The following is a 51986-nucleotide window of genomic DNA, read 5'->3' on the forward strand; positions in this document are numbered from 1 at the left end:
AGCTACCTCAACCGCGTCGGTTGGCGGGAAGACCAGGGCATGATGTACATCCAGTCCAAGCATTGACGCCGGTCGCGCGGCCGCGCGTTCCATCGATGGCGTCGATTCTTATGTTGCGGAATTCGCGATGACCGGCGCGCCGGCACTGCTGTTACAATGCCGGCTCCTTTCTACTGTCTGACTTTCAGGAGTTTCCGGTGTCCGTCGTGTTCGTCGCCGTCTCCAAACTGCCCACTCCCTTCGGCGAGTTCAACATGCATGGCTTCCTCGACGAGGAGACCGGCAAGGAACATGTCGCCCTGACCATGGGCGAGATCGACGACGGTCAACCGGTACTCGGCCGCCTGCATTCCGAATGCCTGACCGGCGACGCGCTGTTCAGCCTGCGCTGCGACTGCGGCTTCCAGCTGGAAGGCGCGCTCTCGGCCATCGCCCGCGAAGGCCGTGGCGTGCTGCTCTACCTGCGCCAGGAAGGTCGTGGCATTGGCCTGCTGAACAAGATCCGCGCCTACGCCCTGCAGGACGAAGGTGCGGACACCGTGGAAGCCAACCTCAAGCTCGGCTTCGGCGCCGACCAGCGCGACTACGCGATGTGCCTGCCGATGCTGAAGCACCTGGGCGTCTGCTCGCTGAAGCTGATGACCAACAACCCGCGCAAGGTGAAGGCGCTGGAAGGCTACGGCATCACCGTCGCCGAGCGCGTCCCCCTGCAGAAGGGCCTCAACCCGCACAACAAGCGCTACCTGGCGACCAAGGCCGGCAAGCTCGGGCACATGCTCGGCGAGCTGCACCAGGGCGAGGCGGAGATCGAGGCGCAGTGAATCGCGCCGCCGAGCACGGCCGCCTGGCCGGGCGCTGGTGGTTGCATCTGCTGTTGGCGCTCGGCCCGCTCTTCGCGCTGCTGACCTGGGGTCGCGAGTTCGACGAACTGGCCGTCCTCGCCACGCCGCTCTACATCGCCGCACTGGTCTCGATGTATTTCACCCTGCCGCTGTTCCGCCGCTACAAGCTGGCGCTGATAGCCGCCGGCAAGGCCCGCGATGCCGACGATGAGCCGGAGCGCTGGAGCGAATTGGCCCGCACCTGGCGCAACGGCGTGCTCGGTGCAAGCCTGCCGGCCTGGATTGGCGCGCTGGCCTGCTTCACCGACCTATCCGGTGTCGCGCTCATTCTCCTCGGCCTGACCAGCCTGCTGATCTTCTGGCTCTACCGCATCCCGCGCCTGATCGTCTGATGCGCCGGGCCGCCGCTGTCCTGCTGTTGCTCCTGGGTCTGCCGGCGCTGGCCGCGCAAAGAGTGATCAGCCTCGCTCCTTCGATGACTGACAGCGTGCTCGAATTGGGCGCGGAAGATCGTCTGGTCGCGGTGCTCGATGGCGACGTCCGCCCACCGCAGTTGGCCGCGCTGCCCTCGGTGGGTCGCTACGGCCAGCTCGACATGGAGCGCCTGCTGAGCCTGCGTCCGGACCTGCTGCTGGTCTGGCCCGGCAGCATTCCCGAAGCCCAGCTGGCGCGCCTGCGGGAGTTCGGCATTCCCCTCTACATCGCCGAGCCGCATCGGCTCGACGACGTGCCACAGCAACTGGAAGACCTGGCCGCGCGCCTGGGCGCGGAGCAAAAGGGCAAGGCACTGGCCGACGACTTCCGCCGACGCATCGCCGACCTGCGCCAGCGCTATGCGCGGCCGCGACCGCTGCGGTTGTTCTATCAGGTCTGGAACCAGCCGCTGTACACCCTTGGCGGGCGTCAGGTGGTCAGCGATGCGCTGGAAGTCTGCGGCGCGCGCAACCTGTTTGCCGACCTGACGCTGCCGGCGCCGCAGGTGGGAATGGAGTCGGTATTGGCGCGCGATCCGGAAGTGATCCTGGCGCCCAACGCCGAGCAGCTCGCCGAATGGCGCAACATGCCGCAGCTCAGCGCCACGCGCCTCGGGCAGCTCTGGGTATTGCCCGACCGCAACCTGGAGCGGCCGAGCTACGCGATGCTCGCGGCGACCGAGAAGCTCTGCAGCCTGCTCGCCGGGGCGAAGCCGGCGGCGCCGTGATCTTCGCGGATAAGATCCGCTCCTACACAGGACACCCCCTGTAGGAGCGGCCCACGGCCGCGATTCGCGGGCATGGCCCGCTCCTACGGCGAACCCCCGTTGGCTCAGAACCCTTCCAGCACGATCTTGCCCTTGGCCGTACCGCTCTCCAGCAGCGCATGGGCACGACGCAGGTTGGCGGCGTCGATGCGGCCGAAATGCTCGCCCAGGGTGGTGCGCAGCACGCCTTCGTCGATGAGGTTCGAGACGCGGTTCAGCAGCTTGTGCTGCTCGATCATGTCGTCTGTCTGGAACATCGAGCGGGTGTACATGAACTCCCAGTGCAGCGACAGGCTCTTCTGCTTGAGCAGGCCGACGTTGAGGCTCGCCGGGTCGTCGATCAGTGCGAGGCGGCCCTGGGGACGCAGGCTGGCGACGATCTGTTCGAGGTGTGCGTCGGTGTGGGTCAGGCTGGCGACGTGCGTGACCTCACCGATGCCGATGCGCTTGAGCTCCTCGCTCAGCGGCTTGCTGTGATCGATCACGTGATGGGCGCCGAGGTTGCGCACCCATTCCTGGGTATCCGCGCGCGAGGCGGTGCCGATCACGGTTGCGCTGGTCAGGCAGCGCGCCAGCTGGGTGAGGATCGAGCCGACGCCGCCGGCGGCGCCAACGATCAGCAGGCTCTGCCCGGCGCTGGCTGCGCCCTCGGCGATCTGCAGACGCTCGAACAGCAGCTCCCAGGCGGTGATGCTGGTCAGCGGCAGGGCTGCGGCCTGGGCGAAGTCGAGGCTCTGCGGCATGGCGCCGACGATGCGCTCGTCGACCACCTGCAGCTCGGCATTGCTGCCTGCGCGGGTCAGGTCGCCGGCGTAGAACACCTTGTCGCCAGGGCGGAACAGGCTGACTTCGCTACCCACCGCGCGGACCACGCCGGCGGCGTCCCAGCCGAGCACCTTGTACTCGCCGGCTGGCGGCTCGGCGCGCTGGCGCACCTTGGTGTCCACCGGGTTGACCGAAATGGCGCGGACTTCCACCAGCAGGTCGCGCGGGCCCGGCACGGGCTCCGGCAACTGGATGTCGAGCAGGGCGTCGGCGGCGTCGATAGGGCGGCTGTGGCTGTAGCCGATGGCTTTCATGGCGGGCTCCTTCAGTCGATGCGGTTCATCAGGCGGATGTCGAGTTCGGCCAGGTCCGCCTGGGTCGCCTTGACGAAGGCCTGGAAGTGCTCGCTGGCCTCGTGTTCGGCGAGGGCTGCCTCGTCGCGCCATTGCTCGACCATGTAGATCAGGTCCGGGTCCTTGCGGTCGCGGTGCATGTCGTACTGGATGCAGCCGGCTTCGGCGCGCGAGGGAACGCGCAGTTCGGCCAACTGCGCCTGCAGGGCGTCGGCGCGTCCGGGTTTGGCGCGGATGATGGCGATCAGGGTCAAGGGAGTGCTCATGGGGCTCGGTCCTTGCGGGGTGAACGATGGGCGCATGCTCCACTCTTTCTTGGCGAAGAAAAACCGGGTAGGAAGAAAGTCTCTTTCAAAGGAAATTTGAAAATGCTGCGTCTCGATGACCTGCAGGTATTCGTTCGCACGGCCGAGCGCGGCAGTCTGTCCGCCGCCGCCCGCGAGCTGGACGTCTCGCCGGCCGTGGCCAGTGCTGCGCTCAAGCGCCTGGAGGCGGCGCTGCAAACGCGGCTGTTCGCCCGCTCCACACGCAGCTTGCGGCTGACCGCAGAGGGCGAGCTGTTCCTGGCCCACGCTCGCGCCTCGTTGCAGAGCCTGGAGGACGGTCGCCAACTGCTGGCCGGTGGACGCAGCGAGATCGCCGGAGTACTGCAGGTTTCGGCGCCTTCCGATCTGGGGCGCAACGTGTTGCTGCCTTGGTTCGACGAGTTCCAGGCGCAGCATCCGCGTCTACAGCTGCGCCTGCTCATCAGCGACCGCCAGGCCGATCTCTACCGCCAGCCAGTGGACGTGGCTATCCGCCTTGGCCAGCCGCCGGACTCCAGCCTCGTTGCGTTGCCGCTGGCTGCCGACAACCGTCGCGTGCTCTGCGGCGCGCCGGCCTACTTCGCGCGCCATGGGCGGCCGCAGCAGCCGGACGACCTGTTGCGCCACAACTGCCTGCTGTACATGCTCGCCGGCCGCGCGCACGAGCGCTGGAGCTTCGCCGACGGCAAGCGCAGCCAGGTGGTAACGGTGAGCGGCGACCGCATTTGCGACGACGCCGACGTGGTGCGGCGCTGGGCGGTGGCGGGGCGGGGGCTGGTCTACAAGTCCTGGCTGGATGTGGCGGCCGACGTACGCGCCGGGCGCCTGGAGGTGGTGCTGGCGGACTACCAGGGCGAGCCGGCACCGCTGAACCTGTTCTGCACCCACCGCGCGCAACTGAGTCGGCCGGTGACCCTGCTACGCGAGTTCATCCAGCAGCGATGCGCCGAGTTGCAGCGCGAGCGCCCCTGGCGTTAGAGCGGTCGGTAGCGCGCCACGGCGAGGTTCAGGTCCCAGCCGACGGACAGGCCTAACACCAGCAGCAACGCCGGCACGATCCACCACCAGACCCGCTTCGGCAGCGCCGGCAGCGGCTGATGCCACTGCGCCAGGCCGAGCGCGGCGGCGCAGACGCCAGCGGCCAGCAGCGCGCCGGCGATCACGTCGCTCGGCCAGTGCGCGCCCAGGTAGATGCGCGACCCGGCGATCCAGGTGGCCGGCAGCATCGCCAGCAATAGCCAGGTCAGGCGCACCCGCGGCGAGCTCTCGCGGCTGGCCAGCACGCCGAGCACGAGGAAGCAGGCGAAGGACGCCGAAGCGTGGCCGCTGGGCATGCTGAAGGCGCTCAACGGATCGGCGATCACCTCCGGGCGGGCGCGGGCGAACAGGTGCTTGAGCCCGCCGTTGGCCAGTGCCGTTGCCAGCAGGGCTCCACCAGCGAAAAACGCCTGGCGCCACTGGCGGAAGACCAGCAGCAGGGCGCTGAGCAGTACGCCGACGATGAGCTGGGTGCGGAAGTCGCCAAGGCGGGTCACTGCCACCATCACCTGGTCGAGCAGCGGATGGCGCTCTTCCTGCACCAGCGTCATCAGGCCGTGGTCGAGGGCATCCAGGTGCGGCCAGCCGATCAGCAGCGCCAGCAGCAGCGCGAGGCTGAGCCCGGCGGCGATCGGCGTGGTGTGCCGATGGCCCTTGAGATTGGCGTGGATCAGCGGGCCGCCTAGCAGCGCCAGGCCGCCGGCGATCACCGCCAGTTCCGGCCAGAAACCTTCCGGCAGGGGCAGGCGCAGGGCCGCACCGGTGGTCCAGCCGGGCAGCAGGTACGCCACCGACCAGCCGGCGGCGGCCAGGATCGATACGGCCAGGAAGCGTCCGAAGGGCATGTCGAGCATGCCGGCGACCAGCGGCAGGAATGGCCGCAAGGCGCCGATGAAGCGTCCGACCAGCAGGCTCGCGACGCCATAGCGGGAGACGAAGCCCTCGGCGCCGGCCAGCCATTCCGGGTGATGGCGCAGCAACGGCAGGCGGCGGATGTCCTGGTGGAAGCGCCGGCCCAGCCAGTACGAAGACAGGTCGCCAAGCATGCCGCCGGCGAACGCCAGCAGCAGCGTCTCGCCCAGCCCCAACGCCCCGCCACCGGCAAGCACGGCCAGGGCGAAGAGCATCACCACGCCGGGCAGCACCAGGCCGACTACGGCCGCGCACTCGAGGAAGGCCACGAGGAAAACGGTCAGACCGAGCCACTGCGGGTGGCTGGCGATCCACTGGTTGAAGACTTCCAGGTTCATGGGCGATGGGCTTCCGAGCTGTCCAGCAGATAGTAGTCACGGCCTTCGACCTGACCGCGGCGCAAGGGGTTTCGTGTGCAGAAGGGCGCGAAGGCGGCGTCGACGAAGCGGTACATCAGGTGCTCGTCGCGGCCGTGGGGAATGCCCAGGCGGGTGGCCTGGATGACTTGAGCCGGCGTTTCGCCGAGGTCGTCGACGAACAGCCGCTGGGTATCGAAACGCTGCGCGTCCCAGTCCGGCACCTTCAGGCCCATGGCCTTGCACAGCAGGGTCTGGCCGGCGCAGAGCTTGCCCAGCGGGCGCTCGCTGCCGTCGGCGGCGGGGTTGAGCTGGCGCATGCGAGCGATGGCTTCGTCGCCGCTGACGCGGTCCATCCACGGATGGCCGGACTTGATCAGCACGGCATTGCCGGCGCCGCCGGCGCTGAAGTTCAGCGAGTCGCCGCCGCGCGCGTAGTACATGTAGATGTGCCCGCCGTCGAGGAACAGCGCCTTGCGCTTCTCGGTGTAGCCGAGCGAGGCATGGCTGCCTTTCTCGGCCAGGTAATAGGCCTCGGTCTCGATGATCCGTGCCGACAGCCAGAGGTCGCCGAGGCGGTGACGGATGACCTTGCCGAGCAGTTCGCGGGCTACGGTCTGGGCGTCGCGGTCGAAGAAAGTGTCGGGCAGCGGGCGGGCATCGGCCCAGGGCAAACCAAGGATGGGATCGGCGGGCATGGGATTGTCGTGGTCGCAGGGCGCTCTTAGGCTGGCGGATGATAACAACAAGAGACTGAATCATGACTGAACGCGTCCGTGCCGACAGCGCGCACATCACCCCCAGTGCGCACTACACCGGTTATGTCTGGTTCCGTCACCAGCTCGCCGAGCCGGCCTTCGCCACCGCCTTCGGGCGCTGGGTGCACGGCTGCGTGACGCCGATCAACTGGGGCGCGCGCCTGGGCTTCGGTCTCGACATCGAGGACTTCCTGCTGCAGCGCCATCTGTTGATAGATGCACAACTGCGCCAGGCCATCGAACAGCGCGGCGCGACCCAGGTAGTCGAGATCGCCTGCGGCCTGTCTCCTCGCGGAAGACGCTTCCGCCAGCGTTATCCGCAGCTCGATTACCTTGAGGCCGACCTGCCGCCAATGGCTGCGCGCAAGGCGGCGTTGCTCGACGGCCAAGGCTGGCTCGACGAACGCCACCGCGTGCGCAGCGTGGACATTCTTGCCGAGGACGGGCCGCAGAGCCTCTCCGCACTCTTTGCCAATCTCGACCGCAAGCGCCCCTTGGTGGTTATCACCGAGGGCCTGGTGAACTACTTCCAGCGCCCGCTGATCGAGGATTTCTGGACGCGCCTGGCACGGGTATTGGCCGACTTCCCGCAAGCTACCTACCTCACCGAGCTTTACCCCGACCTGCGCGAGCACCCGCGCTACCGGCAGATCCGCTGGGGCGTCGGGCTGATCGGCCGGCTGACCCGCGGCGGTTATCCACTGCATTACCGCAGCGAGGCGGAGATCGCCGAAGCCTTCCGCCGCTGCGGATTTGCCGCCGTGGATGTGCTCAACCCGCAGGAGCACAGTGCCGAGCTGGGCCTTGCGCAGGGGCGTATGCCAAGCCTGGTGCGGGTGATCGAGGCGAGGACGTAGGGCGTACAACCGTTCGCGGTTGTACACCGTTACTCCAACGCATTACGCGGCGCGGGCGCCTTGTTGCATCGGCACCACGACTGCCGCGAGCGTGGCGCTGGCCTGCGGTTCGCCGTGGGGGAAGATGAAGGCAAAGCCGTCTGCCGTGCGGCGCAGCGGCAATACGTCCAGTTCGGCCATGCCGCTGGCTGCCAAGCGCCAGCCGCGTTGGGGGATATCCCGTGGCAGTTCGGCGCGGACCAGACCGCCGAAGTACCCCAGCTCCGCCAACTCGCACGGCCATTCGCCGCCATCGGCGTGGCGCAGCAGGGCGCGCGGCTGCGCCGGCGGCAGGCGCGGCTCGAAGCGGCGCTCCAGGTGCAACAACTGCTGGCGCTGGAAGCGCGTGCTGCCGGCAGCGTTCGGCGGTAGTGCCCGGCCATCCAGGAAAGGCGTGTAGAGCCGGGCGCAGGCGCCGCGCCGCTCGAACTGCGCCAGGTGGTCGGCATCGTGGATCAGGGCGAATTCGGCGTCGGCGCAGGCGTGGGCGAACTCGGCGTGTTCCCAGGGCTGGGTGAAGTGGTCGTATTCGCCGGCCAGCACCAGGGTCGGGCACTGCGGATGGCGCTCGAAGCCGCCGAAGGCGAGCAGCCTGCGGCTGTTCTGCCGGTAGCGCTCGACTTCTGCCGGAGTGAGGCGCTGCAACTGGCGCAGCAGGGCCTTGCGGAAGACCGGGGAAACGCCGGTGTCGGCCAGCCGCAGCGGGTTGACCAGGCCGGTCAGCACGCCGTTGGCGAAGGGCTCGTGCTGGCCCAGGTCGAGGCGGGCGAGGGCCTCTTCCAGCAGGGCGCGGGCGCCGGGGCGGCCGAAGGCGGTGATGCCGGCCAGCAGCAGGCGCGCGCAGCGCCGCGGATGACGGGCGGCGAACAGGGCAGCCAGCGCCGAGCCGTAGGACAGGCCGATCGGCATCAGCGGTGGCAGTTGCAGCTCCTCGGCGAAGGCGGCGATCAGGTCGGCGAGGTCTTCCAGACTGAGCTCCGGGGCGAGCTGCAGGTTGCCGCCCTGGCTGGGCAGGTCGAGCAGGATCACCGGGTGCTCGGCGAGCAGTTCGCTGACCTCGCTGGCGAACGAGCGAAAGCTCTGGAACGCCCCGCCCAGCAGCAGGACGGGCGGGCGCGCGTCGTCGGCGCGCAGGGCGAAGGCCTGGTAATGCAGTTGCCAGCGTCCCAGTTCGAGCACCGCCGGAGGGGCAGTGAGGGCCTGGGCGCTGTAATCGGTGCGATAGCGCATGGCGAATCTCCGGCGGTGGGCCGCCTCTTATCGTTATTCCCTGGCGTGCTAGTGGCGAAGGGCTGGCATCGGGTGCCGGCAGGACCAAGGTAGACAGACGAGGGCTTTTTGTTTACCCAACCTTCGGGGGGCGCGAAGGGGCGGGTGTCACCGTCTCGCGGCGGCGCCCGGCGTGGCGGCGGCTGCTGGCGTTACCGGATGGTCGGCGTGACGGGCTGTCTACCGGTTGGCTGCTGTGGCTGGGCGGGAGGGGGGCGTCTCGCTATAATCGCGCATTTCCCTCACGCAAGACGCGTAGAACCATGACCGAGTCCGTCCTCGATTACATGAGCCGCCTGGGCCGCGCCGCACGCGACGCTTCCCGCGTCCTCGCGCGCGCCTCCACCGCGCAGAAGAACGCCGCCCTGCTGGCCGCCGCCGATGCCCTGGATGCCGCCCGCGCCGAGCTGGCCCAGGCCAATGAACTGGATCTGGCCAACGGCCGCGCCAACGGGCTGGAGCCAGCCATGCTGGACCGCCTGGCGCTGACCCCAGCGCGCATCGACGACATGATCGAAGGCCTGCGGCAGGTCGCCAAGCTGCCTGATCCGATCGGCGAAATCCGCGACATGCGCTTCGTCCCTTCGGGCATCCAGATCGGCAAGATGCGCGTGCCGCTGGGCGTGGTCGGGATCATCTACGAGTCGCGCCCGAACGTGACCATCGACGCCGCCAGCCTGTGCCTGAAGTCGGGCAACGCGACCATCCTGCGCGGCGGCTCCGAAGCCATCCATTCGAACCAGGCGATCGCCAAGTGCATCCGCCACGGCCTGTCCCAGTCCGGCCTGCCGGCGGCTGCCGTGCAAGTGGTGGAAACCACCGACCGCGCCGCCGTGGGCGCGCTGATCACCATGCCCGAGTTCGTCGACGTCATCGTCCCGCGCGGCGGCAAGAGCCTGATCGAGCGCATCAGCCGTGACGCCAAGGTCCCGGTGATCAAGCACCTGGACGGCATCTGCCATGTATTCATCGACGAGTCGGCCGACCTCGACAAGGCCATCCGCATCGCCGACAACGCCAAGACCCAGCGCTACGCGCCGTGCAACACCATGGAAACCCTGCTGGTGCACCAGGCCATCGCCGCCCGCGTACTGCCGCCGCTGGCCTCCATCTACCGCGACAAGGGCGTTGAGCTACGTGGCGATGCCGCGACTCGCGCGCTGCTCGGCGCGGACGTGCTGGAAGCCACCGAGGAAGACTGGCGCACCGAATACAACGCGCCGATCCTGTCGATCCGCATCGTCGATGACCTGGACGCCGCTATCGAGCACATCAACACCTACGGCTCGCAGCACACCGACGCCATCGTCAGCGAAAACTTCAGCAACGCCCGGCGCTTCCTCGCCGAAGTGGACTCGGCGTCGGTCATGGTCAACGCCTCGACCCGCTTCGCCGACGGCTTCGAGTACGGCCTGGGCGCGGAGATCGGCATCTCCACCGACAAGCTGCACGCTCGCGGCCCGGTCGGCCTGGAAGGCCTGACCAGCGAGAAGTACGTGGTGTTCGGCGACGGGCACGTGCGCACCTGATGAGCAAGGCTTCCCCGCGGCGTATCGGCCTGTTCGGCGGTACGTTCGATCCGGTGCACATCGGTCACCTGCGCAGCGCGCTGGAGACCGCCGAACTGCTCGGCCTCGACGAGCTGCGTCTGCTGCCGGCAGCGCGCCCGCCGCATCGGGAAACGCCGCAGGTGTCGGCACAACAGCGCCTGGCGATGGTCGAACTGGCCACCGCCGGCGTCGCGCCGCTGCGGGTCGATGACCGCGAGCTGCAGCGCGACAAACCGTCCTACACCATCGACACCCTGGAGTCGCTTCGCGCGGAGCTGGGCAAGGACGTGCAGCTGGTGCTGCTGGTGGGTTGGGACGCTTTCTGCGGCCTGCCGACCTGGTACCGCTGGGAAGAACTGCTGCAACACTGCCACCTGGCCGTGCTGCAGCGCCCGGACGCCGACATGGAGGCGCCCGAAGCCCTGCGTGACCTGCTGGCGGCTCGCAGCGTGGCCGACCCCAGTGCCCTGAGTGGTGCGGCCGGGCAGGTCACTTTCATCTGGCAGACGCCCCTTGCAGTGTCCGCCACCCAGATCCGCGCCCTCCTGGCGCAGGGGCGCTCGCCGCGCTTCCTGGTGCCCGACGCGGTGTTGAACTACATCGAGGCGCACGAGCTGTATCGCGCGCCCCAGACAAACTAGAGAGTCATTCATGCAAACCGAACAACTGGTCGAGCTGGCCATCGCCGCTCTTGAAGATATGAAGGCCCAGGACATCCTGGCCATCGACGTGCGCGACAAAACCAGCATCACCGACACCATGGTCATCGCTACCGGCTCCTCCAGCCGCCAGGTCAAGTCGCTCGCCGACAACGTCCTGGAGAAGGTCAAGGAGCAGGGCGTCAAGCCGATCGGCAGCGAAGGTCAGGAAGGCGGCGAGTGGGTGCTGATCGACCTGGGCAACGTCGTCGTCCACGTCATGCAGCCGGCCACCCGCCAGTTCTACGACCTCGAGCGCCTGTGGCAGGGCGCCGAACAGAGCCGCGCCCACCACAGCGGCGAGTGATTCGGCGTTGCGTCTGCGTCTGATCGCAGTCGGCTCGCGCATGCCGCGATGGGTCGAGGAGGGGTGGCAGGAGTATGTCAAACGCCTGCCCGCCGAGCTGTCCCTCGAACTGGTGGAGATCCCGCTGAACACCCGCGGCAAGAATGCCGACGTGGCGCGGCTGATCCGCCAGGAAGGCGAGGCCATGCTGGCCAAGGTCCAGCCGGGGGAGAAGATCGTCACCCTGGAAGTCGAGGGCAAGCCCTGGAGCACGCCGCAGCTGGCTTCCGAGCTCGATCGCTGGCGCCTCGACGCGCGCACCGTGAACCTCATGGTCGGCGGCCCGGAAGGGCTGGCGCCGGAGGTCTGCGCGCGCAGCGAGCAACGCTGGTCGCTGTCGCCGCTGACGCTGCCGCATCCGCTGGTGCGCATCCTCGTGGGTGAGCAGATCTACAGGGCCTGGACCGTGCTGTCCGGGCACCCGTACCACAAGTAGCCGTAGTCGTACCCGATGCCGCAGCCGATTCAACTCAAAGACCACGAAAAGGACGCCCGCCTGGTACGCAGCCGGGTCGTCGTCGGCGCGGTGGCGGTGTTCATCCTGGCGCTGGTGCTGGTGGCGCGCATGTACCACCTGCAGGTCACGCAGTACGAGTATCACTCGACGCTGTCGGAGAACAACCGCGTCCACGTCCAGCCTATCCCGCCGACCCGCGGCCTGATCTACGACCGCAACGGTGTGCTGATCGCCGACAACCGGCCGAGCTTCAGCCTCACGGTGACCCGCGAACGCACCGAGAACCTGAAGCAGGAGCTGCAGTTCCTGGTGGACATCCTCGGGCTGACCGAGGAAGACCGCGCGATCTTCGAGAAGCGTATGAAGCAGGGCCGGCGGCCGTTCGAGCCGGTGCCGATCATGTTCGAGCTGTCGGAAGAGCAGATCGCCCGCATCGCGGTGAACCAGTACCGCCTGCCCGGTATCGATGTCACCGCGCAGTTCGTCCGCCACTACCCGCTGGGCGAGCACTTCGCCCACTCGGTCGGCTACGTCGGGCGGATCAACGAACCGGAGCTGAAGATCCTCGACCCGGTCAACTACGCCGGCACCCACCACATCGGCAAGACCGGCGTGGAGAAGTTCTACGAGGCCCAGCTGCACGGCACCGTGGGCTACGAGGAGGTCGAGACCAACGCCCGCGGCCGCGTCCTGCGCGTGCTCAAGCGCACCGACCCGGTGCCGGGCAAGGACATCGTCCTGAGCATCGACAGCAAGCTGCAGGCCAAGGCCGAGGAGGCCCTGGGTGGGCGCCGCGGCGCCATCGTGGCGATCCAGCCGTCCACCGGTGAGGTGCTGGCGATGGTCAGCCAGCCGAGCTACGACCCCAACCTGTTCGTCACCGGCATCAGCTTCAAGGATTACTCGGCGCTGCGCGATTCCATCGACCGTCCGCTGTACAACCGCGTGCTGCGCGGCCTCTACCCGCCGGGCTCGACGGTGAAACCGGCGGTGGCCATCGCCGGCCTCGACGCGGGCGTTGTGACGCCGAGCTCGCGGATCTTCGACCCGGGCTACTACCAGTTGCCGAACTACGACCACAAGTACCGCAACTGGAACCATTCAGGCGAAGGCTGGGTGAACCTGGAAACCGCGATCATGCGGTCCAACGACACCTACTTCTACGACCTCGCCCACAAGCTCGGCATCGACAGGCTGCACGACTACATGAGCCGCTTCGGCTTCGGCCAGCGCGTGGCCCTGGACATGTACGGCGAATCGCCTGGCCTGATGCCTTCGCGCGACTGGAAGCGCATCACCCGCCGGCAGGTCTGGTTCCCGGGGGAAACCCTGATCCTCGGCATCGGCCAGGGCTACATGCAGGCCACGCCGCTGCAGCTCGCGCAGATGACCGCGCTGATCGCCAACCACGGCAAGTGGATCCGCCCGCACCTGGCCAAGACCATCGAAGGCCAGCCGCCAGCCGACCCGGAACCGATGCCGGACATCGACCTGCGCGAACCGGGCAACTGGGAAATGATCGATTCGGACATGCAGCAGGTGGTGCACAATGCCCGCGGCACGGCGCACAAGGTCGGCGCCACCTCGGTCTACCGCATCGCCGGCAAGTCCGGTACCGCGCAGGTGGTGGCGATCAAGCAGAACGAGAAATACGACCGCTCCAAGCTCTCCGAACGGACCCGCGACCACGCGCTGTTCGTCGGCTTCGCTCCGGCGGACAACCCGCAGATCGCCGTCTCGGTGATGGTGGAGAACGGCGAGTCCGGCTCCGGCGTCGCCGCTCCAGTGCTCAAGCAGGTGATGGACGCCTGGCTGCTCGACGAGAACGGCAAGCTCAAGCCCGAGTATGCGCCGCAGGTGGCGCAGGTGCAGAAGCCATGAGCATGAACATGAACCCCAACTTCGACCGCACGCTGTCCAACGAGGACGTGATGAAGCGGCGGGCCAGCCTGCTGCAGCGTCTGCACATCGACGGGCTGCTGCTGCTCCTGCTGCTGATCCTCGGCGCCGCGGGCCTGTTCGTCCTCTATTCGGCCAGCGGCAAGAGCTGGGACCTGCTGATCAAGCAGGCCTCGTCCTTCGGCCTGGGCCTGGTGATGATGTTCGTCATCGCCCAGGTCGAACCGCGCTTCCTCGCGCGCTGGGTGCCGCTGGGCTACGTGCTCGGCGTACTGCTGCTGGTGGCGGTGGACGTCATGGGCCACAACGCCATGGGCGCCACGCGCTGGATCAACATCCCCGGGGTGATCCGCTTCCAGCCGGCGGAGTTCATGAAGCTGTTCATGCCGATGACGCTCGCCTGGTACATGTCCAAGCGCAACCTGCCGCCCAACCTCAAGCATCTGGTGATCAGCCTGGCGCTGATCGGCGTGCCCTTCGTGCTGATCCTCAAGCAGCCGGACCTGGGTACTGCGATGCTGGTGCTCGCCTCGGGGGCCTTCGTGCTGTTCGTCGGCGGCCTGCAGTGGCGCTGGATCTTCGGCGCGGTGACTGCGGCGGTGCCGGTGGCGGTGGCGATGTGGTTCTTCGTCATGCACGACTACCAGAAGCAGCGCGTGCTGACCTTCCTCGACCCGGAGAGCGATCCGTTGGGTACCGGCTGGAACATCATCCAGTCGAAAGCGGCCATCGGATCGGGCGGAGTATTCGGTAAGGGTTGGCTGATGGGCACTCAGTCGCATCTGGATTTTTTGCCGGAAAGCCATACGGACTTTATCATTGCCGTGCTCGGCGAAGAGTTCGGCCTGGTGGGGGTGTGCCTGCTGCTGACCCTTTACCTGCTGGTGATCTACCGCGGACTGGTGATTACCGCGCAGGCACAGACGCTGTACGGCAAGCTGCTGGCCGGCAGCATCACCATGACCTTCTTCGTCTACGTGTTCGTCAACATCGGCATGGTCAGCGGTCTGCTGCCGGTGGTGGGGGTGCCGCTTCCCTTCATCAGCTACGGCGGAACTTCGCTGGTGACGCTGCTGTCAGGGTTCGGGGTTTTGATGTCGATTCATACCCACCGGAAATGGATCGCCCAGGTTTGAATTCAAGCGTTGAGACAAGAGTGAAGAAAGGAATGCAGATACTGCGCGAATGGGCAGCCAGGGGTGTCCATTGGGTCGGTCTCGCGGGGGCGATCGGCTTCGGCGGCGCTGCGCATGCGGGCGACTACGACGGCTCGCCGCAGGTTGCGGAGTTCGTCAACGAGATGACCCGCGACTACGGCTTCGCCGACGAGCAGCTGCTTTCGCTGTTCCACGATGTCGAGCGCAAGCAATCCATTCTCGACGCCATCTCCAAGCCCGCCGAGCGGGTCAAGGCCTGGAAGGAATACCGGCCGATCTTCATTACCGATGCACGCATCAAGGCCGGCGCCGACTTCTGGAACCAGAATGCCGAGGCCCTGGCCCGCGCCGAGAAGACCTACGGCGTTCCCGCGCAATACATAGTGGCGATCATCGGCGTGGAAACCTTCTTCGGCCGCAATACCGGCCGTTACCGGGTGATGGACGCACTCTCCACCCTGGGCTTCGACTACCCGCCGCGCGCCGACTTCTTCCGCAAGGAGCTCAAGCAGTTCCTTCTGCTGGCCCGCGAGCAGCAGGTCGATCCGCTCAGCCTGAACGGCTCCTACGCCGGCGCCATGGGCCTGCCGCAGTTCATGCCGAGCAGCTTCCGCGCCTATGCCGTGGACTTCGACGGCGACGGCCACATCAACATCTGGAACGACCCGACCGATGCCATCGGCAGCGTCGCCAGCTACTTCAAGCAGCACGGCTGGCAAGCCGGGCAGCCGGTGGTGTCGCAGGCCGACCTCGGCGTCGACAGCGCCCAGGACGCCGTGACTCCGGGCCTCGACCCGCAGATGAACCTTGGTCAGCTGCGCGCTGCCGGCTGGCGCACCCATGACGTGCTGCCGGACGACCTGAAGGTCACCGCCATCCGCTTCGACGGCGAGAATGGCCCGGAATACTGGGTCGGCCTGCCGAACTTCTACGTGATCACCCGTTACAACCGCAGCGCCATGTACGCCATGGCGGTCCACCAGCTGGCCGACGAGATCGTCCGCGTGCGAGGTGTCCATTGAGCAAGCGATTGGGGAATCCGCGTTTCTGGTCGGTCGCCGCCAGCTTCGGGCTGGGCGTCGTGCTGCTGGCCAGCTGCACCAGCAGCCGTCCGCCGCAGCAGACCTCCGGCGGCATGTCCGGTCCGATGGACTACAACCGTCCGCACCGCGACGGCGCGCCCTGGTGGGACGTCGACGTCTCGCGCATTCCCGACGCGGTGCCGATGCCGCACAACGGCCCGCTGAAGAACAACCCCTACACGGTGCTGGGCAAGACCTACTACCCGCTGAACGACGCGCGCACCTACGCCGTCACCGGCACGGCATCCTGGTACGGCACCAAGTTCCATGGCCAGGCCACCGCCAACGGCGAGATGTACGACCTGTACGGCATGACCGCCGCGCACAAGACGCTGCCGCTGCCCAGCTACGTCCGGGTGACCAACCTGGACAACGGCAAGAGCGTGATCGTCCGCGTCAACGACCGCGGTCCGTTCTACTCCGACCGGGTCATCGACCTGTCCTTCGCTGCCGCCAAGAAGCTCGGCTATGCCGAAGTCGGCACCGCCCGGGTCAAGGTCGAAGGCATCGACCCGGTACGCTGGTGGGCTGCTCAGGGCCGTCCGGTGCCCATGGTCCTGGCGCAGCCGAAGATGGCTCCGGTACAGCCCGCACCGGCTGCAGCGCAACCTCAGGCCGTGGCCATGGCGCAGCCGATCGAGGTCTACACGCCGCCGCCGGCGCAGCATGCGGAGCCGCCGGCTCCGGTGCAGATCGACTCAAAAAAAAACGCTTCATTACCAGCCGATGGCCTGTATCTCCAGGTGGGTGCCTTCGCCAACCCGGACGCTGCCGAGCTCCTCAGGGAGAAGCTCAGCGGCCTGACTGGGGCCCAGGTCTTTATCAGCTCGGTCGTGGTCAACAAACAGACCTTGCACCGGGTGCGTCTGGGGCCGATCGGAACGCCGGATGAAGCGAATCGGATGCAGGACAGCATCCGCGTGGCCAATCTCGGCCAACCCAAACTGGTGCGTCCGGACTGACCGGCGCGCCCGAGCGGCCCGCCAGAGGCCGCCCCAGGAATTCCCCCAAGGGATTGTTTGACCATTAGCGAAACCCAGAGAGACGGATGAATATCTTCAACATCGCCAAACGACTTTCCATGCTCGTGCTGCTCAGCGCCCCCGTGGCCAGCTGGGCCGCTGAATCCGTCGTGCCCGCCGCACCGCAGCTGGCAGCCAAGGCCTGGGTGCTGATGGACGGCGCCAGTGGCCAGATCCTGGTCGAGAACAATGCCGACGAGCGCCTGCCACCGGCGAGCCTGACCAAGCTGATGACCGCCTACATCGCCACCAAGGAGATCGAGGGCGGCCGCATCAAGGAAGACGACCTGGTCACCGTCAGCGAACACGCCTGGCGCACCGGCGGCTCGCGGATGTTCATCAAGCTCGGTTCGCAGGTGTCTGTCAGCGACCTGCTGCACGGCATCATCATCCAGTCCGGCAACGACGCCTCGGTCGCCCTGGCCGAGCATATCGCCGGCAGCGAAGACGCCTTCGCCGACATGATGAACAACACTGCGCAGAAGCTGGGCATGAGCAACTCCCACTTCATGGACGCCACCGGCCTGCCGAACCCCGAGCACTACTCGTCGGCCCACGACATGGCGCTGCTGGCCCGCGCGATCATCTACGGCGAGCCGACCCACTACGCGATCTACGCGCAGAAGGAATTCTTCTGGAACAACATCAAGCAGCCGAACCGCAACCTGCTGCTGTGGCGTGACAAGACCGTCGACGGCCTGAAGACCGGCCACACCGAAGAAGCCGGCTACTGCCTGGTGGCTTCCGCCGTACGCGACGGCCAGCGCATGATCGCCGTGGTGTTCGGCACCAACAGCGAGCAGGCCCGTGCCGCCGAGACCCAGAAGCTGCTGACCTACGGCTTCCGCTTCTTCGAATCGCAGACCTTCTACAAGAAGGGCGCCGAGCTGACCAAGGCCCTGGTCTGGAAAGGCTCCGAGCATGAAGTGAAGGCCGGCCTCGCCGAAGACCTGACCATGACCGTGCCGCGCGGCCAGCTCAAGCAACTGCAAGCCACCATGGTCATGCAGCCGCAGCTGATGGCCCCGATCCAGCAGGGTCAGGTGATTGGCAAGGTGGAAGTGAAGATGGGCGACAAGGTGGTGCGTACCTCCGACCTGGTAGCCCTGAACGGTGTCGAGGAAGGCGGTTTCATCCGTCGCCTGTGGGACAGCCTCCGCCTGTTCTTCTACGGTCTGTTCAACTGACCCCGATTGCCGGGCTTGAACTTTTGTATACAAGCCCGGCAATTCCCGCGCATGCGCGCCCTTTACTCAGGTAAAATGCGCGCCTGCGACTGACCGACGCACCGCCGCGGTCTCGGCAGCCGTCAGGTCCTATCCATCCGGAAGCCCCCAACCCGGGGATTCTCACGGAGGCAGGCTACCCGCCCGCGACAGCCATGACTGATACCATCGATACCGCAACCCCTCCCGCACCCAAGATCGAATTCCCCTGCGAGCGCTACCCGATCAAGGTGATCGGCGACGCCGGCGACGGTTTCTCCGACCTGGTCATCGAGATCATCCAGCGCCATGCGCCCGACCTCGACGAAACCACCCTCGTCATGCGCGACAGCCGCAACGGTCGTTTCCTCTCGGTACAGGTGCTGATCACCGCGACCGGCATCGACCAACTGCAGAACATCCATGCCGACCTGCGCGCCACCGGCCGCGTGCACATGGTGCTGTGATGGCCGAGGCGGTTCCTGTCCTCGGATTCCGCGAACTCGGGCTGCTGCCCTACGAGCCGACCTGGCACGCCATGCAGCGCTTCACAGCCGAGCGCGACGAGAACACGGCCGACGAAGTCTGGCTGCTCGAGCATGAGAGGGTCTTCACCCAAGGCCAGGCCGGCAAGGCCGAGCATGTGCTGCTTCCCGGCGACATTCCGGTGGTCCAGGTCGATCGTGGCGGCCAGGTGACCTACCACGGTCCCGGCCAGCTAGTCGCCTACCTGATGCTCGACGTGCGCCGTTCGCACCTGGGCGTGCGTGAGCTGGTCAGCCGCATCGAACAGAGCTTGATCGGCCTGCTCGCCGGTTTCGGCGTGAACGCTGTGTCCAAACCCGACGCCCCGGGCGTCTATGTCGACGGCGCGAAAATCGCCTCGCTCGGCCTGCGCATCCGCAACGGCCGTTCCTTCCATGGTCTGGCGCTGAATGTCGACATGGACCTGGAGCCTTTCCGTCGAATCAATCCCTGCGGCTACGCAGGCATGGCCATGACCCAGCTGAGTGAGCTGGCTGGCCCCATCACCCTGGCCGAGGTGCGCGAGCGCCTGCGCGGCGAACTCACCGAGCGCCTTGGCTACGCTGAACAGAAGACCCTAACGGGCGGGATCGAACTGAGATGAGCACTGTTGTGGAGACCCCGGAAAAAGGCAAGCCGGCCAAGGTCGAGGTCGGCGTGAAGCTGCGCGGCGCCGAGAAGGTCGCGCGCATTCCGGTGAAGATCATTCCCACCGAAGAGCTGCCGAAGAAGCCCGACTGGATTCGCGTGCGCATCCCGGTTTCCCCCGAGGTCGACCGCATCAAGCAGCTGCTGCGCAAGCACAAGCTGCACAGCGTCTGCGAAGAGGCCTCCTGCCCGAACCTGGGCGAGTGCTTCTCCGGCGGCACCGCGACCTTCATGATCATGGGCGACATCTGCACCCGCCGTTGCCCGTTCTGCGACGTCGGCCACGGCCGGCCGAAGCCGCTGGACTTGGACGAGCCGAAGAACCTCGCCATCGCCATCGCCGACCTGCGCCTGAAGTACGTGGTGATCACCTCGGTGGACCGCGACGACCTGCGTGACGGCGGCGCCCAGCACTTCGCCGACTGCCTGCGGGAAATCCGCCTGCTGTCCCCCGGCATCCAGCTGGAAACCCTGGTGCCGGACTACCGCGGCCGTATGGACATCGCCCTGGAAATCACCGCGAAAGAGCCGCCGGACGTGTTCAACCACAACATGGAAACCGTGCCGCGCCTGTACAAGTCCTCGCGCCCGGGCTCGGATTTCGAGTGGTCGCTGGACCTGCTGCAGAAGTTCAAGCAAATGGTTCCGCACGTGCCGACCAAGTCCGGCCTGATGCTCGGCCTGGGCGAGACCGACGACGAAGTCATCGAGACCATGCAGCGCATGCGCGAGCACGACATCGACATGCTGACCCTCGGCCAGTACCTGCAGCCCTCGCGCAACCACCTGCCGGTGCAGCGCTTCGTCCACCCGGACACCTTCGCCTGGTTCGCCGAAGAGGGCGAGAAGATGGGCTTCAAGAATGTCGCTTCCGGCCCGCTGGTGCGTTCCTCGTACCACGCCGACCAGCAGGCGCACGGCGACAAGATCCGCTGATCGCCCTGTCTGCAGGCAGAAAAAAGGCGCCCTTGGGCGCCTTTTTCATGCCGGTCGTTACTGGCTGCGCAGGCGCGCCAGCAGTTCCGGGGTCGGATAACCGTCGGCCGGCAGGCCTTCGCTCTGCTGGAAGGCGCGGATCGCCTGGCGCGTTCCGGCACCGATGATGCCGTCGGGGTTGCCCGGTTGGTAGCCACGGGCTGCCAGTCCTTCCTGCAGCGCGATGCGCTCGCTTCTGCTTAACGGTCGGTCGGCCACCGGCCAGGCGGCATCGATACGCCCGCCACCCTTGAAACTGTCGGCCAACAGGGAGACGGCCAGGGCGTAGGACGTGGAGTTGTTGTAGCGCAGGATGGCGCGGAAGTTGTCCAGCACCAGGAAGGCCGGGCCGCGATAGCCCGCCGGCAGCAGCAGCGAAGCGCTGGCCTGCGGACTGCTGGGCAGCACGCCTCCCACGGGTTGCACGCCCATCTTCAGCCATTCGGCGATCGGCTTGCGGACGCTCATGTCGGCCTGGGCGTAGTCGAAGCCCGGCGTGAGGTGGACCTCGAAGCCCCAGCTCTGGCCGGGCTTCCAGCCGGAGGCCTGCAGGTAGTTGGCGGTGGAGGCCAGGGCGTCGGTCGGCGAGCCCCATATGTCGCGTCGGCCGTCGCCGTCGAAGTCCACTGCGTAACGGTTGTAGGTGCTGGGGATGAATTGGGTCTGCCCCATGGCGCCGGCCCAGGAGCCGATCATGTAGCGCGCTGGCACATCGCCATGCTGGAGGATGCCCAGCGCGGCGAGCAGCTCGCCCTGGGCGAAGTCCGGTCGGCGGCCCTCGTAGGCCAGGGTGGCGAGTGAGCGGATGACGTTGCGGCTGCCCATGGTGCTGCCGAAGTTGCTCTCCATGCCCCAGATCGCCACCACGGCATCGGCGTCCACCGCGTAACGCTGGTCGATGCGCTGGAGGGCTTCGGCGTTCTCCGCCAGCTTGCCCTGTCCATTGCGGATGCGCGCTGCGGTCAAGGCGCCGGCCAGGTATTCCCACACCGGGCGGGTGAACTCCGGCTGGCTGCGATCGGCGCTTATTACTGCAGGATCGGGCTCCACGCCGGAGAAGGCCTGGTCGAAGGTCTGCGCATCGATGCCCTTGGACAGGGCCAGGCTGCGGAAGCCGTTGCGCCAATCCTCGAAGCTCTGTGTCGGCGTCGGGAAATCAGGCTGTGTCTGCTGGTCGTTGATGCTGGCTTGCAGCGGAGTGGCCGCGGGAGCGTCGGCGCAGGCGGAGAGCAGGCAGGCGGTGAGCAGGGCGAGGCTGAGCGGGACCAGACGAGCGGATGAAACGGGCTTGCGCATTGCGCTCCTCGAAGCGGGTGAGCGGAGCGACCACCTTAGCACGGCACTGCCGCAGCGTGGGTCGGGCGTCCCGTTACGGCATGTGGCGGGAGTGGCGATTCAGGGGGTTCGACAGGGGCGGAGCGGCGGGGGTTCCCGAAAGGGTGGGGAGGGCGAGGCGATTTCAGGCCGCCAGAAGCGAAGAAGCCTCCCAGTTACGGGTGCTTCGGCGGCGGTAGCTGCCTTTGCCTTTCAGTGGCTGTTCCTGGCGGCTGCGGAACAGCGGTTGTGCGATCAGGGATTTGGCCTTGTTCGGCCGCTTGGCTTTCTTCGCCATCGGTTCTACCTCTCAGGGGCTGCCCGTCCATCACGGGCGTGCGAATGATCGGCCGATCGTTGGCGAATGTCCATGCACCGCTTGTCGGGCCGTCTCCGCTCAGCCCGGCGGCAGCGGCAGGCGTTGCCCGGCGACCAGCAGCACCAGGCGCGCCAGGCCGTTCCAGGCGTCGCCCGGTGCCTGGCCCTTGATCTGCGCGTCGATCAGCTGGGCGTCTTGCAGCAGTTGATTCCAGCGTGAGCCGGAGTGGCGCTGCAGGGCTCGGGTGAGCAACGGGCGGCGCTTGTCCCAGACCGGCGGGCGGCATTGGGCGAAGGCCTTGTCCAGGGGGACGCCCTGGCCGTACTGCTGGGCGATGGTGGCCAGTTGGCGGATTTCCCGGGCCAGCGCCCAGAGGATGACTGGCGGTTCGACGCCTTCGCCACGCAAGCCTTCGAGCATGCGCAGGCTGTGCGCGGCTTCGCCGCCGAGGGTCGCGTCGATCAGGCCGAAGACGTCGAAGCGCGCGCTGTCGGCCACGGCGGCCTGCACGGTTTCGGCATCGAGCTGGTTGCCTTCGGCGAGCAGCTTTAGCTTCTCGATCTCCTGCGCCGCGGCCAACAGGTTGCCTTCCACGCGGGCGGCGATCAGATCAACGGCGTCCTGGCTTGCAGCGAGGCCAGCTTGCGACAGGCGCTGGCGAATCCATTGCGGCAGCTGTTGCGCGTCCACCGGCCAGATCTGGATGAACTGCGCGCCTTCGCCGTCGATCAGCGCCTTGGCCCATTTGGTCTTCTGCGTCGAGCCGTCGAGCTTGGGCAGGCTGACCAGCAGCACGGTGTCTTCCGGCGGCCGCTGCAGGTACTCGAGGAGGATGGCCGCGCCCTTGTCGCCGGGTTTACCCGACGGCAGGCGCAGTTCCAGCAGGCGCTTCTCGGCGAACAGCGACAGGCTGGCGCCGGCTTCGAGCAGCAGGCCCCAGTCGAAGTTGGCCTCGGCGTTGAACACCTGGCGTTCGCTGAAATCGCGCTGGCGGCAGGCTGCACGAATGGCGTCGCAGGCTTCCTGGCAAAGCAGCGGTTCGTCGCCGCTGATCACGTAGACGGGCGCCAGGTTGCCCTGCAGGTGCTTGGCGAGTTGCGCGGGAGAGAGCTTCATGAAAGCAGTGGGGCCGGCATGGCCGGCCCCTCATCCGTTACTGCGCGGGCGGCAGTTGGATCGGCGATTGCTGCGGCTGCTGCTTGGCCGCCTCGTCCGCGGCCTTGAGCGCGTCGGCTTCGGCCTTGGCCTTGGCTTCGGCTTTCTGCTGCAGGGAAGCCAGCTGTGCCGGAGTCAGCAGTTGCAGGCGCAGGGACAGCTGCTGCACCAGGTCGCGGCGCATTTCCTTGCGCAGCTGGTCGGCTTCCTGGGCGGAACCGATCAGGTTGTTCTCGTCGTTCAGGTAGACCTTCTGCACTTCCACCTTGTCGGTGAGCAGCAGCAGGTTGTTGGCGCCGCGCATCTCGTAGGTGACGGTGTTGGTCAGCTCGTACTCGGCGCTACGCGCGGAGCCGGTGTAGCTGGCGGTGCGCTGGGTCTCGTCCTCGCGAGCGAGGAACAGGTGGTAGGGCGCGCTCTTGGTCACTTTCACGCCGCTGTTTTCGAGCAGGCGTTGCAGGTCTTTGACGGTGTCGCCGTAGGCATTGCGCGCGCTCAGGTCGATTTCCTTCAACGCGAAGCTCGTATCGCCCAGGCCGCGCAGGTGGAAGCCGCAGGCGCCCAGCAGCGTGGTCAGGCCGATCAGCGCGATGCTGGTCAGGATACGTTTCATCAAGCTTCCCTCACTCCTGTTGATCCGGGTTGCCCGTGGCAAGGCGCCACGGGCCAATGCATCAGTTGGCGACGATGTTGACCAGCTTGCCGGGCACCACGATGACCTTGCGAATGGTCAGGCCGTCGGTGAAGCGCAGCACGTTCTCGTTGGCGCGGGCGCAGGCCTCGACGTCTTCGCGGCTGGCTTCGGCCGGCACTTCGATGTGGCCGCGCAGCTTGCCGTTGACCTGTACCACCAGTTGCAGGGTGTCCTGTACCAGGGCCGCTTCGTCGACCTGCGGCCAGCTGGCGTCGATCACCGCGCCTTCCTTGCCCAGTTCGTGCCAGAGCACGTGGCAGATGTGCGGGGTGATCGGGGCGAGCAGCAGGGTCACGGTTTCCAGGCCTTCCTGCAGCAGGGCGCGGTTGCCGGCGTCGTCCTGCGCGACCTTCTCCAGCACGTTCATCAGGGTCATCACGGCGGCGATGGCGGTGTTGAACTTGTGGTTCTGGCCGACGTCCTGGCTGGCCTGTTTGATGGCCAGGTGGATGGCGCGGCGGATTTCCTTCTGCGCGTCGGTCAGGGTGTCCTGTGCCACCGCGGCGGCGAAGCCGGCGCTGACGTGCGCCTGGGCCAGGCGCCAGACGCGGCGCAGGAAGCGGCTCGCGCCTTCGACGCCGGAGTCGGACCATTCCAGGCTCATGTCCGGCGGCGAGGCAAACATCATGAACAGGCGGCAGGTGTCGGCGCCGTAGGCGTCGATCATGGCCTGCGGGTCCACGCCGTTGTTCTTCGACTTGGACATCTTCTCGGTGCCGCCGATTTCCACCGGCAGGCCGTCGGTCTTCAGGCGCGCGCCAATGACCTTGGCCTTGGCGTCACGCTCGACCTCGACGTCGGCCGGGTTGAACCAGTCCTTGCTGCCGTTGGGCAGGGTACGGTAGTAGGTCTCGGCGACCACCATGCCCTGGGTCAGCAGGTTCTTGAACGGCTCGTCGGAGTCGATCAGGCCTTCGTCGCGCATCAGCTTGTGGAAGAAGCGCGCGTAGAGCAGGTGCAGGATGGCGTGCTCGATGCCGCCGATGTACTGGTCGACCGGCAGCCAGTAGTTGGCGGCCTTCTTGTCCAGCATGCCGTCTTCGAACTGCGGGCAGGCGTAGCGGGCGAAGTACCAGGACGACTCCACGAAGGTGTCCATGGTGTCGGTTTCGCGCTTGGCCGGCTGGCCGCATTTCGGGCAGCTGCACTCGTAGAACTCGGGCATCTTGGCCAGCGGCGAACCGGCGCCGTCCGGCACCACGTTCTCCGGCAGGACCACCGGCAGTTGCTCGGCCGGGACCGGCACGTCGCCGCAGCTGGCGCAGTGGATGATCGGGATCGGGCAGCCCCAGTAGCGCTGGCGGCTGATGCCCCAGTCGCGCAGGCGGAATTGGGTGCGCGCCTGGCCCAGGCCCTTGGCGGCGAGGTCGGCGCCGATGGCGTCGAACGCGGCCTGGTAGCCGAGGCCGTCGTACTTGCCGGAGTTGACGGTGCGGACGCTTTCGTCCTTCACGCCGTACCACTCTTTCCAGGCGGTCGGTTCGAAGTCGTTGTCACCTTCGACCTTGGCGATCACCTGCCGGATCGGCAGCTGGTACTTGTTGGCGAACTCGAAGTCGCGCTCGTCGTGGCCCGGAACGGCCATCACGGCGCCTTCGCCGTAGGTCATCAGGACGTAGTTGGCGATCCACACCGGCAGCTTGGCGCCGGTCAGCGGGTGCTCGACGAACAGGGAAGTGGCGACGCCTTTCTTCTCCTGGGTGGCGAGGTCGGCCTCGGCGACGCCGCCGCGCTTGCACTCGTCGATGAACGCCTGCAGCGACGGATCGCGCTGGGCGGCCAGGGTGGCCAGGTGGTGTTCGGCGGCGACGGCGACGTAGGTGGCGCCCATCAGGGTGTCCGGACGGGTGGTGAAGACCTTCATCTGGCCAGCCTCGCCGATGGAGGCCTGGTCATAGGGGAAGGCGATCTCCATGCCGCGGGACTTGCCGATCCAGTTGCGCTGCATGGTCTTGACCTGTTCCGGCCAGCCCGGCAGATCGTCGAGGCTGGACAGCAGCTCTTCGGCGTAGGCAGTGATCTTGAAGTAGTACATCGGGATTTCGCGCTTCTCGATCAGCGCGCCCGAACGCCAGCCACGGCCGTCGATGACCTGCTCGTTGGCCAGTACGGTCTGGTCCACCGGGTCCCAGTTCACGGTGCCGTTCTTGCGATAGATCACGCCCTTCTCGAACAGGCGGGTGAACAGCCACTGCTCCCAGCGGTAGTAGTCCGGCTTGCAGGTGGTGACTTCGCGCGACCAGTCGATCGCCAGGCCCAGGCTGTTCAGCTGGGACTTCATGTAGGCGATGTTGTCGTAGGTCCAGGCGGCCGGTGCGACGTTGTTCTTCATCGCGGCGTTTTCCGCCGGCATGCCGAAGGCGTCCCAGCCCATGGGCTGCAGCACGTTCTTGCCCTGCATGCGGTGGTAGCGGCTGATCACGTCGCCGATGGTGTAGTTGCGCACGTGGCCCATGTGCAGCTTGCCGCTCGGGTACGGGAACATCGACAGGCAATAGAACTTCTCTTTGCCGTCCGCTTCGTCGACGCGGAAGGAGTGGTGTTCGTTCCAGTATTTCTGGGCCTGGGCTTCGACTTCGAGGGGCTGGTATTGCTCGTGCATGGCGCGAATTGAACCTGTACGGAAATAGGTTTGCGGCTGGGGGAGCGGCGTGGGCGCTTCCTTTTTTTGCCAGGGCCGAAAGGGCGGCTGGCAAGGGCTGCATAAAGCCCCGTAGCATACATGACCCCTCCCCGAGCCGGTAGCCCGCGCCGTTTGTCGCGCGCTCGGTGCCGCAGGGGTCGGAACGCTAAGCTTGGCCTGAGGGCGGGAGGTTTCCGTCCGGTTGAGGTGACTGATGGCTGAGCTGCATCGTGCAAGTGTTCCCGCTTCCGGTTTGTATGAACGGTTGCTGCATCGTCTAGAACTGGCCCTCGATGAGGCCGACACCGCCGAACGACTGCGCGACGAGCATCCCGAAGAGCTGGAGCTACGCGGTCTGAGCAGTGCGGAAATGGAGCTGATCCGCGCCTATCTCGAACAGGATGTCCACTGGCTGCGCGGCTGGCACGCCGCCGCCGAAGAACTGGCCCTGCTGGAAAAGACTCCCCCGCGCAGCGCGCGTACTGCCCGTCTGCTCAACGCCCCCGCCAAGCCCCGGCTGACCCATCGCCACCTGCAGTTGCTTTGCGCCCTCTGTGGCACGCCGGTCGTCTATAACCGCAGCCAGGGCGTAATGCCTTGCACGTCCTGCGGTTCGCAGCTGTTCCGCGGCGCCCGCGGGCGTTGAATCCGCCGGTCGTTCCGCTAGGCTGTGGCGCTCCATCAAGGAGCCGCCGATGCCGTTGCGCTACCTCCTCAAGCAGATCCTGATGCCTCCGGGCATCCTGCTGCTTCTGTTGTTGCTGGGTTTTCTCCTGCGCCGCCGGCGCCCGCGTCTGGCGGTCGGCTGCTTCGTCGTTGGATTCGCCGGGTTCTGGCTGCTCAGTCTGCCGCTCACGGTGGAGTGGGGCGCGCGGCTGCTCGAGCGCGAGCCGGCGCTGGCGCCGAGCGAATGGGCGCAGCTGGCGCAACGTGCCGATGCCATCGTGATCATTGGGGCGGGGCGCGAGCGCGGTGATCCATCCTGGGGCAGCGACCAGCCGGGGCTGATGGCCCGCGAGCGGCTGCGGTATGCCGCGCGTCTGGCGAAGGCCAGCGGACTGCCGCTGCTGACCTCGGGCGGCTTGCATTACGGCACGCCGCCCAGCGAGGCGCAGCTCATGGCCGATAGCCTGGCCGAGGATTACGGACTGAAGGTGCGCTGGCGCGAGGAGCGCAGCCGGACGACCTGGGAAAATGCCGAATTCAGCGCACCTATCCTGCGCGAGGCAGGCATTCGGCGGATCGTCCTGGTGACCCAGGCGCAGCACATGCCGCGCGCGGTCTGGAGCTTCGAGCGCAATGGCCTGGAGGTGCTGCCGGCGCCAGTCGGCTTCATCGGTGTGGACAACGCCAGGCCCTTCGCCGGACTGCTGCCGGAGGCCAAGGCGTTCTGGCAGAGCAATCAGTTGCTCAACGAGGCGCTGGGCTTGCTGGGGTATTGGGTGTTCTATCGCTGAGCCCGGCGCAACGGCGTCTAACCGCGAACGGCTAGACGCCCTGCGCTTGCAGGATCAGCTGAACAGGCGGCGCTGCTCGGGAACCGCTTGGCGACGCACTGCGGCCCAGATCGCGAAGAGCACCGCCAGCGTGCCCAGCGGCCACAGGCGCCAATGCAGGTAAGGTGTCAGGCCCTGCATCGGGGTGACTTCGCCGTGCAGCACGCCTTGCTGGAACTGCGGAATTTCCTGCGCGATGCGACCTTGCGGGTCGATCAGCGCGGTCACGCCATTGTTGGTGCCGCGGACCATCCAGCGGCCAGCTTCCAGGGCGCGCATCTGCGCCATCTGCAGGTGCTGCAGCGGGCCGATCGAGGTGCCGAACCAGGCGTCGTTGCTGATGGTCAGCAGCAGTTGGCTCTGTGCGGCGAGCCCCGCGGCGAACTCCGGATAGACCACTTCGTAGCAGATGAAGGGGGCGATGGCGTAGCCCTTGGCCTTGAGCAGCGCCTGGTCGTCCGGGCCACGGGCGAAGTCGGACATCGGCAGGTCGAAGAAGCTGATCAGGCCGCGCAGCAGGTCCTGCATCGGCACGTATTCGCCGAAGGGCACCAGCTTCTGCTTGAGGTAATCGCCGCTGCCGTCGCCGACCACGGTGATGCCGTTGTAGTAGTGCACGCCGTTGGCGTCGCGCTGGCGCACCGGTACGCCGGTGATGAGCGCGGCGCGCTTCTGCTTGGCCAGGTCGTCGAGCATCGCCAGGTAGTTGCCGGCCAGGTCCTTGAGCACGGGGACGGCGGTTTCCGGCAGGACGATGAGGTCGACGTCATGCTGCTCGGCGCTGAGGTCGCGATACAGCGCCAGCTGCGCGTTGACCTGCGCCGGGTCCCATTTCATGTCCTGGGCGATGTTGCCCTGGATCGCCGCGACATGCAGCGGCGAGCCGGCCGGGGTGGTCCAGGCGTGGCCCTTGAGGGCGATGCCGGCGGCCCAGGGGGCTAGCAGCAGGACCAGGCCGAAGACCATGCGCGCCGGGCGGTAGGTCAGTTGCGGCAGGTTCACCAGCAGCGCGCCGCACAGGGCGATGCTGAAGGAGATCAGCCAGACGCCACCGACTGGCGCCAGCCCCGCCAGTGGGCCCTGCAGCTGGCTGTAGCCGGTGTAGAGCCACGGGAAGCCAGTCAGGAACCAGCTGCGGAACAGCTCCAGGCCCAGCCACAGCGCGGCGAAGGCCAGTGCGTCGCTGACCGGCGCGTTGTCGCGGCGCAGCAGGCGCACCCAGAGCCAGGCGGGCAGGGCGAAGAAGAAGGCCACGCCGGCGCTGAAGCCGCCAACAAGGAAGCCGGCCAGGGCCGGCGAGGCGCCGCCGAAGTCGTGGATGCTGTAGTAGATCCAGCCGGTGCCGGCGAGGAAGGCGCCGAAGCCGTACCACCAGCCGCGCCAAAGCCCCGAGCGCGGGGTGACGCCGCGCAGCCCGAGGTAGAACAGGGCGACCGAGAGCAGGGCCAGCGGCCAGATGCCATAGGGCGCCAGGGCCAGCGGAGTGATGGCGCCGGCGGCGAGGGCCAGCAGGTGGCCCGGCCAGCCGGGACGGGTGATCCAGCGCATCGGAGATCCTTGGAAGCGATTGCGATGCGCAAGAGTAATGGAGAGACGAACGGCAGGCTACGGGGAGGGCGGGCGAAATGCCCGACGTAGCCTGCGGCGGGTTGTTGCAGGGCTGCGGATGGCTTCCCCGTAGGAGCGGACCTTGTCCGCGATGGCCGGAGATTCCGGCGCGATTCGCGGATGAGATCCGCTTGTATGGCGTTAGGGTAGGAACCTGTCGGGGTGTGGAGGGACAAGATCCGCTTCTGCAAGCCAGACGGTAGGAGACTTCCCCCACCCACCCGCTCACGACAAGCGCCGATAAGGAATCCATCGGATTGAGTAGCCGCTCAAACCGACAATACCGGCAAGCCTGCGCCAATGTGAGCTCCCGACAGATTGGACCATCTTCACTGTCGGAGAACCCCATGACAAGCCAAGTTCCGGTTATCGGTATCGATGTCGCCAAGGAGTCGCTGAGCCTCTGCGATACACGCTCGGGCGAGGTATTCGAACTGGCCAATGACGTCCGCACTATCAAGGCCTGGCTGAAAACCCTTCCTCCCTGCTGCGCCATCGCGATCGAAGCGACCAGCACCTATCACATGGATGTTGCGACCCTGGCGCATGCGCGGGGACATCGGATCTACGTCATCAATGGCTTTCGCCTGAGCAACTACCGCAAGGGGATTGGCGGGCGAAACAAGGATGATCGCAGCGATGCCCTGTTGCTGGCCCGTTACCTGACCCACGAACAAGCGCAACTGGAGCCTTGGCAGCCACCGAGCAAGGCCTACTGCCGCCTGCAGACACTGCTGCATCGGCGTGCCGCACTGGTCCGTAGCGCCATCTCGTTACGCCAGAGCTTTTCCCAGGATCGCTCCCTGGCCAAGGCGCTGAAGCCTGTTCTCAAGCAAATGGCCACACTGGAGTCACGCCTGGAGAAAGAGATTCAACAGGCGCTGCGAGAGGCTGGCCTAATGGAGCAAAGCAAGCGCTGCCAGGCCATCGAAGGGATCGGACCGCTGACGGCAGCGGCCCTGAACCTGGCATTTCTGCGGGGACGTTTTCGCAATAGCGATGCCTTCATCGCCTTTATCGGATTGGATGTGCGGCTCAAGGAGTCCGGCCGCTATAGCGGCCGTCGAAAGCTGACCAAGCAAGGGGACCCTGAAATCCGTCGGCTGCTCCACAACGCGGCCATGGCGGCAGCGCGCACGCAGCGCTGGCAGGCCCTTTACCAAAGCTACCTGGCGCGCGGCCTGAAGAAGATCGAGGCCCTGACTATCCTCGCCCGCAAATTGGCCCGAATTGCCTTTGCCCTGATGCAATCCCAGACCAGCTACCAGCCTCCAAAGCAGGAGCCGTCATTGACATAGAATCTCCTACAGGGTGTTGGCGTCAGTCGCGCAGCGGCGTCAGGCGCAGCAGGTGCAGGCGGCGGCTGTCGGCGTTGAGGACGCGGAAGCGGAAGCCGCCCAGCTCGGTGGTTTCGTTGCGCTTGGGCAGATGCCCGAAGGCGCTCATCACCAGGCCGCCGACGGTGTCGAATTCCTCGTCGGAGAACTCCGAGCCGAAGAAGTCGTTGAAGGCTTCCACCGGGGTCAGCGCCTTGACGATGAAGTCGCCGCTGGGCAGCGGCTTGATGTAGCTGTCTTCCTCGACGTCGTGCTCGTCCTCGATGTCGCCGACGATCTGCTCCAGCACGTCCTCGATGGTCACCAGGCCCGCCACGCCGCCGTATTCGTCGATGACGATGGCCATGTGGTTGTGGTTGGCGCGGAACTCGCGCAGCAGCACGTTCAGGCGCTTGGACTCGGGCACGAAGGTGGCCGGGCGCAGCAGGTCCTTGATGTTGAAGGCGTGGTTGTCGTCGTGGAGGATCAGCGGCAGCAGGTCCTTGGCCAGCAGCACGCCCATGACGTCGTCGAGGCTCTCGCCAACCACCGGATAGCGCGAGTGCGCCGCCTCGATGATCGCCGGGAGGAACTCGCGCGGGCTGTGGGCGGCCTTGATGCTGATCATCTGCGAGCGCGGCACCATGATGTCGCGTACTTGCAGGTCGGCGACCTGGATGGCGCCTTCGACGATGGACAGCGCCTCGCTGTCCAGCAGCTTGTTGTCGTGGGCGTCGCGCAGCAGCTCGAGGAGCTCCTGGCGGTTTCTCGGCTCATGGGCAAAAGCCTGGGTAATCTTGTCCAGCCAGGACTTATGCCCGTTGCTCGATCGGTCTTCGCTCATCTTTCCTTTGCTCGTTGGCTCTTATTCTTCGTCTGCCGCATAGGGGTCGGGATAGCCCAGTTCGGCCAGCAATTGCCGCTCCAGAGCCTCCATTTCCTCGGCCTCGTCGTCTTCGATGTGGTCGTAGCCCAGCAGGTGCAGGCACCCGTGGATGACCAGGTGCGCCCAGTGCGCTGCCGGTTCCTTGCCCTGTTCGGCGGCTTCGCGCTCGACCACCGGCACGCAGATCACCAGGTCGCCGAGCAGCGGGATGTCCAGCAACTCGTCCGGCACGTCGGCGGGGAAGGACAGCACGTTAGTGGCGTAGTCCTTGTGCCGCCAGGTGCGGTTGAGCTCGCGCCCCTCCGGCTCGTCGACCAGGCGGATGGTCAGCTCGGAATCGTTCTTGCGCTGGCGTAGCGCCAGTTCGCACCACGGGCGCAGCTGCGCCTCGTCAGGCAGGCCGGGGGCCTCGCTGGCGATCTGCAGGTCCAGTTCAAGCATCGCGGGTTTCCCGCTGCGCGCGTTCGCGTTCGGGGCGGGTCGGCTGGCGGTTCTCGTGGCGTTCGTAGGCCTCGACGATGCGTTGCACCAGCGGGTGGCGCACGACGTCCTTGGGCTTGAAGTGGGTGAAGCTGATGCCCGGTACGTCGGCCAGCACTTCCATCACGTGCTTGAGACCCGAGCGGGTGCCGCGCGGCAGGTCGACCTGGGTGATGTCGCCGGTGATCACCGCGGTGGAGCCGAAGCCGATCCGGGTGAGGAACATCTTCATCTGCTCGATGGTGGTGTTCTGGCTTTCGTCGAGGATGATGAAGCTGTTGTTCAGCGTGCGGCCACGCATGTAGGCCAGCGGCGCGACTTCGATCACCTGGCGTTCGATCAGCTTGGCCACGGTCTCGAAGCCGAGCATCTCGTAGAGCGCGTCGTAGAGCGGGCGCAGGTACGGGTCGATCTTCTGCGACAGGTCGCCGGGCAGGAAGCCGAGCTTCTCGCCGGCCTCGACCGCCGGGCGCACCAGCAGGATGCGGCGGATCTGCTCGCGCTCCAGGGCGTCCACCGCGCAGGCCACCGCGAGGTAAGTCTTGCCGGTGCCGGCCGGGCCGATGCCGAAGTTGATGTCGTGGTCGAGGATCGCCTTGACGTAGCGCTGCTGGTTGGCGCCGCGCGGGCGGATGTGCGCCTTGCGGGTCTTCAGCGTGACGCTCGGGGTTTCGACCGGGTTGGCGAGTTCTTCCAGGCCGGACTCCTGGAGGAACAGGTGAACCATGTTCGGGCTCAGCTCGGTTCCGCTCTGCGCTTCGCGATAGAGGCGCTGCAGGAGGTTTTCGGCAGCCTGGGTGCGCGACGCGTCGCCGACCAGTTCGAACTGGTTGCCGCGGTTGCGGATCTCGATGTCCAGGCGTTTCTCGATCTGGTGCAGGTGCTCGTCGAACTGCCCGCAGAGATTGGCGAAGCTGCGTGCGTCGAAGGGTTCCAGGGTGAAGCGGTGAATATCCAGGGGGGCGTTCAAGGTGCTGTCGATGTCGCCAGTGGCAGGAATGATGGTCGAAGAATAACCCCGGCGGCCCGTGTGGGAAAGATCGGACGCCGGGATGGGATCAGTGGTGGTCGGCCTCGACGAGGCGGCCGCGCAGCGAGTTGGGCAGCGCTTCGTAGATTTCCACCTCGGCGAACTGGCCGATCAGGCGGGGGTTGTCGCAGCTGAAGTTGACCACCCGGTTGTTCGCCGTGCGGCCCTGCAGCTGGCCAGGGTCGCGCTTGGAGTAGTCGGTGACCAGCACGCGCTGCACGGTGCCGACCATGCGTCGGCTGATCTCGAAGCCCTGTTGTTGCAGGCGCGCGTTGAGGATCAGCAGGCGCTGCTTCTTCACTTCTTCCGGAGTGTCGTCCGCGAGGTCCGAGGCCGGGGTGCCCGGGCGCGGGCTGTAGATGAAGACGAAGGAGTAGTCGAAGCCGACTTCCTCGACCAGCTTCATGGTCTGCTCGAAGTCCTTGTCGGTCTCGCCGGGGAAGCCGACGATGAAGTCCGAGCTGATGCAGATGTCCGGCGCCGCGGCCTTGAGCTTGCGGATGCGCGACTTGTATTCGAGCGCCGTGTGGTTGCGCTTCATCGCGGCCAGTACGCGGTCCGAGCCGGACTGCACTGGCAGGTGGACGAACGGCACCAGCTGCGGCACTTCGGCATGGGCGGCGATCAGCGCGTCGCTGAACTCCAGCGGGTGCGAGGTGGTGTAGCGGATGCGCTCGATGCCATCGACCTCGGCGACCACGCGGATCAGTTCGGCGAAGTCGGCGACGCGGCCGTCGTGGGTGGCGCCGCGGTAGCCGTTGACGTTCTGCCCAAGCAGGGTGACTTCCTTGACGCCGTTCTCGGCGAGGTGGATGACCTCGGCGAGCACGTCGTCGAACGGCCGGCTGACTTCCTCGCCGCGGGTGTAGGGCACCACGCAGAAGCTGCAGTACTTGCTGCAGCCTTCCATCACCGAGACGAAGGCGCTGGGGCCATCGACGCGCGGTTCGGGCAGGCGGTCGAACTTCTCGATTTCCGGGAAGGACACGTCCACCTGCGGTTTGCGGGTGGCGCGCGCGGCGTCGATCATTTCCGGCAGGCGGTGCAGGGTCTGCGGGCCGAAGACCACGTCGACGTACGGTGCGCGTTCGCGGATGGCGGCGCCTTCCTGGCTGGCCACGCAACCGCCGACGCCGATCACCAGCTCCGGCTTCTGCTGCTTGAGGGTGCGCCAGGCACCCAGCTCGGAGAAGACCTTCTCCTGGGCTTTTTCGCGGATCGAGCAGGTATTGAGCAGGATGACGTCGGCTTCTTCGGCCTTCTCGGTCAATTCCAGAGCGTGCTGTTCGCCCAGCAGGTCGGCCATGCGCGAGCTGTCGTACTCGTTCATCTGGCAACCGTGGGTCTGAATGAAAAGCTTCTTGGCCATGCGCGTTCGTCGGGTAAATCGAATTGGACCGCGGATTATAGAGGCGCGCAGGGCCGGTTCCTAGGGCTGCGCGCCGGCCGGCCGTGCTATGATGCGCGCCCTTTTTCGCAAAGCCGTCATCTGCCGTTCATGAACAAGCGCGAGAACCCGATCTACAAGGTCGTCTTCCTCAACCAGGGCCAGGTGTACGAGATGTACGCCAAGCAGATCTTCCAAAGCGAGCTGTGGGGCTTCCTGGAGATCGAGGAATTCGTCTTCGGCGAGCGCACCCAGGTGGTCGTCGATCCCAGCGAGGAAAAGCTCAAGGCGCAGTTCGAGGGTGTGATCCGCAGCTTCGTGCCGATGCACGCGATCATCCGCATCGACGAGGTCGAGCGTCTGGGTACCGCGAAGATCATGGAAGCCAAGGGTGGCGGCAACGTCATGCCGTTCCCGGTGCCGATGCCGGACAAGAGCTGATATCGCGAAATGTAGGAGCAGACCTTGTCCGCGATTCGCGCAAGAGTTGCGCTCCTACAGGCGCCGGATGCCGTCAGGGCAGCGGCGAGAACGGCGAGTTGCCGGCGGTCTGCAGTTCGATCAGGTAGTTGCGGAAAATCTGCCCGAGCACCTTGGAGGCGATGTCCAGCTCGTCCTTGCTCATCTGCTCGGCGACCAGGTCGGCGGTGTCCATGGCGTCTTCGGCGCCGTTGACCGCGGCCATCTTCAGCACGATATAAGCCTGGATGTTGTTCGCCTTGACCCCTTCGCCACGGTAGAACATGGTCCCCAGCCGCCATTGGGCCTGGGCCTGTCCTTGCAGCGAGGCTTTCTCGTACCAGCGCAGGGCAGCCTGGAAGTCACGCGGGGTGTGTTCGCCGGTGTAGTAGTACTCGCCCAGTTCGAATTGCGCTTCGGCGTCGCCGCCGTTGGCGATCTGCTGGCAGCTGGCCAGTGCCTGCTGCTGTTGCTCGGGCACGGTGTCGAGCGTGCAGCGGCCAGTCGCCGGAACCAGCAGCGAGTTGCCACCCGCCTGCGCCAGCAGGGGCGAGAGGAGCAACAGGCTGCCCAGCATCAGGGCGCGACCGGAGCGGAACATGGGGAGAAGCAGCCTCCAGAATCGGGGCGGGCGCTTGGCCCGGCCGGCGGAAACGTGCCGGCCCGCACATTATGAAATAAGCGGGCGCTTCCTTACAAAGTCTTTACGGTGTTTTTCGCGGATTCGTTGCTTTGCGACGGAACTTTTTTCGCTCGGCATAACGTGGGGATCAATTTCGGGAAGGGGTTGGCCGCGGCGAGCGCCGCGGCCGGAGGGGCTTACTTGAGGGCGGCGAAGGCGCGCTCGGCGGCGTCCAGGGTCAGTTTCAGCTCGGTTTCGCCGTGGGCGATCGAGGTGAAACCGGCTTCGTAGGCGCTCGGCGCGAGGTACACGCCGCCTTCCAGCATCAGGTGGAAGAAGCGGTTGAAGCGCGCGGCGTCGCTGGCCATCACGTCGGCGAAGGTGACGATGTCGTCCGCGCCGCTGAAATACAGGCCGAACATGGCGCCGGCCTGGGTGGTGACGAACGGTACGCCGGCGGCATCGGCGCGCTCCTGCAGGCCTTGCAGCATGCGGCTGGTGTAGGCGCTCAGCTCGTCGTGGAAGCCCGGGCGGCTGATCAGCTTCAGGGTGGTCAGGCCGGCGGCCATGGCCAGCGGGTTACCGGACAGGGTGCCGGCCTGGTAGACCGGGCCGAGCGGGGCGATGCGCTCCATGATCTCGCGCTTGCCACCGAAGGCGCCCACCGGCATGCCGCCACCGACGATCTTGCCGAAGGTCGACAGGTCCGGCGTCACGCCGTAGTACGCCTGGGCACCGCCGAGGGCGACGCGGAAACCGGTCATCACTTCGTCGAAGATCAGCACCACGCCGTGCTGGTCGCACAGGCGGCGCAGGCCTTCGAGGAAGCCCGGCGCCGGCGGCACGCAGTTCATGTTGCCGGCTACCGGCTCGACGATGATGCAGGCCACGCTCTGGCCCACTTCGGCGAGGCTCCGCTCGACGGCGGACAGGTCGTTGAACGGCAGGGTCAGGGTGTGTTTGGCGAAGTCCGCCGGCACCCCGGCCGAGCTCGGTACGCCCTGGGTCAGCAGGCCGGAACCGGCTTTCACCAGCAGGCTGTCGGAGTGGCCGTGGTAGCAGCCCTCGAACTTGATGATCGCGTCTCGGCCGGTGTAGCCACGGGCCAGGCGGATGGCGCTCATGGTCGCCTCGGTGCCGGAGCTGACCATGCGCACCAGGTCCATCGACGGCACCAGCGAGCAGACCAGGTCGGCCATTTCCACTTCCAGCGCGGTCGGCGCGCCGTAGGACAGGCCGTGATCCAGTTGCTTGCGCACGGCGTCGAGCACGTCCGGATGGCTGTGGCCGAGGATCATCGGGCCCCAGGAGCCGACGTAGTCGACGTAGCGCTTGTCGTCTTCGTCCACCACGTAGGCGCCTTCCGCGTGCTTGAAGAACAGCGGAGTGCCGCCGACGCTCTTGAAGGCGCGGACCGGCGAGTTGACGCCGCCGGGGATGTGCTTCTGGGCGTTGGCGAAGAGGGTTTCGGAGCGAGACATGGCGACCTCTCTAGGATGCTGGATTCAGGCGCCGCCGGGGTGGCGGCCGCCGCGGGGAATGGGCTTAGAACAGTGCGCTGAAGGCGCGCGCGCGGCGCTCCACTTCGGCCGGGGTGTCGGCGGCGAAGAGGGCGTTGATCACCGACAGCAGGTCGGCGCCGCGGCTGATCAGTTCGGGGGCGTTGTCCAGGGTCACGCCGCCGATGGCCACCAGCGGCACGCCGGGGAAGCGGGCGCAGGCCTGCTCCAGCAGTTCCGGAGTAGCTTCGGAGGCGCCGGGCTTGGTCAGCGAATTGAAAAAGCGTCCGAAGGCGACGTAGTCGGCGCCCTCGGCGACGGCTTGCGCGGCCAGCTCCAGGCTGCCGTGGCAGGTGGCGCCGATGATCGCCTTGCGGCCGAGCAGGGCGCGCGCGGCGGCCAGCGAGCCGTCGGTCTGCCCCAGGTGCACGCTGACGCCCAGGCGCGCGGCCAGTTCGGCATCGTCGTTGATGATCAGCTCGGCGCCGTGGCGTTCGCAGAGCTCGCGTAGGGCTTCGGCCTCGCGCAGGCGGCGCGACTCGTCGGTGGTCTTGTCGCGGTACTGCAGCAGGCGCGCGCCACCGCGCAGGGCGGCCTCGACGTAGGGCAGCAGGCGGCCGTCGGCGAGCAGCTTGCTGTCGGTGATGGCGTAGAGTCCGCGGAGTTTCATGGGTGCCTCGGCAGGTGAATCAGGAGCAGAAGTCCAGCGGCAGCCGGCGCGGGATGTACTGGCCGTGGCCGGGGGCCTCGGCATCGCGCAGGGTGCGCCAGGTGTAGTCGAGCGCGCTGCGCACGGCGCTGGACAGTTCCTCGCCCAGGGCCAGGCGGCCGGAGAGGGCGCTGGCCAGGGTGCAGCCGGAGCCGTGGTAGCTGCCCGGCAGGCGCTGGCAGGTGAAGCTGTGCTGGCTGCCGTCGCGGGAGTACAGGCGGTTGTGCACTTGCGACTCGTCGCCGTGGCCGCCGGTGATCAGCAGGTGCTGGATGAACGGCAGCAGCTTCTCGGCGCACTCGTCGGCGCTGCCGTTGGGCAGTTCGGCGAGGATCCGCGCTTCGGGCAGGTTCGGCGTGGCGATGGTGGCCACCGGGAACAGGCGCTCGCGGATTGCGTAGCCGACCTCGTCCTTGCCCAGGGCGCCGCCGCCGCCGGCGCGCAGCACCGGGTCGCAGACCAGCGGCACGCCGGGCAGCGACTGCATGATTTCGAGGACGGTCTCGACCATCTCCACCGAGCCGAGCATGCCGAGTTTCACGGCGGCCACCGGCAGATCGGCGATCACCGCGCGGGCCTGGGCCAGCACCCACTCGCGGTCGAGCACGCGGAAGTCGGAAACGTCGACGGTATCCTGAACGGTCAGCGCGGTGACGGTCGGCGCCGCGTGGCAGCCTTGCGCGATCAGGGCTTCGATATCGGCCTGCAGGCCGGCACCGCCACTGGGGTCGTGGCCGGACAGGCAGAGCACTACGGGACGGGAGGTGGGCGTTTTCATGGCGCGGGAGCTTACCACTAAACCGCTGCAGACGCCGCCGCGCCACTCCATGCCGTTCATATTGGCGTGCTAGAGTTCGGCGATTCGAAATAACGTCCACAAGGCGCGCCAACACCGGGAGATGGGGCTCCCCGGCGCGACCGAAAGGGACACTGCGGGGCGACATGCGGCACTGGCTGATCCTATTCCTGTTGATTCTCTCGCCGCTGGCGGGCGCGGTGACTTTCAACGAGCACACCGATCGCTTGCCGCTGGGGCATGCCATCGATGTCTTCGAGGACGTGCGCGGCACCGCGGACATCAACGACATCACTTCGGCGGCGCTCGACGGCAGCTTCCGCCAGCACCAGCGTGACGTGCTCAATGCCGGCTACTCGCGGTCAGTGTTCTGGCTGCGCCTGGACCTGGACTATCGTCCCCTGGCCTCCACCGATCCGGCGCACTGGCTGCTCGAGCTGGCCTATCCGCCGCTGGACCACCTGGACCTCTACCTGCCCGGCGCCGACGGCAAGTACCACCTGGCGCAGCGCACCGGCGACACCCTGCCGTTCTCCAGCCGGCCGATCAGCCTGACCAACTACCTGTTCGACCTGAAGCTCGAGCCGGGCAAGCCGATGCGCGTCTACCTGCGCCTGGAAAGCCAGGGCTCGATCCAGGCGCCGCTGACGCTCTGGTCGCCCAAGGCCTACATGGAGAACCTGCCGGGCAACGTCTACGTGCTGGGGATCATCTACGGCGTGCTGCTGGTGATGATGATCTACAACCTGTTCATCTTCCTCAGCGTCCGCGACACCAGCTACCTCTACTACATCCTCTATATCGCCTCGTTCGGCCTCTACCAGATATCGGTGAACGGCGCCGGCATCGAGTACTTCTGGCCGGACAACCCCTGGTGGGCCAACGCCGCGACGCCCTTCCTGATCGGTTCGGCCGCGCTCTTCGGCTGCCAGTTCGCGCGCAGCTTCCTGCATACCCGCGAACACAGCCCGTGGATCGACCGCACCCTGCTGCTGCTGATGGCGGTGGGCGCGCTGGTGATGGTGCTGGCGCTCTCGGCGAGCTACGCCATCGCGCTACGCCTGGCCACCTACCTGGCGCTGGCCTTCGTCGTGGTGATCTTCAGCGCCGGCATCCTCGCCTGGCTGCGCGGCATGCGCGTGGCGCGCTATTTCATCTTCGCCTGGACCGCCTTCTGAGAGGGGGTGAGATATTCCAGAGGGGCGGAGCGCGATAATTGCGGGACTAGCAGGGATGGGGTGGCATGTATCGGTACGGGAGAATGAAAAAGAGTTTCCAGGAGTGAAACGGCGCCCGGCTCAGTCGGCCGGGTCGCCCAGGTCCATCTTCAGCTGGTTCTTGTCGACCTTCTGCCGCTGGTACTTCCGCATCACCGAATAGATGAAGCTCTCCGTGATGCCGAACTCGCGGACCAACTCGTCCGCGTTGGTTCCGTCGTAGCGCTCTATGATATGTGCCTCCAACCGCTTCCGCGCCAGGTCATCCTTCGCCGGGAAAGCAAAGGTGATGCCGGCCCACCGGCGGTGAAGCTGGAAGGCCAGCTCTTCCGCTTCGGCGGTCGCCTTATCCACCGGAATGCCGTGGCGCTTCAGCGAGCCGACGACCAGTTCCGCCAGCTCGGCGAGCATGTTGTTGCGGCGGCGGATCTGCTGCGAGCGGATCTTCATTTCCCCTCCTTTATCTCCCGAGCTTCAACCGCGGCGCTTAGAGCATCCACCAGCGCCCTGAGAATCTGACGCTGGCGCTGCCATCCCTTCGGTAGCTGTTCCAATCCAGCAGCCTGTTCTGGATGCTCGATGCCGAGGCGTTGGCATAGGCGATCCACCTCGGCCAGCAAGTGCCGTTTCTCCTGCTCTACATCCAGCGCCGCGATCAGGCCGGTCAACTGGTCGGGTTTACGGAGCCAGGCAACCTTCTGGACTTTGTACATCTGCCGTGCGAGCGCATCGGCGTAGGCCCAGGGCAACTTCATGTCAGCGAGCTGCGCTTCGATCTTGGTAATCAGCAAGGGCATCGCTGGAGAGGCGAAGTTGTGCGGCTTGCCGGCGGACTTAGACGACGGCCGGGGCTTCCAGCCCAAGCGCTTGAACTCGTCCAGGAGTTTCTCGGCCTGCCGCTGGCTGAGGTCCTTCGCCGATGCCTTCCCGAACATGCCCTGGAGCTTCTGGCGATATACATCCTCGGCCAGGCCGAGTTGCTGGCGGGCGATATGGATCTTGCTGAGCAGTGCTTTCGCGAGTGCCATTACTTGGGCTCCTCGCCGATCTGCAGGAACTTGCTGCGATCAGCATTGAGCAGCTCCATGGCCTTCACCTCGACCTTGGCCGATTCGATGATCACAGATCCGACCTGCGCGACCGCCTTCGCTCTCTCGATATCCAGCGGCTCATCCCTATCCAACAGCCCTTCGAGAGTGGCGAAGAGGTGGTTACGGAGGTCTTCAACTTTGTTTTTCATGCTCGATCTCCCGAATGGTGCGTTTGAGCCGGCCGACTGCGCGAATCGCGTCTTTGAGCTCTGGCGGGTAGCGATGAATGGTGTTGCGCCGCATACGCTCGGCGCGGGTGATGAGTTCGAGGTTGTCCAGGACGATGTTCTGCTTGTTGCCGTCCCGGAAGCACAGGCAATGGCCCTCTGGTACCGGGCCGTAATGCTCTTCCCATAGCAGGGTATGGGCCGCGATCCAGTCCCTGGGGGGATAGCCGGTATCGGTAACCTTGCGCTGCAGGTAACCGTCCTTGCTGACCCTGTGACTACCGATGGGCAGCCAGTTGCCCGGCTTATTGCCGGGCCTGAACTGGGTTTCAGCCATGCGTCCCGTCGAAGGTGATCCCTTGCGGCCCTTGTTCCACGGGGTGATCCCCTTGGCGAAGCGGTACTGAACACCCTGCGAGCCATCCAGGCGCCGCGACAGCGGCCCTTCGAGGAACGCCGCCGACTTGCTGAGGCTGAGCTGCTTTGCCTTGCCATAGACCATGCGAACAGAGCGGCCGAGATCTGCGGCAATGACTTCAGTGGGCTCGTCGGCATACCGCCGACGGAGCTGCTCTACCTCATCGTCAGACCAGGCCTTGCGATTCCGGCATGCCTGACGATGACGCATCCGGCGATGCGCTCGGTCAAGGGCCTCCTGGGCAAGCTGGCTGAGGACCGCGGCCATGTCAGTCCTCCTCGACCGGATCGTTGCGAGTGATCTGCAGAGGGAACTCGCCGAACCAATGCTTGGCGATCATCAGCCCCGAGCGGAAGCCCTTCAGCTTCTCGCCAGTCAGGATGATGGGATCGTCTTCGCCAAGGTGGATCTCGGCGTCCTTGGGCATGCCCAGCACCTGCTCGATGTTGCCCATCTTGTTCTGGTGCCAGGTGACCAGCAGCTCGGCCACGCGCTTCAACTCGGTGTTCGAGCAGAAATCCTCCAACATCTCGCGCAGCTCGGCTTTGGCCTCCTCTGCGATCTCCAGGGCATCCCCCTGATCGAACCGGCCGCCAACCAGGGACCAAGCACTAGCGAAGACCTGGGCCTGCTCCATGATGGTGTCAACGCTGACAGTGGTATCGGTCATGTCACACCACCGCGATGTTGAGGTTGATGGGCTCGTAGCGTCCGGTGCTGCCTACGCGCTTGTAGACGCGGATGTAGACAGCCTTGCCGTTCACCTGGATGGCATCTTTCAAGGCAACCATTGCGGTCTTCCAGTCGCTGTCATCGATCTCCAGCCGCAGCAGGCCGAGGATGTCGCTGGTCTTGATCTGTCCGTTGCGCCCCGCGCTGAAGGCCCGGTCTACTAGGACACGAAGGTGTGGATTGGCGTCAGCGCTCCATTTGCGGATACAGACGTCGATCAGTTCCTTGGCTGCAAGCACCTCATCGGTGAAGGTGACGCGATCGGCATAGTTCCGCTCGATCTTGTACTGGCCGTCGTAGGTGAAGATGGAGACGTTGCCCTTCTCACCGCCGAGCGTGACACCGTACTTCTCGCCGGAAATGCGGATCAGGTCGGCGATGTCGGCCAGGGCGCGAGCCTTGAACGACGCCAGTGCGTTATGGAGCATCACAGCCTCGTCAACCAAGTCGCAGGCAACCTGATCGCGCAGCTTGTCGTGTTCTCGCACCTGGTGCTCGGGCACCAGGTGGCCGGCAGCGTTCATGACAAAGCCGGCCGGGATATGGATGGACGGGGTTTGTTGTTTCTCAGTCATGGCTCGGCTCCAGTAGTTCACGTTCGATGGCGCGGTCGATCACACCGATCGCCGCCAGGGTGAGCGCGCCGGCTTTCACCAGGTTCTTGCGCGCGTCGAGGCTGGGCTTCCACCAGGTGGGCTCCCAGGGCCAGAGTTCGGGCACGATCTGGCTGATTTCCGGAAGGCGGTCGGGATCCCGCATCTGGCAGAAAGCCTCTTCCGCGTAGCAGGCTGCGGCGATCGCCAGCTCACCCCTGTGGTGCTCGTCGTCATGCTCCAGGGAGAAGCCTTCGACGTGGATCTGGCGGCGACGCTCCGCGAGCACATCGGCGCCGGCGGCCGAGTACTGCTCCGCCGGGGCGATTAGAGCGAGGGCATCGACGATCTTGGTGCTGAGTTCCTGGCCAGGACCACTGGGGGCCCGGCCCACATAGGGCTGGGCCTGGCGTAGCAGGTCAGCCAGGTGCATGTTGAGGATCGGGGCGTTCATCAGTGCACCTTCCTTGCGGCGGCCTTGGCAGCGCGCTGTTCCTGCAGGTTCTCGGCGTGGTAGCGCAGCTCGGCGTGCAGCTTCGCGTAGTTCTCGGCGATGAACAGGTCCAGGAGCTTCACCAGCATCTGGTTGAGACGGTTCTGGTTCACCTGCAGTTGGTAGATCTTCTGGTCCTGCCGGAACAGCTTGACCATCGCCTCTTCGGCGAGCAGCCGGACCTCTTGATCGCTGAGTTGGGCAAGATGTACCGGGGCGATCGGTACTCGAGGAGCAGCACTGTTCATTGGTCCTGCTCCTTCACCGGAGTGAGCCAGGCCACGTCGACGCCGCGGATAGTCACGACGTTGTGGGTCAACTTGCCCTCGGTGCGGTAGCGCATGCCGCGAACTTCCGAGAGGAAGTTGGTCTTGATCAGGCCGGAGTCCTCTGCGCGGATGAAGATGCGGTTGTCCTTCTCCACCAGGGCCTCGATCTCGATACCTGCCTCGCGGAGTGCACGTGTCATGGCATTGAAGGCGCCCAGGTGTTTCGCGAACTCCGGGGTCAGGTAGGTCAGCGCCGGCGCGGCCGGCTGCTGTTGGGGCTGAATGTGCTGGACGGTGCTCATGTCAGACCACCTCCCGTACAACGTCGCCGGTGACGAGCGGCTCACCGATCTGCGCCGCGAAGTTCATGGCGGCTGTGACCAGATTGGCAATGGCCAGCGGGTATAGCTGGCTCGTCTTGTCTCGGCCGCTGGTGCTCAAGCGCTCGATCAGCGCTTGCACGCCAGTGCTGTCGATGACATCGCTGAGGTTCTTTTCGGCACGGCTGAAGCGATGCACGAGGTGCGCCTCGACCAGGTTGACCGGAAGCGGCTCCAGCTTGGTGATTTCAATGCGTTGGGCTACCTCACGCACGTCGGCATTGCGCGGCGACAGCTTCATCGCCAGCTCCGGCTGGCCGATCAGGATGATGCTGATCAGTTTGGTGAAGCCGTCTTCCAGCTCGCGGTAGCGCTTCAGGTGCTTCAGGGTCGGAATCGAGAGGCTGTGCGCCTCCTCGATGATGAGCAGGTGGCGTTGGCCCGATGCGTAGCTGGCTTTCAGCGCCTCATAGACCTGGCCGAATCGTTCTTCCGGGCTGGACTTCGTCTTCTCCAGCGGGGCCACGCGCTTCATGATGGCTTGCGCGATGTGGCTCGACTTCAGGGTCTTGCCCTTCACGTCGTTGTCCTCCGAGCCCAGGACAAAGGGACGGATGACGATGACTGGCATGCCTTCCTTCTTCAGGCGCTCGGTCAAGGCCTGGCGTAGGCTCGACTTGCCAGAGCCAGACTCGCCGATCACCGCGAGGAAGCCGTCATTCTTCGCCACTTGGTACATCGACTCGCGGACGTAGAGCATGTCGGGGGTGACATACATGTCGTCGGCCGAGCGCAGGTCGTCGAAGGGATTGGCATACAGCTGGAAAGCACGCTTGGTCTCTGGCAGCAGAGGTTGTTTTGCCATTAGCATCGGTTCGCACTCCTGGTCGTTCTCGTTTACTTGGTCGTTTACGGCTTCGGTCGGGGTTGCAGGGGCCTCGGCGTTGGCGCGCCGGGGCTCCATCTCTTCTTCCAGCGCAGCGATGTCGCCATCGTTCGCGCCGTGTTCGTAAAGAAAGTCCGCGATGCGCCCGAACAGGCGCGCCTTGTCGATGGACTTCGGCCAATGGCCGTGGTTGATGATCTGGGCGATGGTCGCCGGCGAGACTTCTGCGGCGCGCGCCAGGTCGCGCTGATTCTTTTTGACGGTGCTGAGTACTTCCTTCAGGTGCTGCATCAGTGAGTCCCTCCCACGATGCGCAGGCCGGGACGAACCGGGGCCTGCAGCTGCTGGACGATGGCGTCGAGCTGGTCCTCGAGCACGCCATCGGGGTAGTTGGACTTGAGCCAGACCATCGACTCGGCGGTCCAGGAAGATCCCATCCGCGCACGCAGCGCCTTGGCGGCCGCAGGGTGGCTCATGGGCTTGATCTCGACGGTGGCCACCGTCACGGTGGTCTCCACCTCAGTGCCGCGCTTCGGCAGATAAGCCGGCAGCGCCGTGTCGGTCAGATGCTTGTGCGGATCGATGGCGCCGGCGAACGGCACGGCCTTCGCCTTCCGGGCCTTCTCCGCTTCGTCCTGGGTGTCGGTATCGGTCGCGATCTGCTCGAGCACCTTGCGGGCGACCTGAGCTGGCGTTTCGGCGTGACGCTTGTGCTCCTCGCCGATCATGGCCGCGGTCTCGCGGAAGCCGTGTTGATCAACGCCGATGCGCTCGACGACATACAGGACCTGGTGCCCGTCATCGTCATGGCGGATAACCTGGGCGCTTTCGGCATCACGCCATGGGTTCCTGGTCATCAGCACCTTCTCGCCCACCATCACACCCGGCACGCTGCTGACGTTGTATTCCGCACTGTTGAAAGACACGATCATCAGCGGACTGACGACGCGGGTCTGCGGCGCGCTGGTGGCCATCTCGCGGCAGATCTCGGCCGGCGGCGCGATACGCAGCTGCTGCGGAGTGATCAGCATCCACACGCCATAGCGGGTGCGGCGGTGGCGGCTATGGATCTCGGTCGCGTTGTAGGCGCGCATCCATTCGCCGACACGGGTGTTGATGTGCTCCAGGGACTCGGCTTTCTCCAGCTTCAGCCCGCTCTCGAACTCCTTCTCAACGATGTTGTGGGCCTGCTCGACCTGGCCCTTGGCGCGGGCGTTGCCGACCTCGTTGATGATCAGCTCGATGCCCAGGGCTTGGCACAGGTTGCGGAACATCGCCGACTTCATGGCCGCGCCGGGGTCGGTCATCAGCATGAAGGGCACGCCGTGGAACGGGTCCTGTTCACCGCGCTTCTGCATGGCGCAGATCAGCACGTGGCAGATGTTCTCGGCCGATTCGGAGCCCAGGACGTACTGCACGTAGATGGTGCCGCTGGTGTGGTCGGTGATGACGTAGCGCCAGAGGCGCTTGCGCTCGATCTTCTTCAGGTTCTCCGGCTTGCCGTCGTAGTACTCGGCATGGCTCATGGTCCGCGCGCCGTCGTCGTCCAGGTAGAACTGGGTGGAGATCGAGGCGTCAATCTGCCATACGTGGTTCGGGTGCTTGCTCGCCAAGCTGATGGCCGGCGCCGGAGCCAGGAGCTGCGACGGGTGCAGGTTGTTCTGATAGAGCGCGCGACTGATGGCGCTCTCCGACATGGGCTTCAGCTCGCCGGTCGACTTGACGACTGACTCGGCGCGGATCAGCCCATTGCTGCGCAGGCGGGCCACGGCCAGCTTGATCGACGAGAGCTGCTTGTTGTTGGCACGAATGCTCTCGACCAGGAGCGCCGAGATCAGCTGCAGTTCGCGCAGCGGAATCGCCGTAGATCCTGCGTCGGAGCGGCGCTTGCGGGGCTTGTCCTTCATGGTCAAGGACTCCAGTTTGCGATAGAGGGTGGCGAGGGACATGCCCAGGCGCTCGGCGGCCGCTCTGTAGATCACGGTGCGGCCGCCGGCGCCGGCCTCCAGCGCCTGCTGGTGCGCCGCCAGGATTTCCTGGGCATGGATGGGGTTCATGGGTCAGCCCTCGGCCATCTCGTCGAGGCCCAGCAGCTTGTGCCAGGTCGGCAGATCGTCGGGGTGCAACTCCGGCAGGTGGAACTCGCTGCGGATCGCCATCAGCGTCACCTCCAGGTTGCGCACCAGAGAGGCCTTGAAGGCACGATGGTCTTCGCCGGTGCGAGCGCCCAGCTCGGCCAGGTCGGTGAATGCTTTGCGCAGGGTGCCCTGCAGGCGCCCCTCGACCTCATAAGCCTCGGCGACGACCTCCTGGCGAAGCTGAATGGCTTCCTCTTCGGGCTGGACGACGATGACCTTGGGCTTCTTCGCCAGGGCGGTTTCCAGGCTGGTGATTCGGGAGCTCTTGTCGGCCAGCACGCGGTCCTTGGCTTCCAGGGAGTCACGGGACTCGCGCAATGCCTTGCGCAGCTCCTTCACGCTCATGGTGGAGATATCGTCGAGGGTCAGCTCGCCGGTTTGCCCGGTCAGCTCCAGCTCCTCCAGCTGCTCGTCATCGAGGACCAGCATCTCGAACAGCTTGGTCTGGCCGCCGATAGCTTTGGTCAACGCGGTGCTGCTACTGAGGGTGGAGAACTTCGCTGCCGACTGGATGAAGCGGCTCGCTACGTACTTGTCGATCCCCAACGAGTCCAGTCGGTCAGCGAAATTCCCGTGACCGCATGCAGCCTTGAGTACAGCAAGACCGCGCCCTACCTCCAGGCAGGCCTCAACACTGCGGCGCATGTTCGCCGCGATGTCGCGTTGAATCAGGTCGGGGTCGGTGCAGTCAGCAGGCAGCTGATACCCCAGCTGAACCGCAATGGCGCGAACGGTTGCGTCTTGTTCATTGGTCAGACGGGCGACCTGGTGCTGGTGCTCCAGGAGCGCGTCCTGGTCGAGATGCTCCGGCTCGGCTGGCGCATCAATGGTTCGGGGTTGACGGGCCATTACACAGTCCTCCATGAGGTGGATACGGCAGGTTTCATCTGGACTCCTTGGTTAGTGGTGGGCGCCGATCCGCGCCCTGAGTTCTTGGATGCGGGCTGCGCCGCGGTCGAGTTCATCTGCAGTCGCCATGGCGTACTGCAAGAAGGCGATGCCTGGGGCGAAGCGGCCGGTGTCTTCGTACCGCGTGGCGAAACCTTCTTCGATCAGCAAGTCCATGTAGCGAGTGATGTTGGCGGGGCTCTCGCCCAGCGCCTTGGCCAGCTCGGTATTGGAGAGGCCGCGCAGGGTGTGGCCACGCAGGGCCTTGAGCACGCGCAGGACACGTGCCGCGCTGCTAGTGGGTCGGGTCATGCTCGGCCCCTCGGGTAGAAGTAGTCCTTCATTTCCTCGGCGACCGCCGCGGCGATGTCTTGCAACTCGCCGACGGTCACTTCGCGCAGCGGCTTGCCCAGATCCATGACGCGTTTGGAGAACTTGATCTGCGTGGGGCCGTTCCACCCCTCCGTGTAACCACCGAAGGGCTCCAGGGCTTCCTGTACGCTCATGCATTGAGCGAGGGTTTCGGGGCTCATGGCTGCTCTCCAAGGTCAAGCTGTGGGTGGTCGTGCTGCTGCACGTTGCCGTGATGCCAGGCCAGGGATTCCAAGCCAGCGCGGATCGCTTCCAGGGTTTGATGGGCACTCTGGCGGCCACCGTAGAACGCCATCAGCGCGCCGGCGGCTTCGTGCAGTACCTGCTGCAGGCGCTGCATGTCCTCGGCCGAGCTATCGCGGCCAGTAGGGATGTCCACCAGTAGCTTGCCGTGGGCGGCGGCCAGGTAGCGGGTGATCAGGGGCTGGCCGCAGGCATGCTCCAGGGGCAGCACCAGAGAGAGCGGCAGACGGCCATCGGCCTGCCACTTGTAGAGGCTCGAACCGTTGTTCAGGGCCAAATAGTCGAAGGACAGGTGGTCAGCGCTGCGATTGCGAGTCTCGCGGGCAGCGTCCACGCATCCGCGGATGGACTCTGCTGGCGAACGTGGCACCCAGGTTTTCCAATTGCGACGGCTCATTGGAAGGCACTCCCAAGGGACGCCAAGCCGGCGTCCGAACAAATTCCCGATTCGTCTGTTGGCAACGGTTTCATCGGTCAGCCAACCTGTTCTCGTCTTTCATCAACGGAGCGGGCTATGAGCGAGCACGAACTGCGACAAGAAATCGCTGCACTGCGCGAGCAATACGAGATCGAAACTGCCGCCAGTCGTTCGGCCTTTGTGGTGCTGGTGCGCTACCTGGCCGAGGGGCAGCAGTTGCACATTGACGAGCTGTGCACTGACCTGGATGCGATGTGCATTGCCCGTCCAGAGGAGCAATGGCAGCGCAGCCTGATGGCGCTGGCTGAGGTGTTACGCGGCGTTGATGGGCGGCTTCCAGGAGGTCCTGGCTGATAACGGCAGCCTACGACGCTGTCAGCAGGCGCTTGCCGTTGGCGCGGGTGGCCTCGGGCAGCAGCTGCTCCACAGCGATACTGTTGTCGGGCAATTGCCGGGTGGCATCGGCCAGGTGCCAGGCGATGGCGGTGGCGTCGCCCGGGGCGCAGGCGATCAGTGCGTCGAGCGCGACGCGCCAGGCATCCAGCGGGTGCGGAATGAGGTCGATGTGTTCTATGGAGTTCTGCGACATAGCGGCGGGCCTCAGGCAGCTTTGGGGTCGGCTTTCAGGCCGAGGGCGACGGCGGCTTCGTGAGCGTGACCACGCAGGCCTTTCAGTCGGCCGCGCAGCAGGTCGACAACAACCATGCGATCAAGACCCATGTCGCGAGCCCAGTGGGTTTTGCAGACGCCGTGGCGGATGAACCACTCGTTGGCGCTGGTGGGCGTCTGCGGGTACGGCAGTGGTGCCGCGCTCGGAGATTTCCGGTTGCCTTTCATGGCGGGGCTCTTGTGGTAAATTGCGGTTACTGGATGTGATGGCGCATGGCTTCCATTAGCGCCTCGGTGAGTTCGTGTGGCTGGCTGGTGATGTCGAGCCGGCGGATGGAGCCCTTCTCGTGGAGCGCGGCGAGTCCGCTGGTTACGGCCCCGGCCATGCCGGCAACGAAATGGAGAGGAAGGTTCGGATCGAACTCGATACGAAGATTCAGGCTGGTCGACGGCGCGCTTGAGGTGTCGCTGGCGGCGACGCCTCGGCTCATGGCGAGCAGCAAGGAAAGAGAAAGGGCGATCCAGTCAGAGTCGCTCAGGGTTGCCTGGCCTAGCTGGCCCAGGAAGACCTGGCGGTAGTCGACGGGACGATCGCAGGCAATAGCGTTCTGCAGTTCCTGATCGAGAAGATCCTGCAGGCGTTGGATGGCAGGGTTCATGGCGTTTTCCTTCGTGGCTAGACGGGGTAATTCGCTGTGGTGTGTGGTCAATAATGGAACCATTCGGTTCCAATTGCAAGAGGAAATGAAACCGAATGGTTTCACTTGGGGAGCGCCTGCTCGAGGAACGCGTTCGCCTGGCAATGACTCAAGAGGACTTTGGGGCTTTGGCGGGGGTTACTCGGAAGACTCAGAGGCTTTACGAGTCTGGGGAGCGCGTACCGGATGCAAACTATCTGGCTGCTGTAGCGGACGCCGGGGTGGACGTGCTCTACGTGGTCGCTGGGCGTCGAGCAGAATTGCGTTCAAACGCAACTTTGCCTGTCGCTGGTGATATCAATACCGAACGCCTGGCGCGCATTGTGGAGATGCTCGAAACGTTCGCACGCAGCGCCGGAAAGCGCTGGCCGAGCGCCCAGCTCGTTGCTGTTGCTGCGGAGGTTTACAACGTCCTGCTGGACGAGCCCGCCTTGGATGAACCCAAGGTCGAAAGGATTTTGAAGTTGGTGGTGAATCGCTGAAGTCGTAGGAAAGGAGTAGTCATGCAGAGCGGGGATGATGGTCTGGCCAAGCTGGCCGAAAAGCTTCACGGAGTCCGTGACAATCTTCCAAGTGCTAGCGAAGGAACGCCGAACATGCCGGCGTCCGATATCAGGGTGAAGCGTAATAGCGGCAACATCAATTTCGGCACCCAGGTGAACATTGGCAGCACCATGTCGCAAGAGCCTCTCGCTCAGCCCCAGCGGAGGAGCCTGAACGACCGGGTGGAGGAAATCGCTGGGATCTATGGCGTTGATCCGCGGGTCGTTTGGCGGGAAGTGCTCCACACGCGATTCGGTGTCAGCAGCGTCACGGAGCTATCGAAGACCCAGTTCGTCGAGGCGTCTCAGGCGCTTGATGCCTACGAGGCTCAGCTCAAAGGGCACCTGGCGGAAAGCAAGGAGCAGAACCACGTTAAGCGCCTGGTTGCGGAAGCTCTACAGATTGCGAACGACCGAGACGTATATCCGGCCATGTCCAGGTTCTGCTCCCGCGAGTTCGGCGAGACCGTCCTGAACAATCTGAGCCCTGACCAGCTAAAGCTGGTGCTGAAGTTCCTGGAAGAGGCTGCGCCTGCGACTCCTGTCGAGCCAGAGCCTCGGGCGTCTACTGCGGCTTCAGCGTCATCTGCCTCTGTGCGAGGTGTATTTCTCGCCGAAGCCAAGGCCTTGGTTGTTCAGTATCCCGTGCACTGCGGCGCCATTGCCCTGGTGCTGATGATCTTGGGGAAGGTCGTCTAGCTGCGCACCAACACCTACATGCCAACAACAAGGGAATATCCGATGAACAAAGACGTTCGCATCGCCGCCGCTCTCCTGCTGGCAGGCTTCTCCGTCGCAGGCTGCTCCACCAAGAACTACGGTCGCCAACCTGAGCTGACCTCGTTCGAGCAGCAGACGATGAGCTGCCGCGAGATCGATCTGGAGCAAGCCAAGGTCCAAGGCTTTCTCGCCCATGTTCGCGAGGAGAGCGAGTTCGATGGCCGTTCGGTGCTGTCCTTCCTGGGCGACTTCGGCATCGGCAACATGATGGAGAAGGATGCTGCAGTGGACAGCGCCAACCAGCGTATGGCGCAGCTCAGCGCAGCGAAGATGCAGCAGGGCTGCTCGTATGCCAGTGCGGCTCCCGCTCGGCAGTACGCCGCGCCACAGGCTTATGCGCCGGCTCCTGCAGCAGCTCCGTCATCGGGATCGGTTGAGGCTCAGCTCGATGCTCTGAACCGGCAGCAGCTGCCATACGACG

At 65.7% G+C, this 51986-nt stretch carries 63 protein-coding genes and 1 pseudogene (2 of these 64 cut by a window edge); 27 read left to right on the forward strand and 37 right to left on the reverse strand.

The window, feature by feature from the left end; genetic code table 11:
- The 4 genes from PKB_RS03445 to PKB_RS03460 all read left to right on the forward strand — a co-directional run.
- A protein-coding gene (locus tag PKB_RS03445; protein ID WP_043249047.1) for a retropepsin-like aspartic protease family protein crosses the window boundary here: on the forward strand, positions 1–66 show its final stretch. Its footprint begins 579 nt before the window's first position; 66 of the gene's 645 nt are visible here — the last part of the coding sequence; its start codon lies beyond the left edge, outside the window; its stop codon occupies positions 64–66.
- Positions 67–197: 131 nt separating this feature from the next.
- Positions 198–821: a GTP cyclohydrolase II gene (gene ribA / locus PKB_RS03450; protein ID WP_043249049.1), complete on the forward strand. Its 624-nt coding sequence runs from the start codon at positions 198–200 to the stop codon at positions 819–821.
- Positions 818–1234, forward strand: coding sequence for a hypothetical protein (locus tag PKB_RS03455; protein ID WP_043249052.1), 417 nt, complete (start codon positions 818–820; stop codon positions 1232–1234). The genes ribA and PKB_RS03455 overlap by 4 nt, the downstream gene beginning before the upstream one ends.
- Positions 1234–2043 carry a cobalamin-binding protein gene (locus PKB_RS03460; RefSeq protein WP_043249054.1) on the forward strand — a complete coding sequence of 270 codons (810 nt, stop codon included), beginning with the start codon at positions 1234–1236 and terminating at the stop codon, positions 2041–2043. The genes PKB_RS03455 and PKB_RS03460 overlap by 1 nt, the downstream gene beginning before the upstream one ends.
- A gap of 104 nt (positions 2044–2147) precedes the next feature.
- On the opposite strand, the gene PKB_RS03465 is transcribed toward PKB_RS03460, so the two are convergent.
- Both PKB_RS03465 and PKB_RS03470 read right to left on the reverse strand, forming a co-directional pair.
- Entirely contained in the window at positions 2148–3161 is a 1014-nt protein-coding gene (locus PKB_RS03465; protein WP_043249057.1) for a zinc-binding alcohol dehydrogenase family protein, read from the reverse strand.
- 11 nt (positions 3162–3172) lie between these two features.
- Positions 3173–3466, reverse strand: coding sequence for a putative quinol monooxygenase (locus PKB_RS03470; protein ID WP_043249059.1), 294 nt, complete (start codon positions 3464–3466; stop codon positions 3173–3175).
- 102 nt (positions 3467–3568) lie between these two features.
- Between PKB_RS03470 and PKB_RS03475 the strand changes: the two genes are divergently transcribed.
- Positions 3569–4483, forward strand: a complete 915-nt coding sequence (locus tag PKB_RS03475; protein ID WP_043249061.1) for a LysR family transcriptional regulator — start codon at positions 3569–3571, stop codon at positions 4481–4483.
- On the opposite strand, the gene PKB_RS03480 is transcribed toward PKB_RS03475, so the two are convergent.
- Together PKB_RS03480 and PKB_RS03485 are read right to left on the reverse strand one after the other, a co-directional pair.
- On the reverse strand, positions 4480–5793 hold the full coding sequence (locus PKB_RS03480; protein ID WP_043249063.1) for a bifunctional DedA family/phosphatase PAP2 family protein: 1314 nt from the start codon (positions 5791–5793) through the stop codon (positions 4480–4482). The two genes, PKB_RS03475 and PKB_RS03480, sit on opposite strands and share 4 nt — an antisense overlap.
- Positions 5790–6509 (reverse strand): DNA-3-methyladenine glycosylase, encoded by a 720-nt coding sequence (locus tag PKB_RS03485; RefSeq protein WP_043249064.1) that lies wholly within the window; start codon positions 6507–6509, stop codon positions 5790–5792. The genes PKB_RS03480 and PKB_RS03485 overlap by 4 nt, the downstream gene beginning before the upstream one ends.
- 62 nt (positions 6510–6571) lie before the next feature.
- Between PKB_RS03485 and PKB_RS03490 the strand changes: the two genes are divergently transcribed.
- The gene (locus PKB_RS03490) at positions 6572–7426 is read left to right on the forward strand and encodes a class I SAM-dependent methyltransferase (protein ID WP_043249066.1); all 855 of its coding nucleotides are present in this window, start codon (positions 6572–6574) and stop codon (positions 7424–7426) included.
- Positions 7427–7468: 42 nt separating this feature from the next.
- On the opposite strand, the gene PKB_RS03495 is transcribed toward PKB_RS03490, so the two are convergent.
- The gene (locus PKB_RS03495) at positions 7469–8695 is read right to left on the reverse strand and encodes an alpha/beta fold hydrolase (protein ID WP_043249068.1); all 1227 of its coding nucleotides are present in this window, start codon (positions 8693–8695) and stop codon (positions 7469–7471) included.
- A gap of 302 nt (positions 8696–8997) precedes the next feature.
- Between PKB_RS03495 and PKB_RS03500 the strand changes: the two genes are divergently transcribed.
- From PKB_RS03500 to lipA, 12 genes are all read left to right on the forward strand, one after another.
- Complete coding sequence (locus PKB_RS03500) at positions 8998–10263, forward strand: glutamate-5-semialdehyde dehydrogenase (RefSeq protein WP_043249070.1); 1266 nt, start codon at positions 8998–9000, stop codon at positions 10261–10263.
- Positions 10263–10925: a nicotinate-nucleotide adenylyltransferase gene (gene nadD / locus PKB_RS03505; RefSeq protein WP_043249072.1), complete on the forward strand. Its 663-nt coding sequence runs from the start codon at positions 10263–10265 to the stop codon at positions 10923–10925. The genes PKB_RS03500 and nadD overlap by 1 nt, the downstream gene beginning before the upstream one ends.
- A 10-nt stretch (positions 10926–10935) precedes the next feature.
- Complete coding sequence (rsfS, locus tag PKB_RS03510) at positions 10936–11289, forward strand: ribosome silencing factor (protein ID WP_043249073.1); 354 nt, start codon at positions 10936–10938, stop codon at positions 11287–11289.
- A gap of 7 nt (positions 11290–11296) precedes the next feature.
- A complete protein-coding gene (gene rlmH / locus PKB_RS03515; protein WP_043249074.1) occupies positions 11297–11764 on the forward strand; it encodes a 23S rRNA (pseudouridine(1915)-N(3))-methyltransferase RlmH in 468 nt (155 codons plus the stop codon).
- Positions 11765–11779: 15 nt separating this feature from the next.
- Complete coding sequence (mrdA, locus tag PKB_RS03520) at positions 11780–13666, forward strand: penicillin-binding protein 2 (protein WP_043249076.1); 1887 nt, start codon at positions 11780–11782, stop codon at positions 13664–13666.
- A 50-nt stretch (positions 13667–13716) separates the two neighbouring features.
- On the forward strand, positions 13717–14820 hold the full coding sequence (gene rodA / locus PKB_RS03525; RefSeq protein WP_156958110.1) for a rod shape-determining protein RodA: 1104 nt from the start codon (positions 13717–13719) through the stop codon (positions 14818–14820).
- Positions 14821–14840: 20 nt separating this feature from the next.
- Positions 14841–15863 (forward strand): lytic murein transglycosylase B, encoded by a 1023-nt coding sequence (gene mltB / locus PKB_RS03530; RefSeq protein ID WP_156957982.1) that lies wholly within the window; start codon positions 14841–14843, stop codon positions 15861–15863.
- The gene (locus PKB_RS03535; protein ID WP_052355161.1) at positions 15860–16885 is read left to right on the forward strand and encodes a septal ring lytic transglycosylase RlpA family protein; all 1026 of its coding nucleotides are present in this window, start codon (positions 15860–15862) and stop codon (positions 16883–16885) included. The genes mltB and PKB_RS03535 overlap by 4 nt, the downstream gene beginning before the upstream one ends.
- Positions 16886–16971: 86 nt before the next feature.
- The gene (locus PKB_RS03540) at positions 16972–18132 is read left to right on the forward strand and encodes a D-alanyl-D-alanine carboxypeptidase family protein (RefSeq protein WP_043249082.1); all 1161 of its coding nucleotides are present in this window, start codon (positions 16972–16974) and stop codon (positions 18130–18132) included.
- Between the two features lie 194 nt (positions 18133–18326).
- On the forward strand, positions 18327–18617 hold the full coding sequence (locus tag PKB_RS03545) for a DUF493 domain-containing protein (protein ID WP_043249083.1): 291 nt from the start codon (positions 18327–18329) through the stop codon (positions 18615–18617).
- Positions 18617–19279, forward strand: a complete 663-nt coding sequence (gene lipB, locus PKB_RS03550; RefSeq protein WP_043249085.1) for a lipoyl(octanoyl) transferase LipB — start codon at positions 18617–18619, stop codon at positions 19277–19279. Before PKB_RS03545 ends, lipB begins: the two co-directional genes overlap by 1 nt.
- On the forward strand, positions 19276–20259 hold the full coding sequence (lipA, locus tag PKB_RS03555; protein WP_043249086.1) for a lipoyl synthase: 984 nt from the start codon (positions 19276–19278) through the stop codon (positions 20257–20259). The genes lipB and lipA overlap by 4 nt, the downstream gene beginning before the upstream one ends.
- Positions 20260–20316: 57 nt before the next feature.
- Here the strand turns inward: lipA and PKB_RS03560 are convergent, their stop codons facing one another.
- The 5 genes from PKB_RS03560 to leuS all read right to left on the reverse strand — a co-directional run bounded on the left by PKB_RS03560 (position 20317) and on the right by leuS (position 26382).
- Positions 20317–21594 carry a lytic murein transglycosylase gene (locus PKB_RS03560; protein WP_052355162.1) on the reverse strand — a complete coding sequence of 426 codons (1278 nt, stop codon included), beginning with the start codon at positions 21592–21594 and terminating at the stop codon, positions 20317–20319.
- A 163-nt stretch (positions 21595–21757) separates the two neighbouring features.
- Positions 21758–21910 carry an alternative ribosome rescue factor ArfA gene (gene arfA, locus PKB_RS03565; protein ID WP_043249090.1) on the reverse strand — a complete coding sequence of 51 codons (153 nt, stop codon included), beginning with the start codon at positions 21908–21910 and terminating at the stop codon, positions 21758–21760.
- A gap of 99 nt (positions 21911–22009) precedes the next feature.
- On the reverse strand, positions 22010–23047 hold the full coding sequence (gene holA / locus PKB_RS03570; protein ID WP_043249092.1) for a DNA polymerase III subunit delta: 1038 nt from the start codon (positions 23045–23047) through the stop codon (positions 22010–22012).
- A 37-nt stretch (positions 23048–23084) separates the two neighbouring features.
- Positions 23085–23699: an LPS-assembly lipoprotein LptE gene (locus PKB_RS03575; RefSeq protein WP_084166564.1), complete on the reverse strand. Its 615-nt coding sequence runs from the start codon at positions 23697–23699 to the stop codon at positions 23085–23087.
- Positions 23700–23760: 61 nt separating this feature from the next.
- Positions 23761–26382: a leucine--tRNA ligase gene (gene leuS / locus PKB_RS03580; protein WP_043249096.1), complete on the reverse strand. Its 2622-nt coding sequence runs from the start codon at positions 26380–26382 to the stop codon at positions 23761–23763.
- A 235-nt stretch (positions 26383–26617) separates the two neighbouring features.
- On the opposite strand from leuS, the gene PKB_RS03585 reads away from it, so the two are divergent.
- Both PKB_RS03585 and PKB_RS03590 read left to right on the forward strand, forming a co-directional pair.
- On the forward strand, positions 26618–27049 hold the full coding sequence (locus PKB_RS03585; RefSeq protein WP_043249098.1) for a hypothetical protein: 432 nt from the start codon (positions 26618–26620) through the stop codon (positions 27047–27049).
- A 49-nt stretch (positions 27050–27098) separates the two neighbouring features.
- Entirely contained in the window at positions 27099–27860 is a 762-nt protein-coding gene (locus PKB_RS03590) for a YdcF family protein (protein ID WP_043249099.1), read from the forward strand.
- A gap of 54 nt (positions 27861–27914) precedes the next feature.
- Here the strand turns inward: PKB_RS03590 and lnt are convergent, their stop codons facing one another.
- The gene (gene lnt / locus PKB_RS03595; protein ID WP_043249101.1) at positions 27915–29447 is read right to left on the reverse strand and encodes an apolipoprotein N-acyltransferase; all 1533 of its coding nucleotides are present in this window, start codon (positions 29445–29447) and stop codon (positions 27915–27917) included.
- A 407-nt stretch (positions 29448–29854) separates the two neighbouring features.
- Here lnt and PKB_RS03600 point away from each other — a divergent pair, with 407 nt between their 5' ends.
- Complete coding sequence (locus tag PKB_RS03600; RefSeq protein WP_043248478.1) at positions 29855–30805, forward strand: IS110 family transposase; 951 nt, start codon at positions 29855–29857, stop codon at positions 30803–30805.
- A gap of 22 nt (positions 30806–30827) precedes the next feature.
- Here the strand turns inward: PKB_RS03600 and PKB_RS03605 are convergent, their stop codons facing one another.
- From PKB_RS03605 to miaB, 4 genes are all read right to left on the reverse strand, one after another.
- Positions 30828–31667 carry an HlyC/CorC family transporter gene (locus PKB_RS03605; RefSeq protein WP_043249103.1) on the reverse strand — a complete coding sequence of 280 codons (840 nt, stop codon included), beginning with the start codon at positions 31665–31667 and terminating at the stop codon, positions 30828–30830.
- Positions 31668–31688: 21 nt separating this feature from the next.
- Positions 31689–32150 carry an rRNA maturation RNase YbeY gene (gene ybeY / locus PKB_RS03610; protein ID WP_043249105.1) on the reverse strand — a complete coding sequence of 154 codons (462 nt, stop codon included), beginning with the start codon at positions 32148–32150 and terminating at the stop codon, positions 31689–31691.
- Positions 32143–33159 carry a PhoH family protein gene (locus PKB_RS03615; RefSeq protein WP_043249106.1) on the reverse strand — a complete coding sequence of 339 codons (1017 nt, stop codon included), beginning with the start codon at positions 33157–33159 and terminating at the stop codon, positions 32143–32145. Before PKB_RS03615 ends, ybeY begins: the two co-directional genes overlap by 8 nt.
- An 88-nt stretch (positions 33160–33247) precedes the next feature.
- Positions 33248–34588 (reverse strand): tRNA (N6-isopentenyl adenosine(37)-C2)-methylthiotransferase MiaB, encoded by a 1341-nt coding sequence (miaB, locus tag PKB_RS03620; protein WP_043249107.1) that lies wholly within the window; start codon positions 34586–34588, stop codon positions 33248–33250.
- 129 nt (positions 34589–34717) lie between these two features.
- On the opposite strand from miaB, the gene PKB_RS03625 reads away from it, so the two are divergent.
- Positions 34718–35047 (forward strand): DUF1820 family protein, encoded by a 330-nt coding sequence (locus PKB_RS03625; RefSeq protein ID WP_043249109.1) that lies wholly within the window; start codon positions 34718–34720, stop codon positions 35045–35047.
- Positions 35048–35120: 73 nt separating this feature from the next.
- Here the strand turns inward: PKB_RS03625 and PKB_RS03630 are convergent, their stop codons facing one another.
- The 4 genes from PKB_RS03630 to PKB_RS03645 all read right to left on the reverse strand — a co-directional run bounded on the left by PKB_RS03630 (position 35121) and on the right by PKB_RS03645 (position 38673).
- On the reverse strand, positions 35121–35666 hold the full coding sequence (locus PKB_RS03630; protein ID WP_043249111.1) for a tetratricopeptide repeat protein: 546 nt from the start codon (positions 35664–35666) through the stop codon (positions 35121–35123).
- A gap of 218 nt (positions 35667–35884) precedes the next feature.
- Positions 35885–37168: a glutamate-1-semialdehyde 2,1-aminomutase gene (gene hemL, locus PKB_RS03635; RefSeq protein WP_043249112.1), complete on the reverse strand. Its 1284-nt coding sequence runs from the start codon at positions 37166–37168 to the stop codon at positions 35885–35887.
- A gap of 64 nt (positions 37169–37232) precedes the next feature.
- Complete coding sequence (gene thiE / locus PKB_RS03640) at positions 37233–37856, reverse strand: thiamine phosphate synthase (protein ID WP_043249114.1); 624 nt, start codon at positions 37854–37856, stop codon at positions 37233–37235.
- Between the two features lie 19 nt (positions 37857–37875).
- Entirely contained in the window at positions 37876–38673 is a 798-nt protein-coding gene (locus PKB_RS03645) for a hydroxymethylpyrimidine/phosphomethylpyrimidine kinase (RefSeq protein WP_043256871.1), read from the reverse strand.
- A gap of 164 nt (positions 38674–38837) precedes the next feature.
- On the opposite strand from PKB_RS03645, the pseudogene PKB_RS03650 reads away from it, so the two are divergent.
- Positions 38838–39866 (forward strand): annotated as a pseudogene (locus PKB_RS03650) (7TMR-DISM family protein); the annotation flags it as partial.
- Positions 39867–39989: 123 nt separating this feature from the next.
- On the opposite strand, the gene PKB_RS03655 reads toward PKB_RS03650, so the two are convergent.
- The 15 genes from PKB_RS03655 to PKB_RS03725 are packed head-to-tail and all read right to left on the reverse strand — an operon-like array spanning position 39990 to position 48915.
- Positions 39990–40358, reverse strand: a complete 369-nt coding sequence (locus PKB_RS03655) for a Mor transcription activator family protein (RefSeq protein WP_043249116.1) — start codon at positions 40356–40358, stop codon at positions 39990–39992.
- Positions 40355–40936, reverse strand: a complete 582-nt coding sequence (locus tag PKB_RS03660; RefSeq protein ID WP_043249117.1) for a regulatory protein GemA — start codon at positions 40934–40936, stop codon at positions 40355–40357. The genes PKB_RS03655 and PKB_RS03660 overlap by 4 nt, the downstream gene beginning before the upstream one ends.
- Entirely contained in the window at positions 40936–41148 is a 213-nt protein-coding gene (locus tag PKB_RS03665; protein WP_043249118.1) for a hypothetical protein, read from the reverse strand. Before PKB_RS03665 ends, PKB_RS03660 begins: the two co-directional genes overlap by 1 nt.
- Positions 41132–41851 carry an HNH endonuclease signature motif containing protein gene (locus tag PKB_RS03670; protein WP_043249120.1) on the reverse strand — a complete coding sequence of 240 codons (720 nt, stop codon included), beginning with the start codon at positions 41849–41851 and terminating at the stop codon, positions 41132–41134. Before PKB_RS03670 ends, PKB_RS03665 begins: the two co-directional genes overlap by 17 nt.
- A 1-nt stretch (position 41852) precedes the next feature.
- Complete coding sequence (locus tag PKB_RS03675; RefSeq protein ID WP_043249121.1) at positions 41853–42254, reverse strand: hypothetical protein; 402 nt, start codon at positions 42252–42254, stop codon at positions 41853–41855.
- Position 42255: 1 nt separating this feature from the next.
- Entirely contained in the window at positions 42256–42891 is a 636-nt protein-coding gene (locus tag PKB_RS03680; protein WP_043249122.1) for a DUF3164 family protein, read from the reverse strand.
- On the reverse strand, positions 42884–43363 hold the full coding sequence (locus PKB_RS03685; RefSeq protein WP_242411208.1) for a hypothetical protein: 480 nt from the start codon (positions 43361–43363) through the stop codon (positions 42884–42886). Before PKB_RS03685 ends, PKB_RS03680 begins: the two co-directional genes overlap by 8 nt.
- Complete coding sequence (locus tag PKB_RS03690) at positions 43363–43650, reverse strand: hypothetical protein (protein WP_052355163.1); 288 nt, start codon at positions 43648–43650, stop codon at positions 43363–43365. The genes PKB_RS03685 and PKB_RS03690 overlap by 1 nt, the downstream gene beginning before the upstream one ends.
- On the reverse strand, positions 43647–43973 hold the full coding sequence (locus tag PKB_RS03695; protein ID WP_043249123.1) for a hypothetical protein: 327 nt from the start codon (positions 43971–43973) through the stop codon (positions 43647–43649). Before PKB_RS03695 ends, PKB_RS03690 begins: the two co-directional genes overlap by 4 nt.
- 1 nt (position 43974) lies before the next feature.
- Positions 43975–45168, reverse strand: a complete 1194-nt coding sequence (locus tag PKB_RS03700; RefSeq protein ID WP_043249126.1) for an ExeA family protein — start codon at positions 45166–45168, stop codon at positions 43975–43977.
- Positions 45168–46934 carry a DDE-type integrase/transposase/recombinase gene (locus PKB_RS03705; RefSeq protein WP_043249127.1) on the reverse strand — a complete coding sequence of 589 codons (1767 nt, stop codon included), beginning with the start codon at positions 46932–46934 and terminating at the stop codon, positions 45168–45170. Before PKB_RS03705 ends, PKB_RS03700 begins: the two co-directional genes overlap by 1 nt.
- A gap of 3 nt (positions 46935–46937) precedes the next feature.
- Entirely contained in the window at positions 46938–47864 is a 927-nt protein-coding gene (locus PKB_RS03710) for a hypothetical protein (RefSeq protein ID WP_043249129.1), read from the reverse strand.
- A 51-nt stretch (positions 47865–47915) separates the two neighbouring features.
- Positions 47916–48215, reverse strand: coding sequence for a helix-turn-helix domain-containing protein (locus PKB_RS03715; protein ID WP_043249131.1), 300 nt, complete (start codon positions 48213–48215; stop codon positions 47916–47918).
- A complete protein-coding gene (locus PKB_RS03720) occupies positions 48212–48436 on the reverse strand; it encodes a hypothetical protein (protein ID WP_043249133.1) in 225 nt (74 codons plus the stop codon). Before PKB_RS03720 ends, PKB_RS03715 begins: the two co-directional genes overlap by 4 nt.
- Positions 48433–48915 carry a hypothetical protein gene (locus PKB_RS03725; RefSeq protein WP_043249135.1) on the reverse strand — a complete coding sequence of 161 codons (483 nt, stop codon included), beginning with the start codon at positions 48913–48915 and terminating at the stop codon, positions 48433–48435. Before PKB_RS03725 ends, PKB_RS03720 begins: the two co-directional genes overlap by 4 nt.
- A gap of 117 nt (positions 48916–49032) precedes the next feature.
- Here PKB_RS03725 and PKB_RS03730 point away from each other — a divergent pair, with 117 nt between their 5' ends.
- Complete coding sequence (locus PKB_RS03730; RefSeq protein WP_043249137.1) at positions 49033–49290, forward strand: hypothetical protein; 258 nt, start codon at positions 49033–49035, stop codon at positions 49288–49290.
- Positions 49291–49300: 10 nt separating this feature from the next.
- On the opposite strand, the gene PKB_RS03735 is transcribed toward PKB_RS03730, so the two are convergent.
- Genes PKB_RS03735 through PKB_RS03745 form a run of 3 tightly spaced genes read right to left on the reverse strand, consistent with a single transcriptional unit; the run spans position 49301 to position 50204 of the window.
- Complete coding sequence (locus PKB_RS03735) at positions 49301–49525, reverse strand: hypothetical protein (protein WP_043249139.1); 225 nt, start codon at positions 49523–49525, stop codon at positions 49301–49303.
- Positions 49526–49536: 11 nt separating this feature from the next.
- Positions 49537–49773 carry a helix-turn-helix domain-containing protein gene (locus PKB_RS03740; RefSeq protein ID WP_043249140.1) on the reverse strand — a complete coding sequence of 79 codons (237 nt, stop codon included), beginning with the start codon at positions 49771–49773 and terminating at the stop codon, positions 49537–49539.
- Between the two features lie 26 nt (positions 49774–49799).
- The gene (locus PKB_RS03745) at positions 49800–50204 is read right to left on the reverse strand and encodes a hypothetical protein (RefSeq protein WP_043249142.1); all 405 of its coding nucleotides are present in this window, start codon (positions 50202–50204) and stop codon (positions 49800–49802) included.
- A gap of 95 nt (positions 50205–50299) precedes the next feature.
- Here PKB_RS03745 and PKB_RS03750 point away from each other — a divergent pair, with 95 nt between their 5' ends.
- The 3 genes in view from PKB_RS03750 to PKB_RS03760 are tightly spaced (at most 42 nt apart) and all read left to right on the forward strand, a layout consistent with a single transcriptional unit that may run on beyond the window.
- A complete protein-coding gene (locus tag PKB_RS03750) occupies positions 50300–50725 on the forward strand; it encodes a helix-turn-helix domain-containing protein (protein ID WP_052355164.1) in 426 nt (141 codons plus the stop codon).
- Between the two features lie 21 nt (positions 50726–50746).
- Positions 50747–51484 (forward strand): hypothetical protein, encoded by a 738-nt coding sequence (locus tag PKB_RS03755; protein WP_043249144.1) that lies wholly within the window; start codon positions 50747–50749, stop codon positions 51482–51484.
- Between the two features lie 42 nt (positions 51485–51526).
- Positions 51527–51986 carry the 5' portion of a hypothetical protein gene (locus tag PKB_RS03760; protein WP_043249146.1) on the forward strand. 38 nt of this gene lie beyond the right edge of the window, so only the first 460 of its 498 coding nucleotides appear in the window; it begins with the start codon at positions 51527–51529; its stop codon lies off the right edge, out of view.

Source organism: Pseudomonas knackmussii B13 (assembly GCF_000689415.1).
Lineage (GTDB): Bacteria > Pseudomonadota > Gammaproteobacteria > Pseudomonadales > Pseudomonadaceae > Pseudomonas > Pseudomonas knackmussii.

Bases quoted from the DNA above. Each gene is read 5' to 3' on its own strand.
- mrdA (WP_043249076.1), top strand. From the start codon at position 11,780: ATGCCGCAGCCGATTCAACTCAAAGACCACGAAAAGGACGCCCGCCTG.
- ybeY (WP_043249105.1), bottom strand. From the start codon at position 32,150: ATGCTTGAACTGGACCTGCAGATCGCCAGCGAGGCCCCCGGCCTGCCT.
- arfA (WP_043249090.1), bottom strand. From the start codon at position 21,910: ATGGCGAAGAAAGCCAAGCGGCCGAACAAGGCCAAATCCCTGATCGCA.
- rodA (WP_156958110.1), top strand. From the start codon at position 13,717: ATGAAGCGGCGGGCCAGCCTGCTGCAGCGTCTGCACATCGACGGGCTG.
- PKB_RS03655 (WP_043249116.1), bottom strand. From the start codon at position 40,358: ATGAAGATCCGCTCGCAGCAGATCCGCCGCCGCAACAACATGCTCGCC.
- PKB_RS03475 (WP_043249061.1), top strand. From the start codon at position 3,569: ATGCTGCGTCTCGATGACCTGCAGGTATTCGTTCGCACGGCCGAGCGC.
- thiE (WP_043249114.1), bottom strand. From the start codon at position 37,856: ATGAAACTCCGCGGACTCTACGCCATCACCGACAGCAAGCTGCTCGCC.
- PKB_RS03685 (WP_242411208.1), bottom strand. From the start codon at position 43,363: ATGAACGCCCCGATCCTCAACATGCACCTGGCTGACCTGCTACGCCAG.
- PKB_RS03575 (WP_084166564.1), bottom strand. From the start codon at position 23,699: ATGAAACGTATCCTGACCAGCATCGCGCTGATCGGCCTGACCACGCTG.
- rsfS (WP_043249073.1), top strand. From the start codon at position 10,936: ATGCAAACCGAACAACTGGTCGAGCTGGCCATCGCCGCTCTTGAAGAT.
- PKB_RS03735 (WP_043249139.1), bottom strand. From the start codon at position 49,525: ATGTCGCAGAACTCCATAGAACACATCGACCTCATTCCGCACCCGCTG.
- PKB_RS03600 (WP_043248478.1), top strand. From the start codon at position 29,855: ATGACAAGCCAAGTTCCGGTTATCGGTATCGATGTCGCCAAGGAGTCG.
- PKB_RS03675 (WP_043249121.1), bottom strand. From the start codon at position 42,254: ATGACCGATACCACTGTCAGCGTTGACACCATCATGGAGCAGGCCCAG.
- PKB_RS03540 (WP_043249082.1), top strand. From the start codon at position 16,972: ATGAATATCTTCAACATCGCCAAACGACTTTCCATGCTCGTGCTGCTC.
- PKB_RS03660 (WP_043249117.1), bottom strand. From the start codon at position 40,936: ATGGCACTCGCGAAAGCACTGCTCAGCAAGATCCATATCGCCCGCCAG.
- PKB_RS03730 (WP_043249137.1), top strand. From the start codon at position 49,033: ATGAGCGAGCACGAACTGCGACAAGAAATCGCTGCACTGCGCGAGCAA.
- PKB_RS03755 (WP_043249144.1), top strand. From the start codon at position 50,747: ATGCAGAGCGGGGATGATGGTCTGGCCAAGCTGGCCGAAAAGCTTCAC.
- PKB_RS03700 (WP_043249126.1), bottom strand. From the start codon at position 45,168: ATGCAGCACCTGAAGGAAGTACTCAGCACCGTCAAAAAGAATCAGCGC.
- leuS (WP_043249096.1), bottom strand. From the start codon at position 26,382: ATGCACGAGCAATACCAGCCCCTCGAAGTCGAAGCCCAGGCCCAGAAA.
- PKB_RS03465 (WP_043249057.1), bottom strand. From the start codon at position 3,161: ATGAAAGCCATCGGCTACAGCCACAGCCGCCCTATCGACGCCGCCGAC.
- PKB_RS03690 (WP_052355163.1), bottom strand. From the start codon at position 43,650: ATGAACAGTGCTGCTCCTCGAGTACCGATCGCCCCGGTACATCTTGCC.
- PKB_RS03670 (WP_043249120.1), bottom strand. From the start codon at position 41,851: ATGGCCGCGGTCCTCAGCCAGCTTGCCCAGGAGGCCCTTGACCGAGCG.
- PKB_RS03470 (WP_043249059.1), bottom strand. From the start codon at position 3,466: ATGAGCACTCCCTTGACCCTGATCGCCATCATCCGCGCCAAACCCGGA.
- PKB_RS03740 (WP_043249140.1), bottom strand. From the start codon at position 49,773: ATGAAAGGCAACCGGAAATCTCCGAGCGCGGCACCACTGCCGTACCCG.
- PKB_RS03665 (WP_043249118.1), bottom strand. From the start codon at position 41,148: ATGAAAAACAAAGTTGAAGACCTCCGTAACCACCTCTTCGCCACTCTC.
- PKB_RS03645 (WP_043256871.1), bottom strand. From the start codon at position 38,673: ATGAAAACGCCCACCTCCCGTCCCGTAGTGCTCTGCCTGTCCGGCCAC.
- PKB_RS03560 (WP_052355162.1), bottom strand. From the start codon at position 21,594: ATGCGCAAGCCCGTTTCATCCGCTCGTCTGGTCCCGCTCAGCCTCGCC.
- PKB_RS03680 (WP_043249122.1), bottom strand. From the start codon at position 42,891: ATGACTGAGAAACAACAAACCCCGTCCATCCATATCCCGGCCGGCTTT.
- PKB_RS03630 (WP_043249111.1), bottom strand. From the start codon at position 35,666: ATGTTCCGCTCCGGTCGCGCCCTGATGCTGGGCAGCCTGTTGCTCCTC.
- PKB_RS03715 (WP_043249131.1), bottom strand. From the start codon at position 48,215: ATGACCCGACCCACTAGCAGCGCGGCACGTGTCCTGCGCGTGCTCAAG.
- PKB_RS03490 (WP_043249066.1), top strand. From the start codon at position 6,572: ATGACTGAACGCGTCCGTGCCGACAGCGCGCACATCACCCCCAGTGCG.
- PKB_RS03485 (WP_043249064.1), bottom strand. From the start codon at position 6,509: ATGCCCGCCGATCCCATCCTTGGTTTGCCCTGGGCCGATGCCCGCCCG.
- PKB_RS03590 (WP_043249099.1), top strand. From the start codon at position 27,099: ATGCCGTTGCGCTACCTCCTCAAGCAGATCCTGATGCCTCCGGGCATC.
- lipA (WP_043249086.1), top strand. From the start codon at position 19,276: ATGAGCACTGTTGTGGAGACCCCGGAAAAAGGCAAGCCGGCCAAGGTC.
- PKB_RS03725 (WP_043249135.1), bottom strand. From the start codon at position 48,915: ATGAGCCGTCGCAATTGGAAAACCTGGGTGCCACGTTCGCCAGCAGAG.
- PKB_RS03605 (WP_043249103.1), bottom strand. From the start codon at position 31,667: ATGAGCGAAGACCGATCGAGCAACGGGCATAAGTCCTGGCTGGACAAG.
- lnt (WP_043249101.1), bottom strand. From the start codon at position 29,447: ATGCGCTGGATCACCCGTCCCGGCTGGCCGGGCCACCTGCTGGCCCTC.
- PKB_RS03625 (WP_043249109.1), top strand. From the start codon at position 34,718: ATGAACAAGCGCGAGAACCCGATCTACAAGGTCGTCTTCCTCAACCAG.
- PKB_RS03705 (WP_043249127.1), bottom strand. From the start codon at position 46,934: ATGAACCCCATCCATGCCCAGGAAATCCTGGCGGCGCACCAGCAGGCG.
- nadD (WP_043249072.1), top strand. From the start codon at position 10,263: ATGAGCAAGGCTTCCCCGCGGCGTATCGGCCTGTTCGGCGGTACGTTC.
- lipB (WP_043249085.1), top strand. From the start codon at position 18,617: ATGGCCGAGGCGGTTCCTGTCCTCGGATTCCGCGAACTCGGGCTGCTG.
- PKB_RS03480 (WP_043249063.1), bottom strand. From the start codon at position 5,793: ATGAACCTGGAAGTCTTCAACCAGTGGATCGCCAGCCACCCGCAGTGG.
- PKB_RS03710 (WP_043249129.1), bottom strand. From the start codon at position 47,864: ATGGCCCGTCAACCCCGAACCATTGATGCGCCAGCCGAGCCGGAGCAT.
- PKB_RS03750 (WP_052355164.1), top strand. From the start codon at position 50,300: ATGGTTTCACTTGGGGAGCGCCTGCTCGAGGAACGCGTTCGCCTGGCA.
- PKB_RS03695 (WP_043249123.1), bottom strand. From the start codon at position 43,973: ATGAGCACCGTCCAGCACATTCAGCCCCAACAGCAGCCGGCCGCGCCG.
- PKB_RS03545 (WP_043249083.1), top strand. From the start codon at position 18,327: ATGACTGATACCATCGATACCGCAACCCCTCCCGCACCCAAGATCGAA.
- hemL (WP_043249112.1), bottom strand. From the start codon at position 37,168: ATGTCTCGCTCCGAAACCCTCTTCGCCAACGCCCAGAAGCACATCCCC.
- PKB_RS03500 (WP_043249070.1), top strand. From the start codon at position 8,998: ATGACCGAGTCCGTCCTCGATTACATGAGCCGCCTGGGCCGCGCCGCA.
- holA (WP_043249092.1), bottom strand. From the start codon at position 23,047: ATGAAGCTCTCTCCCGCGCAACTCGCCAAGCACCTGCAGGGCAACCTG.
- PKB_RS03745 (WP_043249142.1), bottom strand. From the start codon at position 50,204: ATGAACCCTGCCATCCAACGCCTGCAGGATCTTCTCGATCAGGAACTG.
- PKB_RS03495 (WP_043249068.1), bottom strand. From the start codon at position 8,695: ATGCGCTATCGCACCGATTACAGCGCCCAGGCCCTCACTGCCCCTCCG.
- PKB_RS03460 (WP_043249054.1), top strand. From the start codon at position 1,234: ATGCGCCGGGCCGCCGCTGTCCTGCTGTTGCTCCTGGGTCTGCCGGCG.
- PKB_RS03585 (WP_043249098.1), top strand. From the start codon at position 26,618: ATGGCTGAGCTGCATCGTGCAAGTGTTCCCGCTTCCGGTTTGTATGAA.
- miaB (WP_043249107.1), bottom strand. From the start codon at position 34,588: ATGGCCAAGAAGCTTTTCATTCAGACCCACGGTTGCCAGATGAACGAG.
- PKB_RS03720 (WP_043249133.1), bottom strand. From the start codon at position 48,436: ATGAGCCCCGAAACCCTCGCTCAATGCATGAGCGTACAGGAAGCCCTG.